Below are 57671 nucleotides of genomic sequence, written 5' to 3'. Positions count from 1 at the left end.
GGCAGGCCATTGAACGTCAGGCAGGCCTGCAGGAGCTTGCCGTTGAAGCGTTGGCGGTGCGCGAGAACCAGGGGCGGGGCGATGCCTGGCGCTTTCTGAAGGAGCGGGGCAGCGAGCTGGAGCTGCACCTGTTCCTTATCGAGGCAAACCACGATGATGGCAGCCTGCCGGAGTCCATCCGCGAACGAATGGAGTCGGGCGGCTGGTATCGGCAACGGCCCGCGGTCATTGAGGTGGCAGAAGGCTACCAGCTGGTTGCCTGGCCGCGCCTGAATGGCGAAGCCTGGCTGAACCCCCGGGTTTTTCAGTGGCTCGAGCTTACCCTCGCTTTTGTCATCATAACGTTGGCCTGCGTCTGGGTGGCGCGGCTTGTGTCACGCCCTCTCAAGCATATGGAAGCAACAGCGAAGGCCATTGCCTCCGGCGATAATTCCCTGCGCGTCAGTGACGGCATTGCCGGCCGTCGGGACGAAGTGGGTGCCCTGGCAACAGCCTTCAACGCCATGACCGAACAGTTGTGCAAACTGCTGGATCGCCAGACTCATCTGCTGAGGGATATCTCACATGATCTGCGAACTCCGCTGACGCGCCAGCGGATCGCCATCGAACTGGCCCGTGAGGGCGGCGTGGATGACGATCTTATGGCCTCCATCCTGCGTCAGAACGAGCGGCTCGAAGCCATGACCTCGCAGATACTGACTCTGTACCGGGTATCGGAGAAGGGCGGAGACATTGAGCGGGAAGGCGTCCAGCCGGTAATGGTAATCAATGAAGTGCTCAAGGACGCCGCCGATTACGCGGAGCATCGGGGGGTTGACTGCCTGTTGACCATTGGTCCGGATTGCAGGCGTGCGTCTGTACTGGGTGACCCGGGGCTGCTGCAGCGCGCTTTCGACAACATTCTGCAGAATGCCCTCGACCACACACCTCCGGGCAGGAAAGTACACGTGGCTTTGCATTCAGAGCAGGATCAACTGGTACTGGAGATCCGGGACGAAGGGCCGGGCGTGCCGGATGAGGTTCTGCCACACCTGTTCGAGCCGTTCTACCGCGCGGACAAGTCCCGTGGTGGCAAGGGCTGGGGGCTGGGCCTTGCGATTGCCAGGGATATCGTGGCTATTCACGATGGCGAGATCGAGGCGTTCAATGCTGAACGGGGTGGCCTGGCGGTGTCGCTGCGGCTTCCCGTTTTCACCGGAGCGAACTGAGCTGACCATGTCAAAGGATTATCCAGTCCCGGCCGGTTTCCTGGAGCGGGAGACAGAGATCAAGAAGAGCCGTTTCATTGCCCGTGTTGTCCCGGTGACATCGCGGGACGATGTCAGAGACTGGCTTGACCGGGCCCATCAAGACCATCCGGACGCACGGCATATCTGTTGGGCCTATCAGATTGGCCGCTCCGGAGCGGCGGCGGAAGCGGCGATGAACGACGACGGTGAGCCATCGGGAACCGCCGGAAAGCCTATCCTGAGCGTGATCCAGCACAAGGATCTGGGCGACGTTCTGGTGATGGTGATCCGCTACTTCGGAGGTACAAAGCTGGGCGCAGGAGGCCTTGTCAGAGCCTATGCCGGCGCCACCGAGGCCGTGCTGGCAAAGGTTGACCGGGTAATCCAGCAACCCCTGTCGCGGGTGACGGTCACCATGACTTTTGCCGATGAGCAGCCGGTCAGGCACTGGTGTGAACAGAACGATGCCCGGGTCGAACAGGTCGAATACAGCTCCCGTGTGGTAGTGGATATCACCATGCCAGTGGATCGGAACCAGGAGTTCTCTGCGTTCTGTGAGGCTCGTGGAATGGATTACAGTTTTGAAACCTAGAGAAGGTTTCCCGAAACTCCGCACGTCTACTGTGCGTATACTGGGCTATGGAAGGTACACAAAAGGGTCGTTGCAATCATGAGAATTTTCTTTGTTTCCCTGTTAATGCTGGTATTGGCCGGGTGTGCCAGCAACGTTGTAACAGATTATGATTCCGGAACAGTCTTCGGTAACTACGCATCCTGGGCATTCGCCCAGCAGAGTGAGGGCAAAAACTTCACCTCACTTGATGGCGGCCGAATCGAGAACGCTGTGGAGCGGGAGCTGAATCGCAAGGCCATGCGCAAGGTCGACGAGGGCGAAGCAGGCCTGCTGGTGACCTGGCAGATTGTTGAAGAGGAACGGCTTGAGCGCAGCGGCTTGGGCCTCGGGTTCGGTTTCGGTACTGGTAACTTCGGCTGGGGCCTGTCTTCGGCTCCGCCGGTTCGGGAAATCCAGGAAGGCAAGCTGGTAGTGGAGCTGGTTGATGCGAAGACAGAGCGTGTTGTCTGGCGGGCCGCCAGCCGCCGTTACCTGAATGAAAACCAGTCTTCCGAAACACGCCGCAAACTGATAGACGAAATCGTTGCGGACATGTTCGAAAAGTATCCTCCGGGGGCATGAAGCCCCGGTTGGATCCCGGAAATACCAAGAGGATGTTATGAAGAATCGTTCTGGTGGACTGGTGTTTTCCACGGAACAGGGACGCATGTGCCCCGGTTGTCGACGGCCCGTTGATGACTGTGCTTGCGGTGCACCATCACGTGCCGTTGGTGACGGGGTTGTGCGTGTCAGCCGTGAAACCAAGGGGCGCAAGGGCAAGGGCGTCACTCTGATCACCGGCATTCCCCTGGATGAGAAAGCGCTGAAAAGCTTCGCCAAAACCCTCAAGGCCCGATGCGGAACCGGCGGTACCGTCAAGGATGGAGTGGTCGAGATCCAGGGCGATCAGCGAGATGTGCTGGTGCCGCTTTTAAAGGAGAAAGGTTGGCAGGTTAAAAAGTCAGGTGGCTGACGAACACTGGCACTCCTTGATTCTGGCGAATGGTCTGACACGCAATCTGTTGTTCCAGACGTTACAATAGCGGGCTGATTCAGGTGCAGGCCGAGGGAGGAACTGAATGCATGTACTGGTGCTGGGTGCAGGTGTTGTTGGTGTTACAACCGCATGGGTTTTGAGACAGCAGGGTTATGACGTTACCGTTGTAGACCGGCAAAGCATTGCGGGAGCCGAGACTAGCTATGCCAATGGCGGCCAGATATCAGTATCCCATGCCGAACCCTGGGCCAATCCTTCCGCGCCTTTCAAGGTGCTTAAATGGCTGACCCGCACCGATGCGCCCTTGCTGTTCCGGCCCCGCATGGATCTGGCCCAGTGGCGCTGGGCGGCTGCATTCCTGCGTGAATGCACCTCTGCCAGAGCAGCCCACAATATCCGCCAGATAGTCCGTCTTGGCACCTACAGCCGCGAGCGTTTGCAGTTGCTGCGTAAAGAAACCGGCATCGAATATGATCACCTCGAAAAGGGCATACTTCACTTCTACACCAATCCACGGGAGTTTGAGTCCGCACTGGAGCCGGCCCGCATCATGCGTTCCCTGGGCTGTGACCGCCAGGTAATCGATGCCGATCGGGCGGTTGAGCTGGAGCCGGCGTTATCACCGGTCAAACATCGGATTGAAGGGGCTACTTACACCGCAGAAGACGAATCCGGTGATGCCCGGCAGTTCACTCAGGCACTTGCCAGTAAGGCACAGGAAGCCGGCGTTGAGTTTCTCTACGGTAGTGAAATTCTCGGTTTCGAGAACACCCGGGACCGAATCCTTGGCATCAGGACCATATGCGAAGGAAAGCACCAGACCCTGCGTGCGGACAGGTACGTTCTCAGTCTCGGTAGTTTCAGCGCCGTGCTGGCCCGGCAACTTGGCCTGTTCCTGAATATCTATCCGGCAAAAGGCTACTCTATAACCGTGCCAGTCAAGAATGAGGAAGCCGCTTTCAATGTCAGTCTCATCGATGATGAATACAAGTTGGTGTTTTCACGTCTCGGCGACCGCATCCGAGTGGCCGGCACTGCAGAAGTGAGTGGCTATAGCCGGGAGCTGAACCTTATCCGATGCCGGTCTATCGTCCGCCGCACAGCCGAACTGATGCCCGAAGCCGCCCACTGGGAACGGTCCGAGTTCTGGGCCGGGTTACGGCCGGCAACACCTTCGAATGTGCCCTATATCGGAAAAAGCCATTTCGGGAATCTCTATCTGAACACCGGTCATGGCACTCTGGGGTGGACCCATTCCTGTGGCTCTGCTGCAGCGCTGGCGGATATTATGGCAGGGCGTAAACCGGATGTGGATTTTGGCTTTACTGGACTTTAGGTGGGAAAAAACCAGACTAATGCCCCGCAGCTGTACCTGTGTTCCAGGCCGTGCGGGGCACCTGTAGCTCCTACTGCAGCTGATCCCGAATCAGCTTCTTGTTGATCTTGCCAACACTGGTTTTCGGGATATCCTCAACAAAATCAATCTGGCTGGGGATTGCCCACTTGTTGATTTCGCCGGAGTCCACGAATTGCATGAGGTGGCTCTGGATATCTTCAAGGGTGGCTTCCTCGCCAGGTTTCAGGGTGACCATGGCATGGGGGCGTTCGCCCCACTTTTCATCCGGTACACCGACCACTGCGGCGCCTGCGACGGCCGGGTGCTGACTGATCAGGTTCTCCAGATCCAGGGATGACAGCCATTCACCACCGGTCTTGATCACATCCTTGATGCGGTCCTTGATGGTGAGAGTGTGGTCAGGCTCCATGCTGGCGACGTCGCCGGTGTGCAGCCAGCCACCTTCCCAGAGTTCCTCACCTTTTTCAGGCTGCTTGAAATAGCCCTGTGTCAGCCATGGAGCGCGGGCAACGACTTCGCCTTTGGCTTCGCCATCATGGGGGAGGGGCTTACCCTCCGGGTCCACTATTTCAAGTTCCACCATCGGCACCGCAACACCGGTCTTCACCCGGATGGACGTCTGCTGCTCCAGGGGTAGCTCCATATCTTCCGGCTTGATATGCGAGGCACTTAGCAGCGGACAGGTCTCAGACATGCCGTAAGCGGTGTACATCTTGATTCCCAGTTTTGCACCGGCATCGCAGAGGCCCTTTGTCAGTGCGCTGCCACCGATCAGCACGTGCCAGTTGTTCAGGTCGGCCGTCTTGATGGATTCTGTCCCCATCATCATCTGCATAATGGTTGGTACGCAGTGTGAGAAAGTGACCTTGTGTTCCTTCAGAAGGTCGACAAGCAGTTCTGGCTCGTAACGACCGGGGTAGACCTGTTTAACGCCGAGCATGGTGGCAGCGTAGGGCACGCCCCAGGCATGGACGTGAAACATCGGTGTCAGGGGCATGTAAACCGATGACGAGCGCAGTAACGGCATCTCATCAAATGCTGCGGTAACCCCTGTCATGGTCAGAGTGTGCAGCACCAGCTGGCGGTGGCTGAAATACACGCCTTTGGGATTGCCGGTAGTGCCGGTAGTGTAGAACGTGGTTGCTACGCTGTTTTCGTCAAAATCCGGGAAGTCGAACTGATTGTCTGCTTTGGTCAGTAATTGCTCATACTCACCGATGGTATCGACAGGCGCCGCCTTGGCCTGGTCGCTGTCGGTCAGCTGAATCCACGTCCTGACGGTTTTGATTTCGTCCTTCACGCCTTCAATGATAGGAAGGAAGTCATCGTGTACCAGTACCACATCATCTTCGGCGTGGTTCATGGTGTAGACAATCTGCTCCGGAGACAGACGTACGTTGATGGTGTGCAGAATGGCGCCAATCATCGGTACGGCAAAGAAGCACTCGAGGTAACGAGGAGTGTCCCAATCCATGACAGCCACGGTATCACCCGCCTGCACGCCGGCGTCTGTCAGTGCGTTTGCCAGACGATGGATGCGATCCACAAGGTCGGTATAGGTGTACTTGCTACGGTTGGCGTACACGATTTCCTGATCCGGATTGTAGCGGGGGCCGGAGAGCAGGAGCTGTTTGATCAGCAGTGGATACTGATAGGCGTTGTCCGCCGGTGACAGGATGCGGGTCTGTGCCATAACTCGGTACCTCTTTCTCAATTGTTTCATTTATAACGAGAAGAGCCCTAAATCTGACACAGTTTTACGTCAACGGAAACCTTTGAATGATAAAAAACGCGGAACCGGAGCTGCCGGCCTGGGCGGCCGGTGTGTCCCGTTCCACGCCTGTGTGGGAGATCACCCGAATTGTTATTCGTAGGTGCAGAGGTAGGCGGTATCGATGTCAGTCTTTGCCTTGAAGCTGGCCTGCCCGGCCACTTCAAAAAACTCCCCGGAACCGTAGGTCATCCATTCCTCCATGCCCGGCAAAAGAACGGTCAGGGCGCCACTGATCACTGTCATGGTTTCCTTCTTGCTGGTGCCGAACTCATATTCGCCCGGGCTGATAACGCCCACCGTTGCCGGCAGGGTAGAGGTCTGGAAGGCAATAGATTTGGCCTTGCCATCAAAATATTCATTTACTTTCAGCATGAAGGCATCTCCTCATAATCGATGAGCGCACTATACGCGAAATTATGTTGCCATGCTGTGAATAACAACGGGCCTGTTAGTAGTGCCCGAAAACGTTCAGGAGTCCTTGGGAGACTCTGATTCCGTTGGTGGGGTAACGCTTTCGGGGCTGCCCTCGTAACCACTGCTCAGTTTGTGGGTGTCCGGATCGTAGTTTTCCCTGAGCTCATCCTTCACGGTGCCATCCCACAGTGAGGTGCCCAGGAAGTAACCGGCGCGCCCGATAACATGAGCTGCAATTGGGGAGGTGATGAGGATGAAAACGACGATGGCGAATGCTCGGGCAAACACGACACTGTCGCCAAAATAGAAGGCCACACCGCCCATGGTGAACATGGCACCCATGGCACCGGCCTTGGTGGAGGCGTGCATACGGGTGGGCAGGTCCGGCAGCCGGAGAATGCCAACGGCGGCGAGCAGCATGAAGGCTGCGCCGGCAAGAAGCAGAACCGATACAATGATCTCAATCATTTCTGCGTCCCCCGCGCTCCAGGAATCTTGCAAAACCGATGGCCGCCAGGAAGGCTGTCAGAGCGATCACAATCGCGACATCCAGTAGGCTTGATACACCGGTGTCAATCGCATGGACTCCTACATAGCCCACCACGATGGACGCAATCAGCTCCAGCGCTACAACCCGGTCAGGTAGCGACGGTCCCCTGGTCAGGCGAATGAACGCGAACAGTAGCGCCACCGAAAGCATAAAGTAGACAATATTGATAACAAACGGAATCACGTGTTGGCTCCTCAGCGCAAGATCTTCAGGATTCGGCGCTCAAGTTCCTTGAGATCCTGGCGCAACTGTTCTTCATCCTGGAGAAACATTGCGTGTATAAACAGTACCTGGCGGTCGTCAGACACATCCAGGCTTAATGTGCCGGGTGTCAGGGAAATCACGCTGCTCAGGAACATGATCTCGACGTCGGTGTGGGCTTCAAGGCGGAACGCAATCACGCCGGGTTTCATATACCAGACCGGGGTAGCAACGTCGTAGGCCACGCGGAAGTTGGCCTTGATCAGTTCTTTTACAAAGTAAACCAGAAATGCGACAACCCTGGGAATACGCCTGGAATAACCCTTCAATACCGGTACCTGCCTCTGCAGGACCATTAGCGCCAGGTACGCAAAAAAGAAACCGGCAAAGAGATTCATGGCTGAAAAGTTGCCGCTCAGTGCCACCCAGGCAAGTGCCAGCATGATGTTCCAGAAGAAACCGATCATTGTTGCGCACCTCCCAGAACCGCCTCTATGTAGAGCTCGGGGTTCATCAACTGATCTGCGGCCATTTCTGCCAATTCATAAATAGGCTGGCCGTTAAGGCCGATGAACAGGGTACAGGCCGCAAGGCCGACCACGGGGATATAGTAGGCCCAGTTGTGGCTTTTCTTCACATCGCCTTTTAGCAGGCTCATGGACTTGACGTGTTCCGGCGTTTTTTTCCAGAACACCTCTGCCCAGATCTTGATCATGGAGTACAGCGTCAGCAGACCGACCAGCAGGGCAATGCCGGTAACCACATAGGCTTCGGCTTCCAGACCAGCACGGATAACGACGAATTTGGCGAAGAATCCGGACAGGGGAGGAATGCCTGCCAGGGACAATGCCGGTATCAGGAACAGCAGGGCAAGCATGGGTTTTTCCTTGTAGATGCCCCCCAGGTCTTTCAGCTCATAGCTGCCCTGCAACCGGTAGACAATGCCACTGACCAGAAACAGGTTCGTCTTAACAATGATGTGGTGCATGATGTAGAACACCCCGCCAATGATCGCCAACGGTGTAAACAGCGCAAGCCCGAGAATCATGTAGCCAATCTGGCTGACTATGTGGAATGAGAGAATCCTGCGGAACTCAAACTGGGCTGCAGCTCCCAGAACGCCTGTCAGCATCGTCAGTGCTGCCGCCCACAGCAGGATAGTGTGGGTGTACTCCACATCCTGTGTGAATATCAGGGTGAACACACGGTATAGAGCGTAAACCCCCACCTTGGTCAGCAGTCCGGCAAACAGGGCGGAAACCGCCACCTGTGGGGTGTGGTAGGAAGCCGGTAACCAGAAAAACAGCGGGAAAGCCGCCGCCTTGATACCGAATGACACCATGAACATCATGGATATCACGGTAATCATGCCGGGATCTTCCAGGGTTGCCACTTTCTGGGCAATGTCAGCCATGTTGAGTGTGCCAACGGTGCCGTATAGCAGGCCTACCGCCGACAGGAACATGGCGGACGAGAACAGGTTCAGGGTCACGTATTTGATGGCGCCTTCCATCTGCGCCCGCTCACCACCCAGTGTCAGCAGGGCGAAGGAGGCAAGCAGCATGACCTCGAACCAGACGAACAGGTTGAAGAGGTCCCCTGTGAGGAAGGAACCTGCCACCCCTGCCAGCAACAGATGCATCAGCGGATAATAGCCGAACTTCTCGTGACCCTTGGGCGTGGACGCCAGGGAATAGATGGCAATCGCCAGGCCGATAATGCCCGTCAGCACGATCATGATGGCGCTGAGTATGTCGGAAACAAACACAATGCTGAATGGTGCCGGCCAGCTGCCCATTTCCAGCACCAGGAAGCCTTCTTCCATGGTGGAGCGCAACAACCACACGCTGGCACCAAGTAGCAGAGCGGTAGCAAGCACGCCAAGAATGCGCTGATAGCGAACCGAACGCCAGAGTGCCAAGGAAACGGCACCAGAGATCAGCGGGATGAGAATCGGTAATGCGAGTTCCGGGTTCAAGTGTCCGTATCCTTCATCTGGTCGAGGTCGTCGGTTCCCACTACTTCATACGCACGGCGTATGAGAACTACGGCAAAGGCCAGAACGCCGAAGGCGATAACAATGGCAGTGAGTATCAGGGCCTGGGGCAAGGGATCTGCAATTGCGCCTGCCGGCGCCTCGGCGCCCTCGGGGAGCAGGGGTGGTGCACCCCGGGTCATACCCGATACCACAAAGATCAGCAGGTTGGCGGCGTTGCTGAGTATCATCAGGCCAATAACCAGCTTGACGATAGAACGGCGCAGCATCATATAGATCGCTGCCGCGAACAGGATGCCTACGACATAAGCCATCAGGCTTTCCATAACGGCTCTCCTTCCGGATTGATCACTTGATATTCGCGCTTTCGCCTCATTCGTCCGACTCCATCAGGTTGATGACAAAGGTCATGATGGTGCCCAGAACGGCGGCATAAACGCCGATGTCGAAGATCAGGGGCGTTGAAAGTTTAAGATAGCTGCCGCCTGGCAGGGGCAGCTCCCACCAGTGGGCAGTCAGCATCGGCTGGCCGGCCAGGAACGCGGGGATGGTCGAGGCGATGGCAAAAAGCAGCCCGGCGGCCAGCAGATCCCTGGGCGCTACCCGGAGAATGCGGCGAGTGGGTTCAGCGCCAAAGGCAAAGGCATAGAGAACGAATGCACTCGCTGCAACCAGCCCGCCGATGAAGCCGCCACCCGGCTCATCATGGCCGCGGAACAGCAAAAACACCGAGAACATCAATTGCAGGGGCATGATGAACAGGGCTGCGGTATGAAGAATCAGGGTGTTGGACTTCATGGCTTGTGCTGGTCCTCCGCCTTCAGTTTGATCATCGACAGTACGCCCAGGGCCGCCAGAGACAGGACGAAGATCTCGCCCAGAGTGTCCAGCGCGCGGAAATCCACCAGGATCACGTTGACGATATTGCGGCCGTAGGCCAGCGGCGCACTGTTCTCGATGTAGTAGCTCGAGATGCTCTCGAAGTACTGTACATCCAGGGCTGCCAGGATCAGCAGTGTCATGACGACACCGGCAAACGTCGCTACTGCCAGGTCGCGGTAGCGTTCAAACGGCGACGACAGGTTGACGAATTCCGGCAGTTTGAACAGAACCAGCACCAGCAGAATCACAGTCAGTGTTTCCACCAGCAACTGGGTGATGCCGAGGTCCGGCGCACTGAACAGAATGAACGTGAGTGCGACTCCGAAGCCGAGTACACCCATTGAAGCCACTGAACCCAGACGGGAGTGTGTGGCACTGGCAAAAACGGCGGCAGCGATCAGCAGCAGTGCAATGCCCCATTCATAAAAGTGACTGTCGGTCAGATCCAGCGTCAGGTTGATGCCATGGTGGGTCAGTAGTGTGTAGCCAGTAAGGCCGAACGTCACCGCAACGAGCAGTAACAGGTATAGCCCCAGAACACCGTTCTGCAGCACCCGTGTCTGCCAGGCTGCGACAACGGTGATGCCTTCCATGAAGCGGAAGTAACCCGTCTCCGGGCCGAATCGGGCGGCAGAGGTATTGATGGCGAAGAGCGCAGGCTGAAGCCGGTTCCAGCTCGACAACAGGCTCAGGCCAAGCACCAGGCTGCCTACAGAAAGTATCAGTGGCACGTTAACGCCATGCCAGAGCGCCAGATAGGTGTCCACCGGTGAGCCATTGACTGCGCCCACTGCAGAACGGAGCAGTGCTCCTTCTGGCAGGAAGGGAGCCAGGCCGAACACCAGGGCCGTCAGCGACAGCACGGCGGGGCCGACCAGCATTCCTAACGGCGCTTCATGGGGTGTTTTGGGTGTATTGCCAACCCTGCCAAAGAAGGGCTTGATGGCCACCAGGCCTGCGACGCCGACAATCAGTACGGCCGCGGCAACGGCTGCAGTGGTCAGCCCGGCAGACCAGAGCGGAGAATCGAGCAGTGACTCGAACAGCAGTTCCTTGGCAATAAACCCGAACAGCGGCGGCAGGCCCGCCAGCGATAATGCCGCCAGGCAGGCAATCGCAGCCGTGACCGGCATGGTCTTTTTCAGCCCACCCATCAGGGTGATGTCCTTGGTGCCGGTCTCGTGATCTAATGCGCCGGCAATCATGAACAGCGCGCCCTTGTACAGGGAGTGGGCCACCAGGAAGCAGATGAAAGCGGTCAGCGCCAGTTCGGTGCCTACGCCAATCAGCATGGTCAGGGTGCCCAGGGCCATGATGGTGGAGTAGGCCAGCACCTTCTTGATGCCGGTGCTGCTGAACGCCAGGTAGGCGCCGGTGAACATGGTGGCGGCACCGAACAGCATCAGGGCCTGGCTCCATAGCTCGCCCTCCCCCAGGGACGGATTCAGGCGTGCCATCAGGTAAACGCCGGCCTTGACCATGGTCGCCGAGTGCAGGAAGGCTGAAACCGGTGTGGGCGCCGCCATGGCATTGGGCAGCCAGAAATGGAAAGGAACCTGTGCCGACTTGGTAAATGTACCCGCCAGGATGCAGATAACGGCCGCGGTGTAGAAGGCGTGCTCATGGATGGCCAGGTCGGACGCCAGAATCTCGGACAGTGAATAACTGCCGCTGATGATGGCCAGAAGCACCAGTCCGGCCATCAATGCAAGGCCGCCGGCTACCGTCACAAACAGGCCCTGCAGAGCACACTTGCGGGCTTCCATGTCTTCATGGTTAAAGCCAATCAGCATGTATGACGTAATGCTGGTCAGTTCCCAGAAAACGAACAGGGTGATCAGGTTATCTGATAACACCAGCCCCAGCATCGATGCCATAAAAGAGAGCATGATGACGAAGAAGCGGGCCAGGTACCTGTGCCCGGCCAGGTAGGAGCCAGCGTATATCAGGATAAAGGTGCCGATGCCGCTGATGAGCAGGGCAAACACCAGCGAGAGGCCGTCGACCAGAAAGTTCAGATTGATACCGAGCCCCGGTAACCAGGCGTATTCCAGTACCATGGAACCATTGGCCTGAACGTCCGGGATCAGGCTGGCAAAATACGCCGTAAGGGTTGCGGGAAGGATCGCAAGTACCCAACCGATATACCTGCCACTGATCCGATGCAGTGCCGGTGCCACAATTGCCAGCAGAAAACCTGATAACACAGCCAGTAGCATGTTTAGATTGCGCTCCAGTCAGGCCCGTAAAAGTCGGCTGGATCGCTCCGGGGCTGGAGACGGATCCGCAGGGAATATTAATCATTACCCTGTATTCAGTCGCCTGAGAGCCTATCCGACACCTTGATTAAAGGCAAGACAGGTTGCAGGTTGTCAGATTACAAGGATAGACGGCCGAATACGGTTTTGCAGTTCAGGCGCACTGGCCGAATGATTGCAGTGTAATCGATGGTGCTCAGAAATCCCGGCGGTCCTGGTAGGGTTTGTCCGGCGACCCGGAGTTCCGTGCCACGGCAATACGCTGATTGGCCCGGCCCAGCACTTTTTTCTGAAGTTTCGTTTCCCAGTCCAGTGCAACCTTGTCGGTGGCGCTCCAGCCGCGGTTGAACAGCAGTTTGCCGGCAGCCACGGCATCTGGTGAGCGCGCAGCCAGTTCCCGGGCAAAAGCCAGGGCCTCGCTCATGGGGTCGTCACTGACGCGGCTGACCAGCCCCATGGCTTTTGCTTCCGTGCCATTGAACCGCCGGGCAGTCATGGTCAGTTCCTTGGCCAGGTCAATGGGGACCAGTTCCCTCAGTGTCACGGTCAGGCTCATGTCCGGGATCAGTCCCCACTTGCTTTCCATGATGGAAAATTCGCAATCAGCGGTGGTAAAGCGGAAATCCGCACCCAGCGCCACCTGGAACCCCCCGCCAAAACAGTAGCCATGGGTGACCGCAATAACCGGTGCAGGCACATCCCGCCACAGGTACCCTACGTCCTGGGCCAGGTTGCTGATTTTGCGGCCCGGTTTGATCAACAGTTTGAGAAAATTCACCGGGTTTTTCGACACGGTCTTTACATCCAGCCCGGAGCAGAAGGCCTCTCCGGCGCCGCACAGGATAATGGCGCGCACACTGCGGTCTTTCTTCAGGGTTCTGGCCGCTCGGGTGATGGCTTCAAACATGGGCATGTCCAGGCCATTGTATTTCTCCGGCCGGTTGAGGGTGACAGTAGCAATGCCATTCTCGATATCGATCAGTACCCGTTCAGAATCGCGTGCGCTCATAGTGTCGGTTCCGTGTCATACATTAGTCGTAGGCCGCTATGCTACCATGTTGCCTCACGATGAAAACGCCCGCGCGCGACGAGATAAAGAGAGATAGCATGACTGCAGCCTACCCGAATCTGCTCAAGCCCCTGGACCTGGGATTTACCGAGTTGAAAAACCGCGTGCTCATGGGGTCCATGCACACGGGCCTGGAAGATCGCTTCTGGAACATCCACAAACTTGCCCGTTATTTTGCCGAACGTGCAGAGGGTGGTGTGGGGCTGATGGTCACCGGTGGCTTCTCGCCCAACTTTGTCGGGCAGCTTTCACCTCTTGCATCCACCATGAACCATCGCGGCACCGCTTTGCTACATCGCCATGTCACCAGCGAAGTTCACGATGCCGGCGGCAAGATCTGCCTGCAGTTACTCCATGCCGGCCGCTATGGCTACCAGCCTTTCAGCGTCTCTGCTTCGGCCACCAAGGCGCCGATCACGCCCTTCAAGGCACGCGCCCTCTCCACCAAAGGCGTGGACAGGCAGATCAATGATTTCGTCAGTGCCGCCAAACTGGCGAAACTGGCCCGCTATGATGGCGTCGAGGTAATGGGCTCCGAAGGCTATTTCATCAACCAGTTCCTGTGCGAACGCACCAATAAACGCAACGACAAGTGGGGCGGGCCGTTCGAGAACCGAATGCAGTTACCTGTGGAGATCGTCCGCCGGATGCGGGAAGCGGTGGGCCCCGAGTTTATCATTATCTATCGCCTGTCGATGCTGGACCTCGTGGAAGGCGGACAGACCTGGGATCAGGTGGTACAACTGGGCAAAGCCATCGAGAAAGCCGGTGCCACTATTATCAATACCGGCATCGGCTGGCATGAAGCGCGGGTACCTACCATTGTGACCTCTGTGCCCCGGGGTGGCTTTGCGGACGTCACCGCCAAGTTCTACGGTGAAGTAGAGATTCCGGTATGTACTACCAACAGGATCAATACCCCTGAAAAAGGCGAGGAAATCCTTGCTGCCGGCAAGGCGGATATGGTGTCCATGGCGCGGCCGCTGCTTGCAGATTCCGAGTTTGTCCGCAAGGCGGAGCAGAACCGAAGCGACGAAATCAACACCTGCATCGCCTGCAACCAGGCGTGTCTGGACCATGTTTTCCAGCTCAAGCGGGCATCCTGCCTGGTGAACCCCCGTGCCTGTCACGAGACCGAACTGGTGTTGACAGTGGCCCCGGTCAGCCGCCGCGTTGCCGTGGTGGGTGCCGGGCCTGCAGGCCTGGCGGCAGCCACCACGGCCGCCAAACGGGGCCACAAGGTGACGCTGTTCGAGGCCGACGACAGAGTTGGTGGCCAGTTCAACTACGCCAAGCGTATCCCCGGCAAGGAAGAATTCTACGAGACCCTGCGCTATTACCAGCGCCAGATCGAAATACTGGGCATCGAGCTCAAGCTCAACACCCGCGTGGACTCGGATGCGCTCAGTGAAGCCGGCTACGATGACGTCATCATTGCCACCGGTGTCAAACCGCGAACACCGAAAATTGAGGGTATCGACCATCCGAAAGTGCTGGGGTATCTCGATGTGCTGCGTCATGACAAGCCCGTCGGCCAGTCGGTCGCCGTCATCGGTGCGGGCGGCATTGGTTTCGACGTCAGTGAGTTCCTGACTCACGATGCCAGCCATCATCCGGAGGGAGAACAGGTCAGCATTGCCGACTGGCAGGCGGAGTGGGGCGTTGATCCGCGGTTTGAAGGACCGGGCGGGCTGGCAGAGCGTAAATCAGCTTCCTCACCTCGAAAGATCTACCTGATGCAACGCAAGAACAGCAAGGTGGGTGGAGGCCTGGGCAAGACCTCCGGTTGGGTTCATCGCAACAGTCTCAAACACCGGGACGTGGAAATGCTCCGCGGTTGCACTTACGAGAAGATCGACGATGAAGGCCTGCACATTACGTTATCGGACAAGGATGGAAAGGTGACGGAGAGCAAGGTGCTGGCGGTGGATAATGTGATTATTTGCGCTGGTCAGGAACCGTTCCGGGCGTTATTTGACGATCTCGTCAATCGAGGAATTCAGACGCATCTGATTGGTGGTGCGGATGTTGCGGAAGAGCTGGATGCCAAGCGGGCAATCCGCCAGGGTACGGAGGTGGCTGCCGGAATCTGATCCTGGGCGACAAATTTGGTCACAAAGTGATCGCCTTGATCAGTCGGGCTCCGGGACAGTCAGTTGCTGATACAGCCGCTGACTGCCTTTATCGAATGGCTTTCAGGGCCTCGCTGATGGCATCAGCTTCTGCGGACAGGACCCGGTAACGCAGGCTGTCTGCCTGCTGGCTGGCCTGCAACAACTGTTTTTGCTTCATATCGTAGAGGCGGCTCAACAGGTCTGATTTCTGGTTTCTTTGCAGTGCTGTCATGGTATTACCCTCCGCGGGAAATAACCTGTGTCAATAGTTTTTACGTTTGGCCCTGACTTCCAGCCTTGTACTGAATTCCTAGCATAACCCGGGCCAAACCGGCGCGTCGGTGCGCTAGCGACCAAACCGGGCACGATAAATTCCCGGGGCCAGGCCGGTATGTTTCCGGAACAGCCGACTGAACGAGCTGACGTCCTCGTAACCCACCAATCGCGTCACTTCCTCCACCGCAGCCCGTGAATTCTCCAGATGCTGCCGCGCCGCCTCGATTCTCAGAACCTGCAGATAACCCGTGGGAGTATCCCCCGTGGCCGCCCTGAACCGGCGAATCAGTGAGCGTTCCGTCAACCCCGCCAGCGCGGCAAGCTGTTGCAGGGTGACCGGCTTGGTATAATTCGCGTCCAGCCAGTCCTGAAGCTTCAGAATGGCGGTATCGGAATGATAACGCCGGGCCTGCAGGGCACCGTAAGGCGCCTGACTGGTCCGCCCCGCATCAATCACAAAAGCCTTCGCCAGCTCCCGCGCCACCCTGGCCCCGGCAAAACGCTCGACAAGATAAACCCCCAGGTCCCACCAGGCCATCCCACCTCCGGCACAGGCAACGTGCCCATCCACCGTAATCAGCTTGTCCGGCTGCAGCTCCACGCCCGGGAAACGCTGCCGGAACTGATTGCTGAACCCCCAATGCGTCGTCGCCTGCCGCCCCTCCAGCAACCCCGCCTCGGCCAGCAGAAACGCTCCCGTGCAGTTACTGGCTACACGGACCTGCCCGGAGGCGGCGTCCCGAAACCCACTGAGCCACTGAACCAGATCCGGGTTGGCGGCCAGAACCTGAGCCATCGGCGCCCCAATGGTCGGTACGATTACCAGGTCGGACTGCAAATCGCCGGCAGAATAGTCCCGCCAATCCCCGTCCGCAAGTAATGTAATCCCGTTGATACAACGGCAGGGTTTCCCCCCGTCGGTTAAAAGCCGCGTCGTAAACTCCTGCTCCGGCGGCGTGTCATTGATCCGCGCCCAGGTCACCCCTGCCAGCCGAAATAGATCGATAACACCGGTAATCGCGCTGGCGAGCGCACCATCAAAGCCAATTACTGCAACGTTGTACAAGGCAGACTCCAAATCAGGAAGCCAGCGGGAGGGTGTTCCTGCTGGCGGCCGTCTGGCATGCACCCTAAGAGGCAAAGGTGGCGAATTCAACCATGATTATGTCATTAACGCCGGTTTTAACAAAAACAACCGTATGAGAGGCTATACGCCATAAACAGGAGACTACCCCAATGACAGACACCCTGATCGACCGCCGCGACCTGGCGTTCCAGCTCTACGAAGTACTTGACACCGAAAGCCTCAGCGAACGCGAGCGCTTCAGCGAACACAGCCGCGACACCTTCGATGCCGTCATCGAAACTGCCGACAAAATCGCCCGCGACAAATTCGCCACCCACAACAGCGCCGCCGACAAAGACGAGCCGAAGTTCGTGAATGGCCAGGTGGAAATGCTTCCCCAGGTCAAAGAGGCCTTCGACGCCTACGCCGATGCCGGCTTCATAGCCGGCCGTTACGATTACGATCTCGGCGGTATGCAACTGCCGGAATCCGTTATGGCTGCCTGTAACGGGTTCTTTACAGCGGCCAATCCGGGTACGGCCGGCTATCCATTCCTGACTACGGCCGCTGCCAACCTGATCCGCGTGTTCGGCAGCGACCAGCAGAAAAACACCTTCCTGCCTCACATGCTCAGTGGCCGTTTCAGCGGCACCATGGCCCTGACCGAGCCCCATGCAGGCTCATCCCTGGCGGATATCCGTACCTCCGCGTCGCCAACGGATGAAGGCCACTACCTGATCAAGGGCGCCAAGATCTACATCTCCGGTGGTGAGCAGTCCATCACCGAAAACATCGTTCACATGGTACTGGCCAAGATCAAGGGCGCACCGGCGGGCGTAAAGGGCATCTCCCTGTTCATCGTGCCGAAGTTCATTGTTGATGAGGAAGGCTCTGCCAAGGAGCGCAACGGTGTGAATCTGGCGGGCCTGATTCACAAGCTGGGTTACCGGGGTACCACTTCCACCGCACTCAGTTTCGGTGACGATGCTCCCTGTCACGGCTATCTGGTTGGCGAACCCCACCAGGGCCTGAAGTACATGTTCCAGATGATGAACGAAGCCCGCGTTGGCGTTGGCTTTGGCGCTGCTGTTATAGGCTACCGCGGCTACATGCACAGCCTGGAGTATGCCAAGGACCGCCTTCAGGGCCGCAAGCCGTCAGAAAAGAATCCGGAAGCGCCCCAGGTGCCCATCATCGAACACGCCGACGTTCGCCGCATGCTGCTGGCCCAGAAAGCCTACAGCGAAGGTGGTCTGGCCCTGTGCCTGTATGGCGCACGGCTGATGGACGACCAGCACACCCATCCGGATGAACACAAGCGGATGGAAGCCGGCAAGCTGCTGGACCTGCTGACACCGGTCATCAAGGCGTGGCCATCCGAGTTCGGCCCCAAGGCCAACGACCTGGCGATCCAGGTATACGGCGGTGCCGGCTACACCCGTGAATACCCGGCGGAACAGTGCTGGCGGGACAATCGCCTGAACCCGATTCACGAAGGCACCAACGGCATCCAGGCCCTGGACCTGCTGGGCCGCAAGATCTGGCAGGACCAGAGCCACGGGCTGCAATTGCTGATGCAGGAAATGCAGGTGGACCTGGAAGCGGCAACCACCGACCGCTGCCAGCAGTGGGCCCTGTCCCTGAGCGAAACCCTGCAGCAAGCCGTCAAGGTCACTCAGAGCCTCGGCAAATCCCTGATGTCGGAAGACCCGGATCGGGTGCTGGCCAACGCCTCATGCTACCTGCACCTGTTCGGCCACATTATTGTGTCCTGGATGTGGCTACGCCAGGCCAACGCTGCCGCCAAGGCCCTGGGTTCGGCCAACAGCGACGATGAGCGCAGTTTCTACCAGGGCAAGCTGCAGGCAGCCCAGTACTTCTTCCACTGGGAGCTGCCAACGGTGGCCCAGGATCTGGTACTGCTGAAGAATCAGGACGACACCTGCATGAACATGAAGCCGGAGTGGTTCTGAAACTGGCACACTGACGCAAACTGAACCAGACTGTAGGTGAGCCCCGGATTGGCGCTGTATTCGGCGCCCAGGGGCATTATTGTCCCGTCTTAATCCACAGGGAAAAGCCTGACATGACGTCTGGACATGCCTCCACTCCCTACCAGCCCGTGCGCTGTGAAATTCACAGCCTGCTCAGGGAATACCTGACGTCCTCAAAACTTGCCGAAATCGTCTATCGCGACGATGCGGGCCAGATCCAGATTACCCATGATGTGATCCGTGACCTGTTCAGCAGGGCCGGTCAGGAGTTTGTTTTTCTGGGGCGTGGGCACCTGATAAGGCTGGACCATGTACTGACACTCGACGGCAGAACGGTTGCTTGTACTGATTGATGTCAGCAGGTTATTGCTTTTCCTAACTTATTGTCACTGCTAACAAAAACGTAATCAGCAAGTAATTGTGCCGGGTCCACCATGGCCGTAGACTTACCGTTGATGTTTTTACAAGCCAACGAAGGGACATGGTTATGAATAAGCTGACACTGAGCGCACTGGCACTTCTTATGACGCTGGGCCTCGCTGCCTGCAGTCAGGACGACAACGAAGGAGCTGATTTCGAGGAAGCCGGCGATAACGTCGAAGACATGGCGGATGACGCCGGCGATAACGTCGAAGACATGGCGGATGACGCCGGCGATGCTGCCGAAGAAACCTACGAGGACGCTACCGGGGAGAATGACAGCGCCTGGGACGAAACCCAGGATGCTGCTGACGACGCGGCCGAAGAAACCGGTGAAGCGGCTGAGGAAGCTGGCGAGGAGATGGGAGAGGCTGCCGAGGAGGCAGGTGATTCCATGGAGCAGTAACCTCCTGAAATGCCGCAGGTAGTAAAGAGCCTGCGGCATCTGTATAGCTCATCTTTCTTGAAAACGGCCACCATAACGGTGGCCGTTTTCATTTTATACGGCTATTTCTCCTCCATCTTCACGTGTAATAACCAAAGTCACTGAATCCGGCCGCTTTCGCCGGCGGGGCGATTACCATTATCGCCGATGAGCGGATATATGGTAGCCGACTCTGGTCGACACCACTCTCTCCTTGAATTTACAGACCAGTGCAAAAGAATTCCTGACCGCAGCCGTTAAAGAGATTGTGGCTGTTCAGACCAGTGAAGTGGTTATGTGACAGCGCCCGGCAAAAAAGATGAAAAGGTTGAACATCTTTCATAACAGGCTGGTATCGGAAGCGTGTCGTTTTGTTACATGCCGGTTGAGGTTGCACTAAAGTATCAGATATAACTATTCGGCATTTCATTACCATCGTTTTCGGGCATTTTAAAAGTGTATTCATTAATAACGATAATAACGAGGTGGCTATGGGCTTACTCAGTCGACCTATTCTTTTGGCAGGGGTATCGGTTGCAGTCGTTGTTGCCATCGTGGCCACACTGGGGGCGCCCTTGATCGGTCTGGACGGTTCGTCGGTCCTGATTGGCCTTATTGTTGGGCTTTTGGTGGCAACCGCTTATCTGGTATTGCGCGTACTGGAGCCGGTAGAGAGATCGCTCAAACAGCTGAACGATGGTGAACTCTCTGAAGACAGTCCCCTGGGTAAACAGTGCGCGGGTATTGTTACCGAAGCCAGGGCCGGCCGCGCCCTGATTGAGGCGCTGTCCGGCAGTGCCGACAAAAGCGCGATATCCGCGGCACAGGTCTCTTTTGCAGCAGACCAGTTAAAGGTGCGCCTGGACCGCCAGGTCAGCGAAACCGCGCAAATGTCGGATTATGCGGGGCAGATTACGGAAAGTGTGCGGGAATCCGCCCAGCAGGCCACCGATGCCGCTACCATGGCATTGCAGAACAGGCAGGTGAGCACGGAAGGGCGCGAGGCACTGACAACCGCTATAGACAGCGTCAGGGCCGTGCATGAGCAGTCCAGCGAGAATCTGAGGCTGATCCAGGAACTGAATGAGAAGTCAAACAAGATTCAGGGAGTTACCACAACCATTCAGGGAATCGCAGAGCAGACCAACCTGCTGGCCCTGAACGCAGCCATTGAAGCCGCCCGCGCAGGCGACCAGGGGCGTGGTTTTGCCGTGGTTGCTGACGAGGTCAGGCAACTGGCCGGCCGGACCGCGCAGGCTACTGGTGAAGTCGCCGAAACCCTGCAGGAAATCAGGTCTGACACCTCGCTGATTGTGTCAAGAATTGAGGACCTCGCCAGAAGTGTGGAGGCGGGGCTGGAGTCCGTCGAGAGTGTTGGTGAACGGCTCGACCAGATCCGTGATCAATCCGACCGGGTTCAGCAGCAGGTATCGCGGATTGCCGAGATTGACCAGAATAACGAACAGAGTCTGCAGCAGGTGTCTGGCGCCATCGAAACGGTTCGTGACCAGATCACGGAGAGTGACGCCAGCGTCGCGTCCCTTGCCCAGCAGGCCGCTACCCTGATGGAGTTGGCGGAAGAGGCCAATGCGGCATTTGCTCTTAATAGCGATGAAAGCTATCACCGCGCCTTCTATGACCAGGCCCGGCAGGGCGCGGACCGGATTGGCAAACTCTTTGAGCAGGCCATTAGTGATGGGCAATTGTCGGAGAGTGCTCTGTTCGACAAGAAGAGAGAGCCCATCCCCAACACCAATCCCCAGCAATATTCGAGCAGTTACGACCGATTTACCGACCAGCAACTCCCGTCGGTACAGGAATCGGTAAAGTCGGCCCATTCTGCAATGGTGTATGCGATTGCCATAGCACCCGACGGCTATGTGCCAACCCATAACCGCGACTTTGCCCACGCGCCGACCGGCGACCCCGAAGTTGATCTGGTGAAGAGCCGCAGCAAACGACTGTTCAACGACCGCACCGGTGCCCGCTGTGGCAGCCACACCCAGAGCATGCTGCTGCAGACCTACCGGCGGGATACCGGGGAAATCATGCATGACCTGTCGGTGCCGGTTTATGTGAATGGAAAGCACTGGGGCGGTTTCCGTCTGGGTTACAGGCCGGACAGTCACTGACCGGCTGGCCTGTGAGGCCCGGATGCTGTGATACACTTCTGGTACGCAGTAAAAGGAGAGGCCTTTTGTCCGAGCCTGAATACATTCCCGCTAACGAAGATCCGCTCGCGCGCCGTGAGGAACCGGGTCGTAACCTTGCCGTGCTGGTTTATATCCTGCAGGCACTCTCTTTTTTCGTGGGGGGAATTACCGGCCTTGCCGGCGTTATCATCAATTACGTCAAGCTTGATGATATCAAGAACACCTGGATCGAGCCGCATTTCCGCTGGCAGATCCGTACCTTCTGGATAGGGCTGTTGTGGACGGTTGTCGGCATAGTGACTACGCCCCTGATCATTGGCTGGTTTGTGCTGCTGGGGATCTCCATCTGGATAATCTACCGCATTGTGAAAGGGGCCCTGGCGTTGAATGAGGGCAAGGCCCCGCAAGTTCCCTAGTCAGCCGTGACTTCCTTCAGTCGGGTCGCGCTGATGGCGCCAGCCAGCCCCATCAGTCCGAGCAACAGGATGACCGCCACATCGGAAATCATCGAGACAAGGGCTGTCAGTCCGCCGGTTAGCAGCAAAAGAATGCCTATTACGGTATTGCTGACAGCGGTATAGTCAGTGCGCTTGTTGCCTCCTGCCATGTCCACCAGGTAAGTCTTGCGACCCAGCCGGACTCCGGCATGGGCGATGCTGAGCAGGAAAAAGGCTCCCGGATAGAACCACATGCCTCCGGTATCTTCCCCTGCCAGCAGGGCAATCACGCCTACCAGCAGGCAAACGCCACTGGATATCAGTGCCCCACGGATCATCACCCGTCGGCTTGAATCATCGGCCATCCAGCCCCAGACACTGGCGCTCACTGAACTGGCGAGGCTGCTTGCCAGCAGGAACACGCCCAGAAGCCATCCACTGTCGGCATTTTTCTGGGCCAGCACCACGAGGTAAGGCGATGCCAGGGCCGAGCAAAGCAGCAGCGCCCGGGTGACCACAAAATGCCGGAAAGGCCCGTCGTCCCGAAGCAGGGAAAGGCTCTTTAAGGCTTCACCCAGGGCATTGCCGCCGCCTCCGGTTTCACCATCGTATTCGTCAACCGAGGCAAACAGCAGTCCGGCGATCACCCAGAGCCCGGCGGCCAGCAGTAACAGTAGCGTGTAAAAAAGGACACCCGGGTCGCCCCGGTTCCAGAACAGCAGCGCGGTCAGCACGACGGTAGCCGATCCGCCAATAGTGGAGGCAAGGCCGGAAAGCCTGCCCCTGCGTTTTTTGGGTATGCATTTGCCCTGTACGTCTTTCATGGATACCGAGCAGAAGCCGCGTGCCAGGGAAAACAGGACCAGTGCCCCCACGACGCCAGCGCCTGCAGCGTACCCCTCGAGGAACCAGATGCTGGCGGCCATGCCCAGAACACTGGCCGCCTGGCCGAAGCTGCCAAGGGTCCAGAACCATTTGCGCACCGGCTTTCGCCTGACCCATGCACCGATGACCATCTGCGGAATCATGGAGCCGGACTCCCGGATGGGAACCAGCCAGGCAACCAGTGCCGGTGCACCAATGGCGCTCAGTAGCCAGGCCAGGACGGTTTTGGGGCTGACCAGCAGGTCGCCGAGCTTGGTGAGTACATTGCTGCCCAGAATCAGGAAGAAGTTGCGGGGTACCTCGCGGCAGGCTTCGTCGGGAATATCCGTGCATACCCGGGCGTCTTCCTCATTGGCAATAAGGCTGTAAAGACGCTCGGTAGCGTCGTTCTTGGGGGTTGGCAAATCGCTATCCTCACGGAAAAACAGGGCTAAAGGATATCAGCCAGGAGCAGGTTCTCAAGCCTTGCCTCCACAGTTTCACTCATGCCTAATAGGTGTCCTTCAACCGGGAGCCCTGCTAATGCTGAGTTACCTCCACGCTTTTCACGCTGGTAATTTCGCCGATATACAGAAACACTCAGTGTTGGTGCTGGCTTTGCGAATGATGCAGGCGAAGCCCTCCGCCATTGCCTGCTTCGATACCCACGCTGGCAGTGCAGGCTATGACCTTGCGGGTGACAGGGCGATGAAAACCGGTGAGGCGAACGCCGGAGTGCAGAAGGTCTGGCGCTGCAGGGAACAATTACAGTCGGATGACTGGCAGGCCATCATCGATGAACTGGCAGCGGGAAACGGACGTTGTGGAGACCTTGAGCGCTATCCTGGCTCGCCCCGCTGGTTCTCCAGATATCTGCGTGAGCAGGACAGCCTGACCGCTTTCGAATTGCATCCGGCTGAAGGTGAAACCCTGTCTCAGTGGGCCAGCGGTCGCTCAGGAACAAGAGTCTGCCGGGAAGACGGCCTGCAAGGACTGCTTCGCCACCTGCCACCAAGGCAGCCAAGACTTCTGGTGCTGATTGATCCGTCCTACGAAGTAAAAACTGAGTATGAAGACGTGGCCGAAACCCTGAAGCGGGCCTGGCAGAAATGCCGCCACGGGGTTTTCCTGATCTGGTATCCGATTCTGGCAGGCAGGCCCCATGAGAGGCTGAAAGGTGCGATATCAGAGGGTACGGTCCGTAAGGTGCTGTGCCAGGAAATCATGCTGAACCAGCCTCCCGAACGGGGCATGGTCGGGTCCGGTATGCTGGTGGTCAACCCGCCGTGGGGCTTCGATGCCAGGCTCGCATCGATGATGGAAGCCGCTTCTGACAGTGAATGCCTTGGCATTACTGCAACCACGGACTGGCTGGTGCAGGAGTAAAGTGATTTTCCGGCTTGTTCAGCTACCCTGACCTTTAGTCTCAGCCTCAGATTCCGCCTCGTCGACCATCTCGATAATCTGTTCCAGAATTGCCTCGCCCCGTTCTCCAGCAATCCGTGTGTAGGCTTCACGAACCGGCAGGCTTGCCTCGCGGAAACGCTCACGCTCGCCGTCTGTCAATTCAATGGTGCGGATATTGCTATTTTGCCGGATGGTTTCAAGGCGGCTGGCATTCAGCTCGGCCTGTACCTCGTAGGCAAGAGGTGTTACCTCGTCCAGGGCGTCTTTCAGCCAGCGTTTCTGATCATCGGGGAGGGCATCAAACCATTCTTTGTTGGAGACCACCGAGGTGACGAACTGGGCCGGCCTGGCGAACGTCATGGCGTTCTGGACCTCATAGAAGCCCATTTCCTCAATAGCAAAAACCGGATTGGTCTGTCCGTCGATACGGCGTAACTGGAGGTCACTGTAGACCTGTGAAAAGGGTGTCGGGGCTGGTTGGGCACCGTAGGCCTTGAATGCCTCGGCCGCGATCTCCGACGTCATGGTACGGATGGCGAGTCCTTCAAAGTCAGCCGGTGTCCTCAGGGGCTTATTGGCGGTCCATGCCATCCAGCCTTCGGGGACAAAACCCAGAAGTTTGAGGTTCTGCTCCCCATAGGGTTCGCTGAATGCCTGCATCAACCTGTCGCTGGCCAGAATGTCCCGGGTTACGTTTTCATCATCTGACAGTAGAAAGTGAAGCGTGAAAACGCCGGTTTCCGGAACCACATCGGCCAGGTGCCCGGGGGATGCGAAGGCAAGGTGGACGGAGCCTTCGCGGGCGAGTTCGGTCAGCTGGATGGATGTTCCGATGGAGCCGTAGGGGAAAATGTCGATCAGGATGTTGCCGTCTGAAATGCTCTCGATGCGCTCTTTCAGCTCCATTGCATATTCGTGCTGGACGCTGCCTTCAATCTCTTCCAGCGCGAACCGCCAGGTGACCGGGTAGGTCGGCTTTTCACTGTCATCGTCGCTGTCGGTGGTTGGGGACGGGCTGTCCGAGCAGCCCGCCAGAAGCAGGATGACCATTGCAAACAAAGGGGTTCGCCAATGGCAAAGTCGTCGCATTTACTGTCTCCGGCCGTTATCAACTGATCCTTTTAAGCAAGGTACCACAATACACCGGCCCAGTGGTTTGTGGCTGACCGTCAGGGACAAACAAAAAGGCCCCGCATTCGCGGGGCCCGAAACGACACGATCGCAGGGACTGGCTTACATCAGCGCGTCAACGCGGTTCCGTACTTCCGGCTCGCTGTTGTACGCGGTTGCGATTGAGTTGTAGGTCGGGATATCCATACCGGCGTCCTCAATCACGGTGACCATCTCATCGTTGGCTTCCATCTGCAGTTCCTGAGCTTTCTGCTGGGAATCGGCAGCTTCAATTTTCTCCATGTACTCGTCACGGATGTCATTGATGCCTTCCTGAGCTTCTACGAATTGCTTCAACTGCTCGTCAGAAAAGTTGGTGTCCTGGCTGCCTGCCGAGGCCGGGTCGCTGTATCCACCGTCAGTGTCAGCGGACTCCGGGTTCTGCTCGCTTTCCTGGGCGAGAGCGGGGCCAGCGGCCAGCAGTGCCAGGGATGCTGCCAGTGAAACGAGTAGCTTGTTCATAAATCTCTCCTTTGCTGTTGTTCAGACGCTGCGCTCAGCGCAACCAGTCTTTCTTTATCAAACCGAAGTGTTATTCAGTCGCCGTGATAATCTTGCTCTTTCAAGGCCCGTGCCAGTTTTCAATAATTCAAAAATAACATTTGAAAACAAAGGGTTGTTGATCATCAGCCGTTACCGTTGAGTAATATTTCTTGTGGCTAAATGTCACATGTGGCATAGGTGTGTGACACTTTGTCGGAGTTGGTTATGAAAAGGTCCGTGCTCACCGCGCGCGAAATGTTTCGTTCATTGCGGCTGACCCTGTTGCTGAGCATTGTTGTTCCACTGATGGCGTTCAGTGGCGTCGCTATTTATGTCGGGCTTGGTGCTGTGGAGGAAAACCTGAACGACCGGCTGAGGGAGGACCTTGAACTTGTGGCCCGAGCCGTCAGCGGGCCTCTCTCGCAAGCCATGTCTGATGGCGATGAAATCGTGATGGGCGAGTCGCTGAAGTCCATATTCCGGATTGGTCGCGTATTCGGTGCTTCTGTGTTTGATGAGGATGGCAGGCAGATCGCCAGCCTGGGTGTGGCGGATACTGACGTTACCCGCAGTGTCAGTGCTGAGCGGGTGATTGACAGCGGCGAGTTGGACGGTGCGTTCCGCAGGGTGGACGGTGTTTCTGTTTTCTCCCAGTTCACACCGCTGATTGCCGCTGATGGGCGGATCCAGGGCCTGCTCCAGGTCACCCGTAAACGCAGTGATTTCCATGAGCTGGTGGCATCCAGCCGTATCTGGGCTGTGAGTATCTGGTCAGTGGTATCGCTGATGGTCATTCTCGTTGTGGTACTGGGTCACTATGGCGCTGTTGGGCGTCATGTCAGTCGGTTGCTAGAAATCATGGAGCGGATGGCTCCCGGTCGTTGGCAGGTTGAAGAGCCACCTGCAGGCCCGAGAGAGCTGCGGCAGATTCACGAAGGTTTGCGCGACATGGGCGAGCGCATGATGGACGCGGAAACGGAAATCAGGGAGAGCGTTGAACGTGAGCGGGAGCTCGCGGAGCAACTCGAATACCAGGAAAAGGTGGCCATGATCGGCCGTGTGGCCGGCGGCGTCGCACACGAACTGGGTGCGCCACTGAGCGTGATCCAGGGCCGCGCCAATATACTGGGGCGAGGTGATCTGGCTGAGGGCGACAGGCGGCATCTGAAGGATATAGAGCATCAGGTCGAGCGCATGACGCTGATTATCCAGCAGTTACTGGATTGTTTCAGGCACGTGCCAGACTCCCGGCGGAAGACGGATCTGGTGGCAACGGCAAGGGAGGTGCTGGACCGAATTGGTGAGGAACCGAGGTGTCAGGGCGTGGAGATCCGCTCCAAGATTCCCGACACCAAGGCAGACATACTGGCAGAGCCGACCCGCCTTGACATGGCATGCGTGAATATCATCCGTAATGCCTGCCAGGCGGCAAATTCGGCGGTGACGGTCACACTTCTCGAGCACGACGGGCTTTGGGAGTTGCGGGTAGACGACGACGGCCCGGGGATCGAGGAAGCCATGCGTGAACGGATATTCGAGCCCTTCTTCAGCACCCGTGCCGCCGGTGAAGGAACCGGGCTGGGTCTGGCGGTTGTGGGCAGTGTGCTCAAGGAGCATGGTGGCCGGATTGAAGTGGGTTCAAACCCGGAAGGCGGATGCCGGATGTCCACGTTCTGGCCGGTATATCAACACAATGAGGCCCATGGGGAGGTCAGTCATGAGTCGTAATCCATCCTCGATCCTGCTGGTGGAAGACGATGCCAGCCTGCGAACACTGCTGGCGGAAGAGCTTGAGGTGGATGGCTACCGGGTCAGCTGTGCCGGAACTGCCGAGGAAGGGCGCAGACTCGCCATGGAATCAGACGCGGACCTGATTGTCTCGGACCTCCGGCTTCCGGATGGTGATGGGCTGTCGATACTCCGGCAACTGCAGGCAGGGGGCGCCTCGGTGCCTTTTATTATCATTACCGCTTTCGGCACTGTCGACCAGGCCGTGGAGGCTCTCAAGGCAGGGGCCGATGACTTTCTTACCAAGCCGCTTTCCACCGATCATCTGAGATTGAAGATCAAGCGTCTGCTGGCCCATGCCGCCGTTACCAGCGAACTGGCCCGTTACAAGTCGCAGACCACCGAGGACAACTCGCTGGGATTGGTGGGTGAAAACCGGGCCATGATGCAGCTGAGAAACGAAATCAAGCAGGTCGCCAGAAGCCAGGCTGCGGTTCTGGTCAGCGGAGAAAGCGGGACTGGCAAGGAGCTGGTGGCCCGTGCCATCCACGATGAGAGTGACCGCAGGAACCGGCCTTTTATCCCGGTCAACTGCGCCGGTATTCCCCAGGAACTGATGGAAAGCGAATTCTTTGGCCATGAAGCAGGTGCTTTCACGGGTGCAAAGTCCGCCCGCCGGGGCCTGTTTGCGGAAGCGGATGGTGGCACGCTGCTGCTGGATGAGATCGGGGAAATGCCTCTGGCATTGCAGGCAAAGCTGTTGCGGGTGCTGCAGGAGGGCACCATCAAGCCGGTGGGTGCGGACCAGGAGGAAAAGGTGGATGTGCGTATCATCGCTGCCACCCACCAGGACCTGATCAAGGCGGTGGAACAGGGGAGTTTCCGGGAAGATCTTTATTACCGGCTGGAAACCCTGACCCTGTTTGTGCCCCCGCTCAGGGAGCGCGGAGACGATGTAGACCTTCTTGCCATGCACTTTCTGCAGGATTCAGCCAGGCGGCACAATCGTGGCTTTCTGCAGCTGAGCGAGGTGGCATCGCAGATCCTCTCCGATTACCCGTTCCCGGGCAATGTAAGAGAGTTGGGCAGTGCCATAGAACGGGCGGTGACCTTTTGCGATGGCGACATGATTCTTCCAGAACATCTGCCCGCGCGCATTCGAAAGCGCCAGACTGATACACCTGAAGCAAGGCCAGGGCTGCCCACAGGCAAGCTGGCCGACTGGCCTACCCTGGAGCAGGTTCAGCAGGACTATGTCGGGCGAGTGATCAGTGCCGTGGATGGGAATAAACGGCGTGCAGCGCAAATACTGGGAGTCAATCGTCGCACTCTGTATCGCTGGCTGGACAGCGAGAAGGACGAGGCCAATGACTAACCAGAAGCAGGCCATGCTTTATGGCCTGGGTACAGTGCTGCTGTGGTCAACGGTCGCCACGGCGTTCAAGCTGTCGCTGCGGGAGCTGAGCCCCATCCAGATGCTGGTTATAGCCTGTTCCGCTTCGGTGCTGGTTATGGCGCTGGTGCTGCTGGTCCAGCGTCGCTGGCACCTGGTTTTCCAGTTGAGCAGGCGCCAGTACCTGCAGTCCATGGGCATGGGGCTGATCAATCCCTGCCTTTATTATTTCCTGCTTTTCGGCGCTTTTGATCGACTCCCCGCCCAGGAGGCGCAGCCCCTGAATTATACCTGGGCGCTGGTGTTGGCCTATCTCTCCGTGCCCTTTCTGGGGCAGCGCCTGAAAGCGGCAGACATAATTGCCGGACTGGTCTGTTACAGCGGCGTGGTGGTGATTGCTACCCGCGGTGATGTTCTTTCGCTGACATTTTCCGACCCGCTGGGAGTCGCGTTTGCAATTGGCAGCACCCTGGTGTGGGCGTCCTACTGGATCATTGCCACACGGGACACCCGGGATCCGGTTGTGGGACTGTTTCTGAACTTCCTCTGTGGCCTACCGGTGATTGTGGTGGTCTGTGCCGTGACGGCGGGATTTGATTTCAGCCCTGGAACCGGTCTCACCGCTGCCATCTACGTGGGCGTGTTCGAGATGGGAATTGCTTTTGTCCTGTGGTCCTATGCCATGAAGAAGGCGGAAAATACATCGCGGGTGAGCAATCTGATCTTCATTTCCCCGTTCCTGTCACTGGTGTTTATTTATTTCATCCTCGGCGAAATCATTCTGCCGTCAACCTATATTGGCCTGGTGCTGATTGTGACCGGGCTGTGGATTCAACAGCGCAAGGCGCGGGATAAAATGGTCAGGGCAACATCCCCATGAGCCAGTGGTACATCTATATGGTGCGAACCGCCAAGGGAGCCCTTTATACCGGCATAACAACCGATGTGGCCAGACGTTTTTCCGAGCACCAGGCCGGCGGCGGGAAGGGCGCCAGAAGTCTGCGGGGGAAAGGGCCCCTTGAGCTGGTTTTCTCTGCGGAGACCTGTAACCGGGCAACGGCGTCGAAACTGGAGTGGCAGATCAAACGCTGGCCGCGGCAGCAGAAAGAGGCACTGGTTCGAGGTGGCCTGCTTCTGCCGGATCTGACCGGAGAGGAAGGTTCGGAGACCTGAGCGACAGATCGTTGAGCTGCTATCAGGCGACGAGATGCCGACGAATGTAATCCCCGGCAGTTGCCAGCGCCTCGGTTGCCCGGTCAAGTTGTCCGGCATGTACCTGGAACACATGCCACAGGCTGTTATAGATCTCCAGGCGGGCATCGACATTGCACCGGTTTGCCAAGTCCGCCAGTCTCTGGGCGTCATTCAGCAGGATTTCCTGGCTGCCCACCTGAATCAGCATTGGCGGCAAGCCCGACAGGTCTCCGTAAACCGGTGACACATAAGGGTTGGAAACAGGCTCACTGCCGCAGTATAGCCGGGCAGCCTTGTCGATCCAGCGTCTTTGCAGGACCGGTTCGCATTCCGGAGCATAAAGGTGGGCATTCGAGAGGTCGGTCCAGGGGGACATCATCATCAGCGATGAGGGCAGTGGCAACCCCTTGTCGCGCAGGCTCATTGCCAGTGCAATGGCCAGCCCACCTCCTGCTGAGTCGCCCGCAAGGCTGAGCGATGCCGGTGGGTGACCTTCATCAATCAGGGCAAGATAGACGTTTTCCGCATCGTCCAGCGCTGCAGGGTAGGGATTTTCCGGAGCAAGCCGGTAATCAGGGACGATTACCATGGCGCCGCTGGCTTTTGCCAGGTGTCCGGTGATGCCCCGATGGGTGCGGGCGGAACCGATGATATAACCGCCACCGTGAAAATACAGCACCACCCCGCTCGGGCTGTCACCATGGTGAACCCGCGTCATCGCAAGGCCTCCGGCCTCGATATCGTCAAAGCGGGTGCCCTTTGGCGGGATAGAGGTTCGATAGGCTTTGCTCACCAGACGGCGCTGGATACTGACCGGAACGGCGGGATGCAGCAACGGCCTGACCAGCCGCATCATGGTCTGGCGTAGCCCGGTTTCCAGTGCAGTCTGTATCATTGCTTACTCCGCTTTAACGGCCTATAAGGTGTTGTGGTGTGCTAACCTAACGGCACAGCTCATTCATGGCTACCCCGCCATCTTCGCACCGATAAATGACAGGCGTTTAACTCTACGTGTACTGGAAAACAGATACCATAGAAATTCCGAACTGGAACCGGGCATCGCTACTGGAAAGGCTGGAGCCATTTGATCCCGAACGCCAGGAAGCGCTTGGCGAGGACATGGTCGCCTACTGTCGGTTCTACGGGCTGGATCTCTGGGTAGAGCACCCGGATGTTTCCTATCATCAGGGCTATGTGATGGCGGACCGGCACCAGGTAATGGTGCATTATTTCAAGCTGCCGGGAAAAGAACCGTCCAAAGGCACTGTCTTTATCCTGCATGGTTACTTCGACCACGTCGGCCTTTACAGCCAGCTGATTGACCGTTGCCTTGGTGCCGGATTTGACGTGCTCGCGTATGACCAGCCGGGGCACGGGTTGTCCAGCGGCACGCCTGCGGCAATTGGCAATTTTCTGGAGTATCAGGCGGTACTGACCGATGTGATGGCCAGTGTCAGAGGCAAGGTAAGATCCCCGTGGTATGCCGTCGGGCAGAGTACCGGTGGCGCGATTCTGATTGATTATCTGCTGACCAATCACCATACCCCTGAAACGTCGGACTTCCGGCGGGTTGTACTGTTGGCCCCGCTGATACGCCCTATGGGCTGGCTGGGAGCAAAGATCCTTCACAGCCTGGTCAAACCGTTTGTTTCCCGGTGGGCCCGGGTTTTTGGCGCGAACAGCGGCAACTCCCGGTTTCTGAGCTTCCTGAAGGAGCATGATCCGCTCCAGGCGAGGGCCGTCCATGTGGACTGGGTAACGGCTTTGAGGCGCTGGGTCCCCCATATAGAGTCCGCCCGCCCGGTAGATTTTCCCATCACCGTCGTGCAGGGCGAGAAAGACCTGACCGTCGACTGGCAGCACAATCTGCGGATCATCCGCAACAAATTTGCCTCGGTTGAGGAACTCCGGATACCGGATGGTCGTCATCATCTGGTAAACGAAGCTCAGGATTTGCAGGCAACGGTATTCAACGCCATTGTGGATACTTTTGAAGGCGACCTTGACAGCCTCCTTTCGGAAGCCTGTCAAGGAAAGTGCAGAGCGGGATAGTTCCGCTATCAGGAATACCTTGGAAAGACTTTGGAGAACGCCGTGAAGAAAACAATTGTTGCTTTTGCAGTCGCCACTGTTGGTCTGGGCGGCTGTATGACATACGACCCTTATACCGGGGAAGAGAAAACCTCAAGCGCTACCAAGGGTAGTATTATTGGTGCCATTGGCGGTGCGGCTGTAGGTGCGGCAACCTCCAGTAGCAGTGACCGGGGCAAGGGTGCGCTGATTGGCGCCGCATCGGGTGCGGCGGTTGGCGGTGGTATCGGCTACTACATGGACAAACAGGAAGCAGAACTGCGCCGCAAGCTTGAGGGCTCAGGTGTTCGTGTGGTGCGCAACGGTGATGAGATCGAGCTTGTCATGCCCGGCAACATCACGTTCGATGTGAATGAATCCACCATCAAACCGTCTTTCAGCGATACGCTTGAATCCGTAGGGCTTGTGCTTAAGGAATACGACAAGACCATCATCCAGATTGAGGGCCACACCGACAGCACCGGTTCCCGCGACTACAACCAGTTGCTGAGCGAGCGCAGGGCCTCGTCCGTTCGGGACTTCCTGCTGAACCAGGGTATTGAGTCCAAGCGCACGCGTGCCGTTGGTTATGGTCCCCGTTATCCGGTGGCCTCCAACGATACGTCTTCTGGCCGCGAACAGAATCGCCGTGTTGAGCTGACACTGGTTCCCATGGAGTAACATAAAAGCCCGGCATCGCGGCGAAAGCGATGCCGGGCTTTTTATTACCTGACGGTAGTCTGCCGGGTCAGTTTTTGCCGCCGGGCAACCAGTCGTCAATTCTTGTCTTGAGATCCTTCAAATGATCTTCCCCTGAATCCCGGATTTCCGAAATCTTTTTGCGCGCCTCTTCAATATGTTTTTCCAGTGACTGGATGCGCTTGGAAAAGTCTTTCTGTATTTCAGCTTCTGCCTGATCGTCTTCGGCTTTTGCCATCTTCTCTTCGGCATCGGCCTGCAGGCTCTTGATCTGCTTGCTCCAGTACTCGGTCTGGGTTTCCAGTTTTTTCTGCAGTGACTCCCTCAGTGACATGAAATGCTCCTTGAAGTGATTGTTGGACACCATTGAAAAGCCCACATCTCTACAATGGTTGCATCTGATGACATCTCAAGGTCAATGGATCCGAAAACCCGTTAAGATAAGGTAATTTCCCGGAGTTGGCCTGATTGGCCATAAAAAAGCCGGGACCTGCTGGCCCCGGCTTGTGATCACATGCTCTGTGTGGTGAGATCAGAACAGTACGCGGCAGCGGATGGTGCCTTTGACTTTCAGCAGCTTCTCTAAGGCCAGCTCGCCATATTCCTTGTCCACGTCAATCACGACATAGCCGATGTTTTCGGTGGTTTGCAGGTACTGGCCACAGATATTGATGCCGTTTTCTGAAAACACCTGGTTGATTTCCGACATGACACCCGGCACGTTCTCGTGAATGTGCAGCAGGCGATGCTGGTTCGGGTGTGAGGGCAGGGCCACTTCCGGGAAGTTTACAGAGGACACGGAGGTGCCGTTATCGCTGTACATGGCAAGCTTTTCCGCGACTTCACGCCCGATGTTTTCCTGCGCTTCAATGGTCGAGCCGCCAACGTGTGGAGTCAGGATAACGTTATCGAATTCCCTCAGTGGCGACACGAATTCCTCGTCGTTGGACTTGGGCTCTACCGGGAAGACATCAATTGCTGCCCCCAGAAGTTTGCTACTTCGCAGAGCATCCGCCAGCGCATCGATGTCCACCACGGTGCCCCTTGAGGCATTCATCAGGATGCTGCCCGGTTTCATCTGGGCAAACTGCTCTGCCTTGAACATGTACTTGGTCGCCGGTGTTTCCGGTACATGCAGGCTGACCACGTCACAGGTGTTCAGCAGTTCCTGCAGGGTACCCACCTGGGTGGCATTACCGATGGAAAGCTTGGACACCACATCGTAATAGTAAACGTTCATGCCCAGGCCTTCCGCCAGGACACTGAACTGGGTGCCGATATTGCCGTAACCGATGATGCCCAGTTTCTTGCCACGGATTTCATAGCTGTCCTTGGCGGACTTCAGCCATTCTCCCCGATGGGCCTTGGCGTTTTTCTCGGGTACGCCACGGAGCAAAAGAATGGCCTGTGCAAGAACCAGTTCCGCCACACTGCGCGTATTGGAGAAAGGTGCGTTGAAAACGGCAATGCCGCGACGGGTTGCCGCCTGGAGATCTACCTGGTTGGTGCCAATGCAGAAACAGCCCACCGCTACCAGTTTCTGGGCAGCGTCAAATACCTTTTCTGTCAGCTGGGTGCGTGAACGGATACCTACGAAGTGAGCGTCAGTGATCTTTTCGATAAGCTCTTCTTCGGCCAGCGAGTGAGTCAGGAACTCGATGTTCGTATAACCTGCGGCATTGAGGGTATCGATGGCGGACTGGTGCACGCCTTCCAGCAGCAGGATGCGAATTTTGCTCTTTTCAAGAGACGTATTTGACATGGGCTTGATTCCGAACCTTTCGTCACATGAAATGACCTGTGAGCGCCGCTGTTAGCGGGCGGGCTCACAGAACAGGGGCGGTATGATACCATAAACGCAGATTTTCACAGCGCGCCAGGTTACCTGAATCAACTTCGCCTGCTGGCGCCCTGATTAACCCTTTGCGAGACCGGACTATCCATGAATTCTGAACAGATCGTTGCCTCCCTCAGAGACCTGATGGAAACGGGCCAAAGCCCCGGGAAAGTGCTGACAGACGCGGCCGACCTGGAGAACTACGGCAAGGACTGGACCAAAATCTATCCGCCCAAACCGGTGGCTATCGTGCTTCCCAAAACCACTGAACAGGTGCAGGCGCTGGTAAAGTTTGCCAACGAAAACCAGGTGGCGCTGGTGCCTTCCGGCGGGCGCACGGGCCTGAGTGCCGGCGCAGTGGCTGCCAATGGCGAAGTTGTGGTGGCGTTCGACAACATGAACAGGATCCTTGAGTTCAGCGCCAGCGACCGCACAATGAAATGCCAGGCCGGCGTGGTGACTGAGCAGCTTCAGAATGTCGCGGAAGAAAATGGTCTTTACTATCCGGTGGACTTTGCCTCGGCCGGTTCCAGCCAGTTGGGTGGCAACCTGTCCACTAATGCCGGCGGCATCAAGGTGATCCGCTATGGCATGAGCAGGGACTGGGTCGCAGGCCTCAAGGTAGTGACCGGCAAGGGCGATATCCTGGACCTGAACAAGGATCTGGAAAAGAACAATACCGGTTACGACCTGCGCCATCTGTTCATCGGTGCCGAAGGCACCCTGGGCTTCATCACCGAAGCCACCATGAAGCTGTCCCGCAAGCCAGACAACCTGACTGTGCTGGTGTTGGGGCTGAACGACCTCACCAACACCATGGATGTGCTGCAGACCTTCCAGAAGCAGATTGACCTGACGGCCTACGAGTTCTTCTCCCACCAGGCCATGGGGCATGTGCTGGCCCACGGCCAGGTACAGGCGCCGTTCGAAACGGAAGCACCCTACTATGCGCTGCTGGAATTCGAGGCGGTGTCTGACCAGGTGATGGACGACGCCATGGAGCTGTTTGAACAGTGTGTCGAGAACGGCTGGGTGCTGGATGGCGTCATCAGCCAGAGCGAAACCCAGGCCCAGAACCTGTGGCAACTGCGGGAGCGCATTTCCGAGTCCATTGCGCCGCGTACGCCGTATAAGAATGATATCTCCGTGGTGGTTTCCCGGGTGCCAGGGTTCCTGCAGGAAATCGACGAGGTCGTGACTGAGCATTACCCGGATTTTGAAATTATCTGGTTTGGTCACATTGGTGACGGCAACCTGCACCTGAATATCCTCAAGCCGGAAGACATGGCCAAGGAGGATTTCTTCGAGAAATGCCAGCAGGTGAACAAATGGGTTTTCGAGATTGTCGAACGCTACCAGGGCAGTGTGTCTGCAGAGCATGGCGTCGGCATGACCAAAAAAGCGTATCTGGAATATACCCGCAGCGCTGCTGAAATTGCCTACCTGAGAGGCATTAAACAGGTCTTCGATCCCAACCGGGTGATGAACCCGGGCAAGATCTTCGACTGAATGCACTCAGGCGGTGCGGGTGATTCCCCGGAGTGACCGCAATGGTAGAGCAGCTTTCCCTTTCCGAGGGTGACGGTGACTGTTTTCTCCTGACCCCCAACCGCTCCATGAGCTGGAAGGGGAACATCCGCATCTGGCTGGCAGCCTTCATTCTTTCCATGGTGATCTCCACCGGTATGCTTCTGGTCGGAGCCTGGCCGGTGTTACCGTTTGCCGGCCTGGAACTGGCGGCTCTGGCGGCCGGTTTCTACTACACCTCCCGCAAGTGCCAGAGGCAGGAAGTGCTCACCTTCTCGCGGGAACTGATACGCCTGGAAAAAGGCCTGACCCACAAGGAGAAAGAGTGGGAACTGCCCCGGCAGTACACCCGTGTGTGGCAGGATGTACCGCGACATCCCTGGACGCCCCCAAAGCTTCACCTTCAGTTCCGGGGCGAAGAAATTTCCCTGGCGCCGTTTCTCAATATTGATGACACCGAGGAACTGGTTGCTATCCTTGAGAAGAAGGGACTCAGAGTAGAAAAACGGCGCCGGCCTGAAAAACTCTGGTTCTGAGGCACATCCCGAAACAGTCAAAGCGTTGCCCTATGAAAGATCACATCGTGGTTCTCACCGGCGCCGGCATGAGCGCCGAAAGCGGGCTCTCCACCTTCCGTGACAATGGCGGGCTGTGGGAGCAGCACAGTGTGTATGACGTTGCCACTCCTGAGGCTTTCGCCCGTAATCAGGAACTGGTGTTGCGCTTCTATAACGAGCGCCGGCGCCAGCTTGAGACCGCACAACCCAACGACGCCCATCGCCTGCTGGCGGAGCTGGAGCAGCATTGCCGCGTCACCATCATCACCCAGAACGTGGACAACCTGCACGAGCGTGGCGGCTCCACCAGCGTCATCCACCTGCACGGTGAACTTACCAAGGCCCGCAGCTCCAGGCATCCTGAGCTGGTCTACGACATCGGCTTTGGGGACATCCAGCCCGGCGACACCTGTGAACGCGGTTGCCAGCTGCGGCCCCATATCGTGTGGTTCGGGGAGCAGGTACCGATGATCGGGGCCGCTGCCGAGATCGTTCCCACGGCGGACCACCTGCTTATTGTGGGTACATCCCTGCAGGTCTATCCCGCGGCAGGGCTGGTGGAACTGGTGGATTATGATGTGCCAATTACGGTCATCGATCCCGGTGAGCCCGCAAGCCTCTCAAGGGCGCAGGTGATTCGCAAGGGAGCCAGTGAGGGGGTGGCTGAATGGCTTCGGGGGCTGAGCCTATAGCCCCAGGTATTTCTCAAGCTCTTCTCTGAACGCTGCCTGGACACCCAGTCGCTTCATCATCCAGTAATGTCCGGCAATCATGCGGTCGATAAAAATGCTTTCTACCGGCGGCTTGAAGTAGTCCAGGTACTTGAACACAGTGGTGGTCTTGGCAGCGACGTCCTTGTGTAGCTCGGACTCGGCGAAGTCGTAGGGGGTATGGCTGTTGAACGGCTGTATCAGAATATCCCGCCACATGGCGTAGTAGGCCTCGTCCACCGCGGGCTGGCTTTCCACCCGGGCGCCCAGCGCAATCAGGTGACGGTCGAGGGCGGCGTAGTCTTCCTCCAGCGCGGATACCAGGGCATTGCGATAAGCCTCGATGATTTCCGGCTTCAGTTTCTTCACGCAGCCAAAGTCGTACAGAATGACGGTGCCATCCGGGCGGTACGCGAAGTTACCGGCGTGAGGGTCGCCATGGATGCACTGGTAGCGGAATAACTGGTCCGCCATCATGGTAAAGATGCGGTGGCCGATCAGGTTGATGGTGTACTGATCGTATTTTTCCGGTGTGACCCGGCTGATGTGATCACCTTCCACCAGTTCCATGGTCAGAACCCGCCTGGAAGAGTGACTCTCGAATACTTTCGGGATAACAATCCAGTCGTCATTGGCATGGAATGACTGGAAGAGCTCCAGGTTGCGCGCCTCGTTCTCGTAATCCAGCTCTTCTTTCAGCCTCACGCGGATTTCACCGAACAACTGGTCCACGTGTTCCTTGGGCATTCGCAGCAGGCCGCCGAGCTTCAGGGCCATCCGGAGCTGCTTCAGGTCGCTGTCGCAGGACTCGTCCACGCCCGGGTACTGAACCTTGACGATCACATCGGTGCCGTCGTGCAGGCGGGCGCGATGAACCTGGCCGATGGAGGCGGCGGCATAGGGCGTCTCCTGCAGGTACTCGAACAGTTCCGACACCGGTTTGCCCAGCTCGCTCTCTACCTGACCGATAATCACCTCAAAGGGCATCGGCGGCGCTTCTTTCTGGAGCCGCTCAAGGGCGTCTGAAAATTCCTTGGGCAGGAAATCCTGGGTCTGGGACGCGATCTGGCCGACCTTCATTACCGCACCCTTGAGTTCTCCGAGGGTGTCAACAATCTGGTCTGCCATGCGGGTGTAGCTTTCGGAGCGGGCGCCTTCGTTGTCTTCCTCGCTGCGGAATATCCGGCGGGCGCGTTGACCGGCGTATTGTCCGGCCACGGAAGCCGTCATGCCTGCCAGTCTGAAAAAACGTCCGCTGCGTGTGGTAACCGGTTTCTTTGCCATGCCTGATAGTCGTCCTGTGAAGCCGATAGACCTGAACTGGATTGCAGATCCGTGTTCCCACACTAGAGCACGGTGGTCTCCACAAACAAGGCATCTTCCAGTTCCAGGGACAATATCTGTCCTGATTCCAGTGCCCCAACGCCTTTGGGGGTGCCGGTAAGCACGACATCTCCCGGCATCAGGGTGAACTGGCTACTGATATGTACGATGAGCGGCAGGATCGGATTCAGCATTTCCCGGGTGTCGCCGGTCTGCCGGCGTTCCTGGTTTATGTCCAGAGTGAAGGTCAGGTGGTCCCGGCGCAGACGGTCAACGGATACGAACGGCGACAGCGGGCAGGCGCCGTCAAAGGCTTTGGCGCGTTCCCAGGGGTGGCCCTTGTCCTTGAGTCGGGTCTGCAGGTCCCGCAGCGTAAGATCCAGGGCAAGGCCGTAGCCGAGAATGGCGCCTTCAGCCTCGCTGGCGGAGGCATTGGTCAGAGGGCGGCCGATCAGCACCGCAAGCTCGGTCTCAAAATGAACGCCACCCCGGTCGCGGGGAAAGTCCAGTGGGCGGGTAATATGGACCGCCGAGGTCGCCGGTTTGATGAACAGCAGGGGTTCATCCGGCACCGGGTTGTTCAGTTCCCGGGCGTGCTCAGCGTAGTTGCGGCCGATGCAGACAATCTTGCCCAGCGCCAGGTGAACCGGGGTCCCGTCTTTCCAGTGGTGCTGATAATCAGGCATGGCCGCTCCCGTGGTGTGAGGTGACAAGGGAGCAAACGCTCCTCAATCACCATCAAATGAGCACACAGTATAAACCTTCAGTCCTTCTTCCTGCAGCTTGCATGAGCCGCCGAGGTCGGGAAGATCAATCATGGCGGCCACTTCCACAATCTCGGCGCCGATGCGGCGGATCAGGCGAGAAGCTGCCAGCATGGTACCGCCGGTGGCGATCAGGTCGTCCACCAGCACCACGTTGTCGCCGGGTTTGAAGGCATCCTTGTGCAGTTCCACCGAGGCTGTGCCGTACTCCAGTTCGTAATCCTCCACCAGCGTATCGAACGGCAGCTTGCCTTTCTTGCGGATCAGCACCAGCGAGGCGTTCAATTCATAGGCGAGCGCCGAACCGATGATGAAACCACGGGCGTCGACGGCGGCAACGGCGTCGACTCTGTGGCCGTGGTACCGGTGCACAAAGGCGTCAATCAGCTTGCGGAACGCCGTGCGATCCTGCAACACGGTGGTGATATCGCGAAAGGCGACCCCTGGCTTGGGCCAGTCAGGTACCGTGCGGATGGCTTTCTTGATGCTTTCTGAAAAGTAGTCCATAACGCGTCCGAACTCTGAAAACGCGGCTTATGCCGCGTCCAGGAAGATGAATTTCAGGATGAAGACAACGGCGATGATCACGATGCTGGCGTTCAGGTCGGACCAGCGCCCGCTCAACGCCTTCAGGACGGCATAGGTGATGAACCCCAGGGCAATGCCGTTGGCGATGGAGAAGGTCAGCGGCATCATCAGTGCGGTCACCACCGCCGGGGCGGCATCTGTGACATCATCCCAATCAATAAGCTTGAGGCCGCTGGCCATCAGTACCGCAACGTACAGCAGGGCAGGCGCTGTGGCATAGGCCGGAATAATGCTGGCAATGGGCGACAGCAGCAGGCAGGCCAGGAACAGCACCGCTACGACAACGGCGGTCAGGCCGGTGCGGCCGCCGGCGGAGATACCGGCCGTGGATTCGATGTAGCTGGTGGTTGTGGAAGAACCCAGGGCCGCGCCCGACATGGTCGCCACGGAATCCGACATCAGCGCCCGGCCCAGTCGGGGCAGTTTGCCGTCCTTGTCCAGCAGGCCGCCGCGCTGGGCAGCGCCGATCAGGGTGCCGGAGGTGTCAAACAGGTCCACGAACAGGAACGCGAATATAACGCTGATCATGCCGATGTTGAACGCGCCTGCCAGGTCCAGCTGCATAAAGGTGGGTGCCAGGCTCGGCGGGGCAGATACCAGACCGTCGTATTCCACCATTCCCAGGGCCATGGCTGCTCCCGTTACTGCGATAATGCCGATCATGACCGCGCCGGTTATCTGCCGGAACGACAGCGCGCAGATGAGCAGGAAGCCGCCGAAAAACAACAGGCTCTCGGCGACCTTGATGTCACCGAGACCCACCAGTGTTGCCGGGTGGTCGACAACGATGCCGGCATTCTTCAGTGCAATCAGTGCCAGGAAAAAGCCGATACCGGCAGAAATTCCGAAACGCAGGGACAGGGGAATGCTGTTGATAATCCATTCCCGGACTTTGAACAGGCTCAGCAGGAAAAAGATGAAACCGGAGATGAAAACTGCCCCCAGCGCCACCTGCCAGCTATAACCCATGCTGCCAACCACGGTGAACGAGAAGAACGCGTTCAGCCCCATGCCCGGCGCCAGGGCAATCGGGTAATTGGCCCACAGCCCCATGATCAGGGTGCCAATGGTGGCGGCCAGACAGGTGGCAACGAACACCGCACCGAAATCCATGCCGGTTTCAGAGAGAATGCTGGGGTTGACCACGATGATGTACGCCATGGTCAGGAAGGTGGTGAAGCCCGCGATCACTTCTTTACGAACAGTGGTGCCGTGGGCCTGGAGCTTGAAAAGTCGTTCGAGCATGACGGATGCCTGCCTTACAGGATGCTGAATGGGGATTGAGTGAATCGTTTTCAGGGGTTGGGTGAAAAAACGGCAATGTTACCGGCTGAAGCCGGGAACGCCAAGAGACGATCACTTCAAGAAGGTAAACAATGTCGAACATGTCAGACCCTGAAGGGGAAAACGGGGAGGGACGAAGGTCCGGTCGGATAGCCCCGGGGTAGCCAGAACGCTGGCCTGATACACCCCGTGGAAGGTGTATCAGTGTGGCATTTTGCACAGAGGCAGCAGTGTTGCGGGGCAGTGGTATACGAATGTCTGTGATCCATCTTCAAGGCGCCAGACGTACTTCAGGCTTAATTTAACCGTTTCGTGTCGTACGGAGTGTATGTTATGTCCCTTATTCGTCTGGCCTATGCCAGTGAAGCGACGTTTGCTGCCAAACCGGTGGAGAAGGGCGTAGAACCCAACGTCGCCCGGATTCTGATGGCGTCCCGCAGAAATAACGCCAAAAGCGAAATCGTCGGCGGCCTCTATTATGGTGACGACCGGTTTTTCCAGTATCTGGAGGGCCAAGAGGAAGCCGTGCGGAAACTCTATGACCGCATCGCCAGGGACGACCGGCATCGCAATGTGACCACACTGTTGGAGGAACCGATCAAAGCCAGGACCTTCACCAACTGGTCCATGAAGTATGTTCCGCTGTCCTCCGACGTTAACCGGTTCCTGGACAGTCACGGTATGGAAGCCTTTAATCCGTTGGAGTTCAATCGTGATCAGTGCGAGGAAATGATCCGGTTGATTCGCGATTCCAGCCAGGAAGGACGGGTGGTCAGCCATGACGGCGTGCGCAACGATCGAAACCGGCAGTCTGTCATCCCCAGGGGAATCCTGGTTGGCCTCCTTGTCGCGGCTCTGGGTTTGGTGGGCGCGATGGTTTACGTCAGTACCATGCTGTAACGGACCGGTGTGAACAGTATAAACCTGACTAATCCGGTGGGATAAGATTTCTTTATTTGCTTCATGACTCGACTCTGTTTAGGTTGATACCCATCAACTGCAGTTACCCTGTATCGACCGTCGAATAACGGAGTCAGAACATGAGAGCGATTCTCTGCAAGGAATATGGCCCTGCCGACAAGCTGGTAATTGAAGACGTCGCCAGCCCCGTTGCCAAAGGCCATGGTGTCAGGGTTCGGGTAAAGGCCTCCGGCCTGAACTTCCCGGACACCCTGATCATAGAGGGCAAGTATCAGCTCAAGCCCACCATGCCGTTCTCACCCGGCGGCGAGATGTCCGGCGAGGTGATTGAGGTGGGCGAAAAAGTAACCCGCTTCAAACCCGGTGACCGCGTTGCCGGCCTTACCGGCTACGGCGCCTTTGCCGAGGAAGTGGTGGTTCCCGAGCACAACATCCTGCCTATTCCCGAGTCTATGTCCGATGAGAAAGCCGCCGCGTTCTCCATGGTGTATGGCACCTCCTATTACGCTCTGAAGCAACGCGCCAATATCCAGCCGGGCGAGACCCTGCTGGTGCTGGGCGCCAGCGGCGGTGTTGGTCTGGCCACTGTGGAGCTTGGCAAGGCCTTGGGGGCGCACGTGATCGCTGCGGCGAGCACGGCCGAGAAACTGGCGGTAGCGAAGGAAGCCGGTGCCGACGATCTGATCAACTACACCGAAGAACCCCTGAAAGATGCGGTCAAACGCCTGACCAAGAGCAAGGGTGTGGACGTCATCTACGACCCGGTCGGCGGCGAATTCACCGAACAGGCCCTGCGCGCCATGGCCTGGAACGGCCGCCACCTGATCATCGGCTTCGCCGCCGGCGACATCCCCAAGATCCCGGCAAACCTGACCCTGTTGAAGGGCTGTTCGGTAGTGGGCGTGTTCTGGGGCAGCTTCACCCAGCGTGAACCGCAAACCAGCGCCCAGAATATGATGGAGCTGCTGAAGCTGTTCTCCGAGGGCAAGATTGATCCCAGAATCAGTGAGGTTTACGAGTTCGAGGATTACGAGAAAGCGCTGGGGGCGCTGACCGGGCGGACGGCTACCGGGAAGATTGTTCTCAAGGTTGGTTCTTGAGGTCTGGTTTTTGAGGTGGCCTCTGGCTCTCTTAGCACGCCATCTCCGATTATTAGCCGGTGCAGCCTCCAACTCATGCAGGCTAGGGTCAAAGCAACCAGGCACTACCGCAACTCGCAGGATGGATCTTTCCGTGGCGTCTTTCTGGGTATAGCCCTCGAACGACCACTTCTGGGTGATTTCGCCAATAAGCAGGCCCGGCTCTCCCGTCTCCACTTCCTGCATAAAATCCTTATCATCACGAATCGGGTCGCGGGTACCATCATGGAATTTCACCAGCTTGTAAGGGGCCGTGGAAAAGCCGACGGTGTTGTCCATGTTGAAGAAGTTGCTGAAACCGATGTTGCCCTCGCTGGAGGCATACAGCTCTGCCACGGTTTCAATACCGAAGCGTTCCTTGAATTCCTGCCAGATGGACGGGCGAAGGGCGATGTCTCGTGGAGATATGTTGTCCCGGGTCATACAGTCACCCGTCAGGGCTAATCCAGAAACAGGTCCGGCATCAGCGGTTTGTCGCCGGCCTCGTACCGGTAGTGTTCGAAATCCGTGACGCCATCGGCTTGCAGGACATCCTCATCAATCACCGACTGGCCAGTCATCTGCTCCGCGGGGCGACTGAGAATGCTCAATGCCGCGTCTGCCATGATCTCCGGTTTGCGTCCCTGTGCCATCATCTGCGGGCCGCCCACTTCAAACTCGATGGCGGCGGTGGCAATCAGCGTTTTGGGCCAGAGCGTGTTTACCGCAATGCCATAACGCCGGAACTCTTCGGCCATCCCCATACTCAGCATGGTCATGGCGTATTTTGTAGTGGTGTAGGGCCCGTACTGGGCGAACCACCGGGGATCCAGGTTCAGGGGCGGCGACAGACTCAGGATATGGGCCCGGTCCGACTCTTTCAGCCAGGGCAACGCTGCCTGGCTACAGACAAATACCGCCCGCGCGTTGACCTGGTGCATTAGGTCATAACGGCTGGCCTTGAGGTTTTCCACGCCGGTGAGTTTGATGGCGCCTGCGTTGTTCACCAGCGCATCAATACTGCCAAAGTGATCGGCCGCTTCATCCACCCGCTGGCGCACCAGCTTTTCATCGCGCACGTCCAGCACCAGTGGCAGGGCCTTTCCGCCGGCCTGCCGTATTTCTTCCGCCACACTGTGAATGGTGCCTGGCAGCTTCGGATGTGGCTGATCGGACTTGGCCGCAATCACCACATTCGCGCCTTCTCTTGCGCAGGCAAGGGCAATGGCCCTGCCGATACCCCGGCTGCCACCGGTAATAAAAACGGTTCTGTTCTGCATGTTGCTCATTGTCCGGCCTCCTCAGTAGCCTCAGCGGCGTTCACTTCCACCAGTAACTGGCTGCGTTTTACCTGGTCGCCCTTGGCGGCCAGCACCTCACCCACTGTGCCATCGCGATCTGCCTTTACTGGGTGCTCCATTTTCATGGCTTCCAGAATCACCAGGGTATCGCCCTGTTTCACTGCCTGGCCTGCCTGCACCAGAACATCGATGATGACACCGTCCATGCTGGCCTTGATGCGGCCGCTGCCACTGGCAGCTGTTCCGCTGGCCGGCTGGTGGGTGACGTCACGCAATGCCACCGACTGCCCGGACGCCTGCAAATACAGCTGATCGCCCCGGCGGTGATATTGGCATTGCTGACGAACGGCCCTGTCGATAATGCATAACAGGCCAGCGCCCATGCTTTCAAGATCCAGCTCGTACTGTTCCTCGCCCCGGGTCACCGTGAAGTGATTACCGGCACGGCGAACCAGCAGTTCCAGGGTTTTGTCGCCGGTTTCCAGTTTCATGGGCGTGACCGTGGCCGGCGCATTGCTCCAGGAGCTGTTCACGCCATGACTGCCTGCACCGGGGCCTGAATTGCCATGGCTGAATACACAGGCTGCCAGTGCCAATTCGCGAATGCTGGTTTCTTTCGGGGCCAGGGACGGATCGTCCCGGAACGCCTGCTGCAGGAACGCCGTGGTGGCCTCTCCCGCGCCGAAGTTGTCGTCGGCTATGATGCGGCTGAGGAAATAGCGGTTGGTGGTCACGCCGAATACGCTGGTGTCCTCCAGAGCCCGCAAAAGCCGGCGGCGGGCTTGGTTACGGTTGGCGCCCCAGGCGACGACTTTGGCCAGCATCGGGTCGTAATGGGGCGTGACGGCGTCGCCAGAGCGAACTCCGGTATCAAACCGCAACCCTTCACCTTCAGCAGGCTGGAACTTGTGCAAAGGCCCTGTCTGGGGTGTAAAACCGTTGGCCGGGTCTTCCGCGTACAGGCGCACCTCAATGGCGTGGCCGCTCAACCGGATCTGATCCTGAGATAGTGGCAGTGGCAGACCTTCCGACACGGACAGCTGCCAGGCCACCAGATCCTGACCGGTGATCATTTCGGTCACCGGATGTTCCACCTGCAAGCGGGTGTTCATCTCCAGGAAGTAGAAATTCCGGTCCTTGTCCACCAGGAACTCAACGGTACCGGCGCCTTCGTAGCCACAGGCCAGTGCCGCTTTGACCGCTGCATCGCCCATGGCCTCACGCAGTTCGGGGGTAACGAAAGGCGAGGGCGCTTCCTCGACCACTTTCTGGTGGCGCCGCTGAACTGAGCAATCCCGCTCACCCAGGTAAACCGCGTTGCCGTGTTGATCGGCAAATACCTGGATCTCGATGTGGCGGGGTTCGATAACTGCCTTCTCCAGAATCAGCTCGCCATCCCCGAAGGCCTGCGTAGCCTCGGAACGGGCACGCTGGATGTTGTCGGCCAGTTCCTCTACCGTCTCCACCAACCGCATGCCACGGCCACCGCCACCGGCGGAGGCCTTGATCATCAGCGGGTAGCCAATATTCTTCGCAGCGGCGATCAGCTCTTCGTCGCCGGCATTGTTACCTTCAAAACCGGGCACCACCGGCACACCGGCTTTCTGCATCGCAATCTTCGACCGCCGCTTGCTGCCCATCAGCTCAATAGCCGCCTCCGGCGGCCCCACAAACACCAGCCCGGCTTCTTTACAGGCCTTCGCAAACCCGGAATTCTCCGAGAGAAATCCATACCCCGGGTGCACACAATCCGCCCCCGTTCTGACCGCCGCCTCGATAATAGCCTCAGCCTTCAAGTAAGAAGCCGAAACCTGAGCCGGGCCGATATACACCGCCTCATCGGCCATTTCCACATGAAGGGCCTTTGCGTCCGCTTCTGAATACACCGCCACGGTGCGGTATCCCAGTGACTTTGCCGTCTTGATTATTCTGACTGCGATTTCACCCCGGTTGGCGATTAAGAGTTTTTTTAGCATTTTGGTGGTCTCTTGCTTGGGTGGCTGGTCGCTTTTGTGGGAAGGAGGCCCTCCTCCATTACTCGAAAACCATCATTCAGAAGAGGCCCAAGAAGCCGGACGCTTCTGCATAAACGCAAGAGTCCCTTCAGAGCCCTCATCACTGCGAATCGCCTTGGCAAACTTCTCAGCCGCGCTGTCCAGAAGGCCACTCATGGACTCATGGCCGACGCGGTGCAACAGCGACTTGGTTTCTGCCGTTGCATTCGGCGCACACTGGCGAACCCTTTCAATCGCCTGGCCCAGCAGCTCATCAATCTCGACTTCAGACTCGGCCAGCTGATGAACAATCCCCAGACTGCAAGCCTCACTGGCATCCACCCGCAAACCCAGCAACGCCAACCGCCGCGCCTGCGTCAACCCAATACGCTCCACCACAAACGGCGCAATCTGCGCCGGAATCACCCCCAAGGTGGTTTCCGGCATACCGAACCTTGCCGACGGCCCGGCAATCGCGACATCTGAGGCACAGGCCAACCCAAAGCCACCGCCCATCACGGCACCTTCGGTCACCGCAATCACCACCTTCGACGACTCGTTCACCTGCTGAATCATCTGCCCGAACGCCCGGTTCAATCGATAAAATGGATCTTCCTCGCCCTCCGCAGGCTTCTGCCCCCGCGCACCGGCCATGTCCTTGATGTCCCCGCCGGCACAGAAGTGCCCACCGGCACCACGAAGAACGACTGCGCGGATGCTGGTGTCGTTCTCAACCTGACTGAACACCGTCGAAAGCTCCGCCACCATCTGCAGGCTCATGGCGTTCCGAACGTCCGGCCGGTTGATGGTGACAAAAAGCGCCGGCCCCTGTTTCTCCAGAAGAAGCGTTTCGCAGTGCGGAAAATTTTCCATAAGCGTGACTCCAAAACCGTTGTTCGGGGACTGGTGGGTAGGAGGGTAGTGCCGTTTCGGGACCGTCAAAAACATGGATGTTTTTGTCGAGCGTACATGGACGTATTCACAGCGTGTCCCGAAACGGCACTACCCTCCTGCCTGCCAGTCCTTCCACCAAAGCCTGAAAACTCAGTCCCGTTGCTTACCAGGCAAAGTCCCCATCATCTTGCAGATAATCCCCAACATGATCTCGTCAGCGCCACCACCGATGGACACCAACCGCACATCCCGGAACGCACGGGACACCGGGTTCTCCCACATGTAACCCATGCCACCCCAATACTGCAGGCAGCTGTCGGTCACCTCACGCCCAAGTCGCCCGGCCTTCAGTTTGGCCATGGACGCCAGCCTGGTCACATCCTTGCCCTCGATGTGCAGCTCACACGCCTGATAGGTCAGGGCACGCAGGGCCTCCACCTCGGTTTGCAGTTCCGCCATGCGGAAATGAATCACCTGATTATTGATCAGCGGCTGGCCGAAGGTCTTGCGTTCGCGGCAGTATTCGATGGTCTTGTTGATGCAGTGCTCCAGCGCCTTGATCACATTAGCGGCGCCCCAGATGCGTTCCTCCTGGAACTGCAGCATCTGCATCATGAAACCGGTGCCTTCGGCGCCGATGCGAAAACGCTGTGGTACCCGCACATCGTCAAAGTAAATTTCTGCTGTTTCGGAAGAACGCATACCCAGCTTGTTCAGATGAGGACTGAAGGAAATGCCCGGGGTGTTCATGGGCACCACGATCAGAGACTTGTTCTTGTGGGGCTTGTCGTCGGAGGTGTTGGCCAGCAGGCAGATAAAATCGGCCTTGGGGCTGTTGGTGATCCACATCTTGGAGCCGTTGATGACATAGTCATCGCCATCCTGCTTCGCGGTGGTTTTCATGCCTGCTACGTCGGAGCCTGCAGCAACTTCGCTGACACCGATGCAGCCCACCATGTCGCCGGCAATGGCCGGTGCCAGGAAACTGCGCTTCAGTTCGTCGGAGCCAAAACGTGAAATAGCAGGGGTGCACATGTCAGTCTGAACGCCCACAGCCAGAGGCACGCCGCCGCAGTGGGCCGTGCCGAGTTCTTCTGCCGCTACCAGGTTGTAGCTGTAATCCAGCCCCATGCCGCCGTACTCTTCCGGCTTCTGAATACCCAGAATCCCGAGGTTGCCGAGTTTCTTGAAGATATCGTGAATCGGAAACTCGCCGGCTTCTTCCCATTCGTCGCAGTGGGGATTTATTTCCTTCTCCACGAAATCGCGGACGGTTTTTCTGAGGGCTTCGTGTTCGGCAGTGAATTTCACTTTTTGTTCTCCTGGTTGTTAGTTCGTGCCTATGTGGTAATGGTGCACGTTCTCTAGCTTGGGTGGCGGCTGTGTGGGCGGGCCTTCAGAAACACGCTCCTTCGGCACATCCATGTAACGCTCGGGCTCCGCCATCCGTGGCTCCGCACGGTTTCTGAAGACCCGCCCACACAGCCGCTTTTGACTGTAAGTTTGTTGCTTCCTGTTTCTTATTTTGTCGGGTTGCATTTGTAGCTAATCCAACCACCATTACTAAGCTCCCCTAGAGGCGGGCCACACCAAAAGAACTAGGCCGCAACTGCCGAATATCAGCCTCACGACAGACCGAAAGCACCAGGGCGAGAACCCGCCGGGTGTCGCGGGGATCGATCAGCCCGTCATCCCATAGACGCGCTGTACCGAATAGGGCAGTGGAGCCGTCTTCCAGTTTTTTGGCGGTGGCCTGTTCCAGAAAATCCAGGGTTTTCGGGTCCGGTTCCATACCACCCCGGCGCTGTTTGTCTTCGGCGACAATTCGCATCACCTTGCCCGCCTGCGCCGGGCCCATGACGGCGGTGCGGCTGTTGGGCCAGGCGAAGATGAATCTAGGGTCCAGGCCGCGGCCGCACATGGCGTAGTTACCTGCACCATAGGAACCGCCGATGACAATTGCGACCTTTGGCACCCGACAGTTGGCCACTGCCTGTATCATTTTGGACCCGTGTTTGATGATGCCGTTCTGCTCTGAGTGGGTACCCACCATGAAACCGGTGGTGTTATGGAGGAACAATAAGGGCGTACCAGCCTGGTCGCAGAGCTGGATGAACTGGGCCGCTTTGGTGGCTCCCGCCGGAGTGATGGGGCCGTTGTTACCGATGATGCCCACCGAGTGGCCTTCAATGCGGATGGTGCCGCAGGCGGTCTGGTCGTCGTAGCCGTTCTTGAAATCCATGAACTTCGAGCCGTCGGCGATGCGGGCGAGGATTTCGCGGACGTCGTAGGGTTTCTTGGCATCGCTGGGGATCACACCCAGTAATTCTTCAGCAGGATAAAGCGGCTCTTCCCATTCCGGCTTCCTGCTCGGGGGTAACTGTTCGTTCCAGGGCAGGGCCTCAAGTATATTGCGGGCATGGCGGATGCCGTCGGCGTCGTCTTCGGCCAGATATTCCGCAGTTCCCGCAACTTCGGCGTGCATCTGTGCACCACCGAGTTCCTCATCGGTGGCTACTTCTCCGGTGGCGGCTTTCAGCAGGGGAGGGCCGGCCAGGAACATCTTGGCCTGTTCGCGGACCGCAATCACGTAATCCGACAGCCCGGGCTGGTAAGCCCCGCCGGCGGTGGCGTTGCCGTGAACGACGGTCACTTGTGGAATGCCGGCGGCGGACATCCGCGCCTGGTTGGCAAAGCCACGTGCGCCCAGCACGAAGATATCCGTAGCGTAGTTCAGGTTGGCGCCGCCGCTCTCGGACAGTGACACCACGGGCAGTTTGTTCTCCATGGCGATCTGCTGCAGCCGCAGGGTCTTGTCCAGCCCCGCAGGCGTGATGGTGCCGCCCTTGATGGCACTGTTACTGGCGACCACCAGGCAGCGAACACCGCTGACGTAACCAATGCCGGCAATAATGCCGCCACCGGACATGCTGCCGTCCTTGTCATCGTGCATTTTGTAGCCGGCCAGGGAACACAGCTCCAGAAACGGCGTGCCGCGGTCCAGAAGGCGATTGATACGATCACGAGGCAACAGCTTTCCCCGCTTGGTGAACTTATCCCGCGCGGCTTCCGCAAGATCCAGAACTTTTTGTTCAACATCCCGGAAAGTGGCGATATGAGCTTCCATCACTTCCGCATTTGCACGAAAGTCATCCGACTGGGGATTTATGGCCGACTCCAGTACCTGCATCGACTTCTCCTCAGTCGTCACTCAAGACTTTGGGCGTGACCGCCCGATGGAAACCGTTAAAGGGCTCGTTATTCTTCGCCTTCGGGAAAGGCCACACCCGACCACCCTGGGACGCAGCCCCGTCTATCCGCAGGCAATCCCCACTGATAAACGCCGCCCCCGGACTCAGCAGAAAACAGATCGCCGCGCTGACCTCGGACTCCGTCCCCATGCGCTTGAGTGGTACGTTATCCCCCAGGCTGCGAATCCACTGCTTCATATGCTCGGGATAGTTGTCCATACCACTGGATGCAATCCACCCCGGCGCCACAGCATTCACCCGCACCCCGGAGCAACCCCACTCAACAGCGGCAGTCTGTGTAAAATTCACCATCCCCGCCCGGGCCGCACCGGAATGCCCCATGCCGGGCATACCGCCCCACATGTCTGCCACAATATTCACAATCGCCCCACCGGTTTTCGACAGAGCCTGAGTGTAGGCCTCACGGGCGATCAGAAAGCCACCGGTCAGGTTAGTGCGAACCACCGTCTCCCAGCCTTTCTGGTTGATGTTCGCAAGAGGAGAAGGAAACTGTCCGCCGGCGTTATTCACCACACCGTTCAGCCTGCCATGCTCTTCGATGATGGCCTTAACGGTCGCCTTGACCGACTCTTCCTCGCGAATGTCACACACGTGAGCCGAGGCAACACCGCCGTCCTCGGTGATCTCCGCCTTCACCGCCTCAACCTTCTCGGCCTTCCGCCCAACGAGCGCGACCCTGGCACCCAGTGCGGCAAGTTCATGGGCGGTACAGCGCCCAATCCCGGAACCTCCCCCCGTGACAATGAACACCTGGTCCCGAAAGAGGTCTGGGTGAAAAATAGACTGATAACTCATGTCAGAAATCCTCGTAAAAAGTTCAGGGCACTCCACCGGGGAGGTTGTTCCGGGACCGTCAAAAACATGGATGTTTTTGTCGAGCGTACATGGACGTATTCACAGCGTGTCCCGGAACAACCTCCCCGGTGGAGTGCATGCACCAATCTATGACTAATCGAGCAGTTCAGCACGAACCGGCACAGGAAACTCAAGCAACTGCTGGGCAAACGCCTTGCCCTGAGGATCAATCCGCAAACTGGCAACGCCACCCCCACCAAGACTGTGCTCCAGCAGAAAATTGAACGCATTGAACCCCGGCAACGCCCAACGGGTAACCCGACCATGCTCGGGATCCAGCGTGTGAGCCATCCACTCCGCCACTGCCAGTTCCGTCAACGCCGCCTCAATAAACGGCACAAACTCCGCCTTGCGGGCAATCACCCCGATATTGGTATGATCCCCCTTGTCCCCGCTGCGTGCCCAGGCCAGGCGGACCAAAGGCACCGTCGTATCCGTGGCCGGCTCTGCAGTACTGGCAGCCTGCCCCTCAAGCTGCCCTGGCTCGAAACCACCATCAGTGGCCACATCCACTACCTGCTGATTGCTACCAAGATCCACAGCAACCGCCACCTCAGTCTTGGGAACCAGGCAGGAATACAGACGAATTTTCGGCCAAACCGTCGGCCGGCCGCCCACAATACCGGTAATCCCCGGCGCCATCCCCGTCGCCGCCTGGGCGATTTCCCTGGAAAACAGCACCAGTGCTTCTTTTTTCACATGGGCAGTACTGATCTTCACTACCACCTCACGGCAATCTGCCATGCGGCCGTGGGCTCCGTAGGTAGTCTCGGTGCCCAGCAGCTCAATACTGGTGTCCGTGTAATCCGGTAGACCGCGCTCGCTGAACATTCGCGATGTCTTGGCCAGGATTGCATCGGCCACAGTCTGCGCCTTGGCTCTGGCATTCATTCCGGCCAGCAGGAAGGTCACCGTGCACTTGAAACCATCCGGCCAGGTGCCGGATACCTTGTAACTGTCGGTCGGGGGCAGGCCGCGCGCTCCGCTGACTTTCACCTCATCCGTGGCCAATTCCTCAAGAATGACGGCGGTAAAATCACAGGTCACATCCGGCAGCAGGTAAGCCCTGGGGTCGCCGATCTCATAGACGAGCTGCTCCGCCACGGTGCCGCGCGATACCTTGCCGCCGGTACCTTCTGGCTTGGTCATAATGAAATCGCCGGTGGCGGAGACTTCTGCAACGGGAAAACCCATATTGGCATAGCCGTCCGCCACTTCTTCCCAGTCGGTAAAGTTGCCACCCGTGGACTGCGCGCCGCATTCCAGCAGATGCCCGGCAAGGCTGCCCTGGGCCAATCTGTCGTAATCGCTCCAGCTCCAGCCGAACTCATGGACCAGCGGCGCCAGCACCAGAGCACTGTCGGCAACCCGGCCGGTAATGACGATATCAGCACCCTGTTCCAGTGCCGCGACCAGCCCGGGTGCGCCCAGATAGGCGTTCAGGCTCACCATCATCGGCGGCATTGGCTGGCCGGTGGTCATCTCGGTGATGCCAGCGTCTGCCAGTTGCTTTTTCTTTGATAGCAGGTCGTCGCCCAGCACCAGGGCAATCTTCATATCCACGCCGGCCTTTTCGCACAGTGCCTGAAGGGCCTCACGGCATGCCACGGGGTTTACACCCCCGGCATTGGCGAGAACCCGGATGCCTTTCTGCTTTATCTCATCCAGCAGTGGCGCCATGACCGTTTGCACGAAGTCACGGGCATAACCCTGGCTCGGGTCCTTCATTTTCTGCCCGGCCATGATGGACATGGTGATTTCCGCCAGGTAGTCCGCCACCAGGTAATCAATATTGCCCTTGCGGACCAACTGGGCCGCGGCGGTTTCAGTGTCGCCCCAGAAGGCGGCGGAGCAGCCGATACGGATGGATTCTGGCCTGGAAAGATCGGAATCTGGCATGTCTTCACCTTGTAAATGGAAGCCGCAAAGCCCCTGTAAGGGCGCTTTATGCGAAGGCTATCAGCGATGTAATTGACAATACCAAGCAAGCGCTTGGTTTGTAAACAGGCAAAATCAGGATAGAATTGGCTTTCTCCTGTTCCCCGGCTGGAAAACACCGTGAATCAAGACTCTATCCTGCGCTCTCTGATCAATGACAACCTGGTTTCCGATCCTGCCAGTGCTCGTGGCCGGCTTCTTCACGAGGCTGCCAGACTGTTTCGTGACAAGGGTTATGAGCGCACTACGGTGCGGGATCTGGCCGCAGCGGTGGGCATCCAGTCCGGCAGTCTGTTTCACCACTTTCGCACCAAGGAAGAAATCCTCAAGGCGGTGATGGTGGAAACCATTCGCCTCAATACCGCCCTGATGCAGTCAGCGGTCGATGCTGCCCCCACCTATCGCGACAAGCTCCAGGCTCTTGTCCGTGCCGAACTGGAGTCCATCAACGGGCAAACCGGAGAGGCCATGGCGGTGCTAGTATTCGAATGGCGGAGCTTGTCGGAAGTGTCCCAGGCTTATGTGCTGGAGCTTCGGGATATCTACGAGCAGCTGTGGCTGGACGTGCTGGAGGCTCTGCGCAAGGAGGGTGTGCTGGCTGCAGAACCGTTTGTGGTGCGCCGCATGCTTACCGGTGCCCTGAGCTGGACGGTGACCTGGTACCGACCGGATGGTGGTCTTACACTGGACGATCTGACGGAGCAGGTAGTTGCCATGATGGGGCTGACAGCGCCGGGAGCCTGAGCCCGACCAGCCATTTCTGGCTGACCCGCTCCGGATCTCTTGCTGTTTTTACGCTTTGTAACCTTTTGTCACTATAAAGAAACCGCCTTCGGGTTAATCTGACGGCGGTTTTTGCGTCCGATGGAATGTCTGGAACGTAACGAATGTAGCCAACGTTAATCAGATACTATGGAGGAAGACAAAGGGAGTTGCTCTCATTTGTCCATGATGTCGCCCTGGTGAGCCTTTTATGATCCGGACCGTTCCTGTTACCGCTGGTTTAATGTCCTCTTTGCTGCTGCTATCTGCCTGCGGTGGTGGGGGCTCCGGCGGAAGCGCAGAAGATGCGCCTGACCTGGCCGGGTTTATCGATATAGAAAGCGGAACGCGGGTGGATTCCGATACGGCCGATGACGCACGCCTCGGTGAGTCTATTGATAACGGCACGCCGGCATTGGCCCAGACACTGCCTCCCGGGGCGACAGTGGGGGGGTATCTCAGCGCTACCGGGGGTACTTACAATACAGGCACCCTTGACCGGTTCGATTTTGTTATTGATACCGAGGATTTTTATGCCGCCGAGCTGTCGCCCGGTGACCGGATTGCAGTGCAGGTATTTCAGTCGCCGGATCAGTCAGGACCATTGCCGGATCGAACCCTGCGCATCCTGAAGCAGGAGGGTGGAGATCTCGTAGAGAAGTACAGCGACACCACCTCCGACGACCTGGGGGCATTGATCGTTACTCTCCCGACTGATGCTGAATCTGGCCCTTACGTGATCGAAATCAGCACTGATGATGGCATCCCTTTCCGCTACGTTCTCACGCTGGCGGACGAGGCTTCCGGCAGCGTTATGAATGTCGGTTATACAGAGCCGGCGTTCATGATGGATGAAGCTATTGTGAGTTTCGAGCCGGCTGCCGGCAGCAACCCGATGGCGGCTGCCATGGCGGTGTCGGAGCGACGTGATCTGGGGCGAGGTGCCTGGCTGATGCGCAGGGACAGTGTGCGAAACCCCGTCGCAATGTCCGCTGCCCAGGCACAGGATGCCCGCGAGGACACGCTAAAGTGGATACGGCAACTTGGTGATCAACCAGGTGTTGCCACTGCCGAGCCCAATTACCTGTATTCCTCGCAACAGGTTTCTCCGGACGACGACACCTTCTATGATCGGCAATGGAATTTACCCCTGACTAGAGCACCCATGGCCTGGCAGGCAGCGCCGGAGGTGGGAGCGGGGATCGGCATTGCGGTGATGGACACGGGAATTTTCAGTGCATCGCCGGAAACCCCGGGCAACTGGCATCCTGACCTTGACGAAAATGTCCGACTTATTGCTGGCCAGACCATGGACTATGTGTCCGGTGATCTGGATATCGATCAAGATCCGGGGCGAGATACCAATCCCGCCGACCCTGGTGACGGTAAGGCCAGAAGCAGCAATTTTCACGGCACCCACGTAGCCGGCATTGCGGCAGCGGTGGATAACCAGATTGGCATAGTGGGCATGGCCCCGGAAGCAACCATCTATCCGGTCAGGGTGCTTGGCCGTGATGGAGTGGGGTCTTCCGCTGACCTGGTTGATGCTCTGAACTGGGCGGCACGCCAGGGGGAAATTAACGTGATCAATCTCAGCCTGGGAGGGTTGGGGCCCAGCACCGCGCTCAAAAATGCCATTGATGCTGCCTGGGCCGGCGGTAACGGCCAACTGATTGTTGCCGCTGCAGGCAACCAGGGTACCGACGAGCCGACCTACCCGGCGGCGTATGACAACGTGATCGGGGTAGGGGCCGTGGATGGCGGCGGCGAGCGCGCGTCCTATTCCAATATCGGCGAGTCTGTTGACGTGGTCGCTCCGGGCGGCGATGCCAGCAGGGATGCTAATCAGGACGGTGCCGCCGATATCATTATCAGCACCTGGGGCAGGGACGACAGCGGTACCTTCGAGCCTGGCTATGCTGGTTTGCAGGGAACCTCAATGGCGGCGCCTCATGTGGCTGGGGTCTATGCCCTTATGAAAGGGCAAGTGCCGACTCTCACACCGGGTGAGTTCCTTGGCCTGTTGAGAAATGGTGATCTGACCGAGGACATTGGCCCGGCCTTCGAATACGGTGCCGGGCTGATTAACGCTCTGGCCGCCATGGATGCCGCACTGGACGGCAATTTCCCCATTACCCTGGGTGCGTCCCCATCTGCGTTGCAGTTCAACTCGGCGCTTCTGAGCGCGGAGCTTGAGTTTTCCGTCTATCCCGACGATAAAACTGTCGAAATCACCGGGGTAACGCCTGGCGCGGATTGGCTGAACGTGGGAGATGTCCCGGCCGACCCGGCACAGCCGCTCGCGGTTTCGGTGGATACGTCTGGGCTCGAAGACAATCAGCGCTACACCACCGAGCTGGTCATTGCCTACACCCCGGAAACTGGCGCCTCCAGCACCCTGACCGTTCCGGTTTCCCTGCGCCTGGGTACCTCAGCGGACGACCGCGATGCAGGCCGGCATTACGTCCTCCTGGTCAGCGCCGATGACACCCGTGATACCATCGAGCAGACAGTGGTCTCTGCCAGTGATGGTCAGTACCGTTTCGCCTTTGATCAGGTGGAGCCGGGAGAATATTTTCTTGTCGCCGGCACGGACATCGACAACAACGGCCTGATCTGTGAAAACGGGGAAGCCTGTGCCGAATACCCGGTGAATGGCCTGCCGGAAAAAATCGTGATTGGCGAGGAAGCTATCGGTGGCGTAAGGTTGAGCACCAGCTTCCGCCGGCCCACCATTTCGGCCATGGGACTGCCAAGGGTCGGATTCGAAGGCTATCGCCTGAAACCGGAAAGT

The 57671-nt window shown here is 57.9% G+C and carries 54 protein-coding genes and 1 pseudogene (1 of these 55 running past the window's edge); 25 read left to right on the top strand and 30 right to left on the bottom strand.

Annotated elements, in window-relative coordinates:
- The 5 genes from ACESMB_RS03605 to ACESMB_RS03585 all read left to right on the top strand — a co-directional run.
- Positions 1–1208: the 3' portion of an ATP-binding protein gene (locus ACESMB_RS03605; RefSeq protein WP_372970917.1), read on the top strand. Its footprint begins 118 nt before the window's first position; only the last 1208 of its 1326 coding nucleotides appear in the window; its start codon lies beyond the left edge, outside the window; its stop codon occupies positions 1206–1208.
- A 7-nt stretch (positions 1209–1215) separates the two neighbouring features.
- Positions 1216–1821 (top strand): YigZ family protein, encoded by a 606-nt coding sequence (locus ACESMB_RS03600; RefSeq protein WP_372927359.1) that lies wholly within the window; start codon positions 1216–1218, stop codon positions 1819–1821.
- A gap of 78 nt (positions 1822–1899) precedes the next feature.
- Positions 1900–2424, top strand: a complete 525-nt coding sequence (locus ACESMB_RS03595; protein WP_372927360.1) for a DUF4136 domain-containing protein — start codon at positions 1900–1902, stop codon at positions 2422–2424.
- Positions 2425–2461: 37 nt separating this feature from the next.
- Positions 2462–2815: a translation initiation factor Sui1 gene (locus tag ACESMB_RS03590; RefSeq protein ID WP_372927361.1), complete on the top strand. Its 354-nt coding sequence runs from the start codon at positions 2462–2464 to the stop codon at positions 2813–2815.
- A 106-nt stretch (positions 2816–2921) separates the two neighbouring features.
- The gene (locus ACESMB_RS03585) at positions 2922–4175 is read left to right on the top strand and encodes a D-amino acid dehydrogenase (protein WP_372970916.1); all 1254 of its coding nucleotides are present in this window, start codon (positions 2922–2924) and stop codon (positions 4173–4175) included.
- Positions 4176–4245: 70 nt separating this feature from the next.
- Here ACESMB_RS03585 and ACESMB_RS03580 read toward each other — a convergent pair whose 3' ends face one another.
- The 10 genes from ACESMB_RS03580 to ACESMB_RS03535 form a co-directional block, all read right to left on the bottom strand.
- Positions 4246–5889 (bottom strand): fatty acid--CoA ligase, encoded by a 1644-nt coding sequence (locus ACESMB_RS03580; RefSeq protein ID WP_372970915.1) that lies wholly within the window; start codon positions 5887–5889, stop codon positions 4246–4248.
- A gap of 171 nt (positions 5890–6060) precedes the next feature.
- A complete protein-coding gene (locus ACESMB_RS03575) occupies positions 6061–6342 on the bottom strand; it encodes a pyrimidine/purine nucleoside phosphorylase (protein ID WP_135953216.1) in 282 nt (93 codons plus the stop codon).
- Between the two features lie 96 nt (positions 6343–6438).
- A complete protein-coding gene (mnhG, locus tag ACESMB_RS03570; protein WP_372927262.1) occupies positions 6439–6852 on the bottom strand; it encodes a monovalent cation/H(+) antiporter subunit G in 414 nt (137 codons plus the stop codon).
- Entirely contained in the window at positions 6845–7117 is a 273-nt protein-coding gene (locus tag ACESMB_RS03565) for a monovalent cation/H+ antiporter complex subunit F (RefSeq protein WP_372927263.1), read from the bottom strand. The genes mnhG and ACESMB_RS03565 overlap by 8 nt, the downstream gene beginning before the upstream one ends.
- A gap of 11 nt (positions 7118–7128) precedes the next feature.
- Entirely contained in the window at positions 7129–7602 is a 474-nt protein-coding gene (locus ACESMB_RS03560) for a Na+/H+ antiporter subunit E (RefSeq protein ID WP_372927264.1), read from the bottom strand.
- On the bottom strand, positions 7599–9113 hold the full coding sequence (locus ACESMB_RS03555; RefSeq protein WP_372927265.1) for a Na+/H+ antiporter subunit D: 1515 nt from the start codon (positions 9111–9113) through the stop codon (positions 7599–7601). Before ACESMB_RS03555 ends, ACESMB_RS03560 begins: the two co-directional genes overlap by 4 nt.
- Positions 9110–9457, bottom strand: a complete 348-nt coding sequence (locus ACESMB_RS03550) for a Na+/H+ antiporter subunit C (protein ID WP_027832816.1) — start codon at positions 9455–9457, stop codon at positions 9110–9112. Before ACESMB_RS03550 ends, ACESMB_RS03555 begins: the two co-directional genes overlap by 4 nt.
- 46 nt (positions 9458–9503) lie before the next feature.
- Complete coding sequence (locus ACESMB_RS03545) at positions 9504–9929, bottom strand: Na+/H+ antiporter subunit B (RefSeq protein WP_372927266.1); 426 nt, start codon at positions 9927–9929, stop codon at positions 9504–9506.
- Entirely contained in the window at positions 9926–12232 is a 2307-nt protein-coding gene (locus tag ACESMB_RS03540; RefSeq protein ID WP_372927267.1) for a putative monovalent cation/H+ antiporter subunit A, read from the bottom strand. Before ACESMB_RS03540 ends, ACESMB_RS03545 begins: the two co-directional genes overlap by 4 nt.
- Before the next feature lie 235 nt (positions 12233–12467).
- Complete coding sequence (locus ACESMB_RS03535) at positions 12468–13280, bottom strand: crotonase/enoyl-CoA hydratase family protein (RefSeq protein WP_372927268.1); 813 nt, start codon at positions 13278–13280, stop codon at positions 12468–12470.
- Positions 13281–13378: 98 nt separating this feature from the next.
- Between ACESMB_RS03535 and ACESMB_RS03530 the strand changes: the two genes are divergently transcribed.
- On the top strand, positions 13379–15433 hold the full coding sequence (locus ACESMB_RS03530; RefSeq protein ID WP_372927269.1) for an FAD-dependent oxidoreductase: 2055 nt from the start codon (positions 13379–13381) through the stop codon (positions 15431–15433).
- An 88-nt stretch (positions 15434–15521) separates the two neighbouring features.
- Here the strand turns inward: ACESMB_RS03530 and ACESMB_RS03525 are convergent, their stop codons facing one another.
- Positions 15522–15686, bottom strand: a complete 165-nt coding sequence (locus tag ACESMB_RS03525; RefSeq protein WP_372927270.1) for a hypothetical protein — start codon at positions 15684–15686, stop codon at positions 15522–15524.
- 114 nt (positions 15687–15800) lie between these two features.
- The gene (locus ACESMB_RS03520; RefSeq protein ID WP_372970914.1) at positions 15801–16796 is read right to left on the bottom strand and encodes a GlxA family transcriptional regulator; all 996 of its coding nucleotides are present in this window, start codon (positions 16794–16796) and stop codon (positions 15801–15803) included.
- A gap of 170 nt (positions 16797–16966) precedes the next feature.
- On the opposite strand from ACESMB_RS03520, the gene ACESMB_RS03515 reads away from it, so the two are divergent.
- From ACESMB_RS03515 to ACESMB_RS03495, 5 genes are all read left to right on the top strand, one after another.
- Entirely contained in the window at positions 16967–18769 is a 1803-nt protein-coding gene (locus ACESMB_RS03515) for an acyl-CoA dehydrogenase (RefSeq protein ID WP_372970913.1), read from the top strand.
- Between the two features lie 113 nt (positions 18770–18882).
- The gene (locus tag ACESMB_RS03510; RefSeq protein WP_372925211.1) at positions 18883–19143 is read left to right on the top strand and encodes a hypothetical protein; all 261 of its coding nucleotides are present in this window, start codon (positions 18883–18885) and stop codon (positions 19141–19143) included.
- A gap of 134 nt (positions 19144–19277) precedes the next feature.
- Positions 19278–19616 carry a hypothetical protein gene (locus ACESMB_RS03505; protein WP_372970912.1) on the top strand — a complete coding sequence of 113 codons (339 nt, stop codon included), beginning with the start codon at positions 19278–19280 and terminating at the stop codon, positions 19614–19616.
- A gap of 509 nt (positions 19617–20125) precedes the next feature.
- Positions 20126–21766 carry a methyl-accepting chemotaxis protein gene (locus ACESMB_RS03500; protein ID WP_372925209.1) on the top strand — a complete coding sequence of 547 codons (1641 nt, stop codon included), beginning with the start codon at positions 20126–20128 and terminating at the stop codon, positions 21764–21766.
- A gap of 65 nt (positions 21767–21831) precedes the next feature.
- Entirely contained in the window at positions 21832–22203 is a 372-nt protein-coding gene (locus ACESMB_RS03495) for a DUF4870 family protein (protein WP_372925208.1), read from the top strand.
- Here ACESMB_RS03495 and ACESMB_RS03490 read toward each other — a convergent pair.
- Entirely contained in the window at positions 22200–23513 is a 1314-nt protein-coding gene (locus tag ACESMB_RS03490; protein ID WP_372925207.1) for an MFS transporter, read from the bottom strand. The two genes, ACESMB_RS03495 and ACESMB_RS03490, sit on opposite strands and share 4 nt — an antisense overlap.
- A 118-nt stretch (positions 23514–23631) precedes the next feature.
- Here ACESMB_RS03490 and ACESMB_RS03485 point away from each other — a divergent pair, with 118 nt between their 5' ends.
- On the top strand, positions 23632–24474 hold the full coding sequence (locus tag ACESMB_RS03485; RefSeq protein WP_372925206.1) for a 23S rRNA (adenine(2030)-N(6))-methyltransferase RlmJ: 843 nt from the start codon (positions 23632–23634) through the stop codon (positions 24472–24474).
- 18 nt (positions 24475–24492) lie between these two features.
- On the opposite strand, the gene dctP is transcribed toward ACESMB_RS03485, so the two are convergent.
- Positions 24493–25584, bottom strand: a complete 1092-nt coding sequence (dctP, locus tag ACESMB_RS03480) for a TRAP transporter substrate-binding protein DctP (protein WP_372925205.1) — start codon at positions 25582–25584, stop codon at positions 24493–24495.
- A 144-nt stretch (positions 25585–25728) separates the two neighbouring features.
- Positions 25729–26127 carry a DUF4168 domain-containing protein gene (locus ACESMB_RS03475; RefSeq protein ID WP_372925204.1) on the bottom strand — a complete coding sequence of 133 codons (399 nt, stop codon included), beginning with the start codon at positions 26125–26127 and terminating at the stop codon, positions 25729–25731.
- Positions 26128–26373: 246 nt separating this feature from the next.
- Here ACESMB_RS03475 and ACESMB_RS03470 point away from each other — a divergent pair, with 246 nt between their 5' ends.
- The 4 genes from ACESMB_RS03470 to ACESMB_RS03455 are packed head-to-tail and all read left to right on the top strand — an operon-like array spanning position 26374 to position 30442.
- A complete protein-coding gene (locus ACESMB_RS03470; protein ID WP_372925203.1) occupies positions 26374–27876 on the top strand; it encodes an ATP-binding protein in 1503 nt (500 codons plus the stop codon).
- Positions 27866–29251, top strand: a complete 1386-nt coding sequence (locus tag ACESMB_RS03465; protein WP_372970911.1) for a sigma-54-dependent transcriptional regulator — start codon at positions 27866–27868, stop codon at positions 29249–29251. Before ACESMB_RS03470 ends, ACESMB_RS03465 begins: the two co-directional genes overlap by 11 nt.
- Positions 29244–30149, top strand: a complete 906-nt coding sequence (locus ACESMB_RS03460) for a DMT family transporter (RefSeq protein WP_372970910.1) — start codon at positions 29244–29246, stop codon at positions 30147–30149. The genes ACESMB_RS03465 and ACESMB_RS03460 overlap by 8 nt, the downstream gene beginning before the upstream one ends.
- Complete coding sequence (locus ACESMB_RS03455) at positions 30146–30442, top strand: GIY-YIG nuclease family protein (protein WP_372925200.1); 297 nt, start codon at positions 30146–30148, stop codon at positions 30440–30442. Before ACESMB_RS03460 ends, ACESMB_RS03455 begins: the two co-directional genes overlap by 4 nt.
- Before the next feature lie 22 nt (positions 30443–30464).
- Here the strand turns inward: ACESMB_RS03455 and ACESMB_RS03450 are convergent, their stop codons facing one another.
- Positions 30465–31358, bottom strand: coding sequence for an alpha/beta hydrolase (locus tag ACESMB_RS03450; protein WP_372970909.1), 894 nt, complete (start codon positions 31356–31358; stop codon positions 30465–30467).
- A gap of 116 nt (positions 31359–31474) precedes the next feature.
- On the opposite strand from ACESMB_RS03450, the gene ACESMB_RS03445 reads away from it, so the two are divergent.
- Together ACESMB_RS03445 and ACESMB_RS03440 are read left to right on the top strand one after the other, a co-directional pair.
- Positions 31475–32515, top strand: a complete 1041-nt coding sequence (locus ACESMB_RS03445) for an alpha/beta hydrolase (RefSeq protein WP_372970908.1) — start codon at positions 31475–31477, stop codon at positions 32513–32515.
- 42 nt (positions 32516–32557) lie between these two features.
- Positions 32558–33214, top strand: coding sequence for an OmpA family protein (locus tag ACESMB_RS03440; RefSeq protein ID WP_372925197.1), 657 nt, complete (start codon positions 32558–32560; stop codon positions 33212–33214).
- Positions 33215–33281: 67 nt separating this feature from the next.
- Here the strand turns inward: ACESMB_RS03440 and ACESMB_RS03435 are convergent, their stop codons facing one another.
- Both ACESMB_RS03435 and serA read right to left on the bottom strand, forming a co-directional pair.
- Positions 33282–33566: a hypothetical protein gene (locus tag ACESMB_RS03435; protein ID WP_372970907.1), complete on the bottom strand. Its 285-nt coding sequence runs from the start codon at positions 33564–33566 to the stop codon at positions 33282–33284.
- Positions 33567–33764: 198 nt separating this feature from the next.
- Entirely contained in the window at positions 33765–34994 is a 1230-nt protein-coding gene (gene serA / locus ACESMB_RS03430) for a phosphoglycerate dehydrogenase (RefSeq protein WP_372925195.1), read from the bottom strand.
- 180 nt (positions 34995–35174) lie between these two features.
- Here serA and ACESMB_RS03425 point away from each other — a divergent pair, with 180 nt between their 5' ends.
- Genes ACESMB_RS03425 through ACESMB_RS03415 form a run of 3 tightly spaced genes read left to right on the top strand, consistent with a single transcriptional unit; the run spans position 35175 to position 37845 of the window.
- Positions 35175–36578 (top strand): FAD-binding oxidoreductase, encoded by a 1404-nt coding sequence (locus tag ACESMB_RS03425; protein ID WP_372970906.1) that lies wholly within the window; start codon positions 35175–35177, stop codon positions 36576–36578.
- 41 nt (positions 36579–36619) lie between these two features.
- Positions 36620–37132 (top strand): DUF2244 domain-containing protein, encoded by a 513-nt coding sequence (locus ACESMB_RS03420; RefSeq protein WP_372925193.1) that lies wholly within the window; start codon positions 36620–36622, stop codon positions 37130–37132.
- A gap of 32 nt (positions 37133–37164) precedes the next feature.
- A complete protein-coding gene (locus ACESMB_RS03415; RefSeq protein WP_372925192.1) occupies positions 37165–37845 on the top strand; it encodes an SIR2 family NAD-dependent protein deacylase in 681 nt (226 codons plus the stop codon).
- Here the strand turns inward: ACESMB_RS03415 and ACESMB_RS03410 are convergent.
- The 4 genes from ACESMB_RS03410 to ACESMB_RS03395 form a co-directional block, all read right to left on the bottom strand.
- Positions 37840–39147 (bottom strand): ABC1 kinase family protein, encoded by a 1308-nt coding sequence (locus tag ACESMB_RS03410; RefSeq protein WP_372925191.1) that lies wholly within the window; start codon positions 39145–39147, stop codon positions 37840–37842. The two genes, ACESMB_RS03415 and ACESMB_RS03410, sit on opposite strands and share 6 nt — an antisense overlap.
- 62 nt (positions 39148–39209) lie before the next feature.
- Positions 39210–39872 carry a fumarylacetoacetate hydrolase family protein gene (locus ACESMB_RS03405; RefSeq protein ID WP_372925190.1) on the bottom strand — a complete coding sequence of 221 codons (663 nt, stop codon included), beginning with the start codon at positions 39870–39872 and terminating at the stop codon, positions 39210–39212.
- A gap of 42 nt (positions 39873–39914) precedes the next feature.
- Entirely contained in the window at positions 39915–40457 is a 543-nt protein-coding gene (locus tag ACESMB_RS03400; RefSeq protein WP_372925189.1) for an adenine phosphoribosyltransferase, read from the bottom strand.
- A 27-nt stretch (positions 40458–40484) separates the two neighbouring features.
- On the bottom strand, positions 40485–41783 hold the full coding sequence (locus tag ACESMB_RS03395) for an NCS2 family permease (protein WP_372925188.1): 1299 nt from the start codon (positions 41781–41783) through the stop codon (positions 40485–40487).
- Between the two features lie 372 nt (positions 41784–42155).
- Between ACESMB_RS03395 and ACESMB_RS03390 the strand changes: the two genes are divergently transcribed.
- Both ACESMB_RS03390 and ACESMB_RS03385 read left to right on the top strand, forming a co-directional pair.
- Complete coding sequence (locus ACESMB_RS03390) at positions 42156–42722, top strand: BLUF domain-containing protein (RefSeq protein WP_372970905.1); 567 nt, start codon at positions 42156–42158, stop codon at positions 42720–42722.
- Positions 42723–42862: 140 nt separating this feature from the next.
- Positions 42863–43843 carry an NADPH:quinone oxidoreductase family protein gene (locus tag ACESMB_RS03385; RefSeq protein ID WP_372925186.1) on the top strand — a complete coding sequence of 327 codons (981 nt, stop codon included), beginning with the start codon at positions 42863–42865 and terminating at the stop codon, positions 43841–43843.
- Between the two features lie 96 nt (positions 43844–43939).
- Here the strand turns inward: ACESMB_RS03385 and ACESMB_RS03380 are convergent.
- The 8 genes and pseudogenes from ACESMB_RS03380 to ACESMB_RS03345 form a co-directional block, all read right to left on the bottom strand.
- A pseudogene (locus tag ACESMB_RS03380) lies at positions 43940–44269 on the bottom strand (long-chain-acyl-CoA synthetase); the annotation flags it as partial.
- A gap of 53 nt (positions 44270–44322) precedes the next feature.
- The gene (locus tag ACESMB_RS03375) at positions 44323–45150 is read right to left on the bottom strand and encodes an SDR family oxidoreductase (RefSeq protein ID WP_372925185.1); all 828 of its coding nucleotides are present in this window, start codon (positions 45148–45150) and stop codon (positions 44323–44325) included.
- Positions 45147–47138 (bottom strand): acetyl/propionyl/methylcrotonyl-CoA carboxylase subunit alpha, encoded by a 1992-nt coding sequence (locus ACESMB_RS03370; protein WP_372970904.1) that lies wholly within the window; start codon positions 47136–47138, stop codon positions 45147–45149. The genes ACESMB_RS03375 and ACESMB_RS03370 overlap by 4 nt, the downstream gene beginning before the upstream one ends.
- Before the next feature lie 72 nt (positions 47139–47210).
- On the bottom strand, positions 47211–48029 hold the full coding sequence (locus ACESMB_RS03365) for an enoyl-CoA hydratase/isomerase family protein (protein WP_372925182.1): 819 nt from the start codon (positions 48027–48029) through the stop codon (positions 47211–47213).
- Between the two features lie 171 nt (positions 48030–48200).
- Positions 48201–49361 (bottom strand): acyl-CoA dehydrogenase family protein, encoded by a 1161-nt coding sequence (locus ACESMB_RS03360; protein ID WP_372925181.1) that lies wholly within the window; start codon positions 49359–49361, stop codon positions 48201–48203.
- A gap of 262 nt (positions 49362–49623) precedes the next feature.
- Entirely contained in the window at positions 49624–51240 is a 1617-nt protein-coding gene (locus ACESMB_RS03355) for an acyl-CoA carboxylase subunit beta (protein ID WP_372970903.1), read from the bottom strand.
- 10 nt (positions 51241–51250) lie between these two features.
- Positions 51251–52117 (bottom strand): SDR family oxidoreductase, encoded by an 867-nt coding sequence (locus ACESMB_RS03350; protein WP_372925179.1) that lies wholly within the window; start codon positions 52115–52117, stop codon positions 51251–51253.
- A gap of 153 nt (positions 52118–52270) precedes the next feature.
- Complete coding sequence (locus ACESMB_RS03345; RefSeq protein WP_372970902.1) at positions 52271–54076, bottom strand: acyclic terpene utilization AtuA family protein; 1806 nt, start codon at positions 54074–54076, stop codon at positions 52271–52273.
- A 159-nt stretch (positions 54077–54235) separates the two neighbouring features.
- On the opposite strand from ACESMB_RS03345, the gene ACESMB_RS03340 reads away from it, so the two are divergent.
- Together ACESMB_RS03340 and ACESMB_RS03335 are read left to right on the top strand one after the other, a co-directional pair.
- Positions 54236–54859: a TetR/AcrR family transcriptional regulator gene (locus ACESMB_RS03340; protein ID WP_372970901.1), complete on the top strand. Its 624-nt coding sequence runs from the start codon at positions 54236–54238 to the stop codon at positions 54857–54859.
- Between the two features lie 262 nt (positions 54860–55121).
- On the top strand, positions 55122–57671 hold a 2550-nt coding region (locus ACESMB_RS03335), incomplete at its 3' end, for a S8 family peptidase (RefSeq protein WP_372970900.1).

This window comes from Marinobacter sp., from assembly GCF_041686475.1.
GTDB lineage: Bacteria > Pseudomonadota > Gammaproteobacteria > Pseudomonadales > Oleiphilaceae > Marinobacter.
This window is presented reverse-complemented; position numbering and strand designations above follow the sequence as displayed.

Coding starts and splice junctions, on each gene's coding strand:
- ACESMB_RS03600 (WP_372927359.1), top strand. CDS start 1,216: ATGTCAAAGGATTATCCAGTCCCGGCCGGTTTCCTGGAGCGGGAGACA.
- ACESMB_RS03595 (WP_372927360.1), top strand. CDS start 1,900: ATGAGAATTTTCTTTGTTTCCCTGTTAATGCTGGTATTGGCCGGGTGT.
- ACESMB_RS03590 (WP_372927361.1), top strand. CDS start 2,462: ATGAAGAATCGTTCTGGTGGACTGGTGTTTTCCACGGAACAGGGACGC.
- ACESMB_RS03585 (WP_372970916.1), top strand. CDS start 2,922: ATGCATGTACTGGTGCTGGGTGCAGGTGTTGTTGGTGTTACAACCGCA.
- ACESMB_RS03580 (WP_372970915.1), bottom strand. CDS start 5,889: ATGGCACAGACCCGCATCCTGTCACCGGCGGACAACGCCTATCAGTAT.
- ACESMB_RS03575 (WP_135953216.1), bottom strand. CDS start 6,342: ATGCTGAAAGTAAATGAATATTTTGATGGCAAGGCCAAATCTATTGCC.
- mnhG (WP_372927262.1), bottom strand. CDS start 6,852: ATGATTGAGATCATTGTATCGGTTCTGCTTCTTGCCGGCGCAGCCTTC.
- ACESMB_RS03560 (WP_372927264.1), bottom strand. CDS start 7,602: ATGATCGGTTTCTTCTGGAACATCATGCTGGCACTTGCCTGGGTGGCA.
- ACESMB_RS03550 (WP_027832816.1), bottom strand. CDS start 9,457: ATGGAAAGCCTGATGGCTTATGTCGTAGGCATCCTGTTCGCGGCAGCG.
- ACESMB_RS03545 (WP_372927266.1), bottom strand. CDS start 9,929: ATGAAGTCCAACACCCTGATTCTTCATACCGCAGCCCTGTTCATCATG.
- ACESMB_RS03540 (WP_372927267.1), bottom strand. CDS start 12,232: ATGCTACTGGCTGTGTTATCAGGTTTTCTGCTGGCAATTGTGGCACCG.
- ACESMB_RS03535 (WP_372927268.1), bottom strand. CDS start 13,280: ATGAGCGCACGCGATTCTGAACGGGTACTGATCGATATCGAGAATGGC.
- ACESMB_RS03530 (WP_372927269.1), top strand. CDS start 13,379: ATGACTGCAGCCTACCCGAATCTGCTCAAGCCCCTGGACCTGGGATTT.
- ACESMB_RS03525 (WP_372927270.1), bottom strand. CDS start 15,686: ATGACAGCACTGCAAAGAAACCAGAAATCAGACCTGTTGAGCCGCCTC.
- ACESMB_RS03515 (WP_372970913.1), top strand. CDS start 16,967: ATGACAGACACCCTGATCGACCGCCGCGACCTGGCGTTCCAGCTCTAC.
- ACESMB_RS03510 (WP_372925211.1), top strand. CDS start 18,883: ATGACGTCTGGACATGCCTCCACTCCCTACCAGCCCGTGCGCTGTGAA.
- ACESMB_RS03505 (WP_372970912.1), top strand. CDS start 19,278: ATGAATAAGCTGACACTGAGCGCACTGGCACTTCTTATGACGCTGGGC.
- ACESMB_RS03500 (WP_372925209.1), top strand. CDS start 20,126: ATGGGCTTACTCAGTCGACCTATTCTTTTGGCAGGGGTATCGGTTGCA.
- ACESMB_RS03485 (WP_372925206.1), top strand. CDS start 23,632: ATGCTGAGTTACCTCCACGCTTTTCACGCTGGTAATTTCGCCGATATA.
- dctP (WP_372925205.1), bottom strand. CDS start 25,584: ATGCGACGACTTTGCCATTGGCGAACCCCTTTGTTTGCAATGGTCATC.
- ACESMB_RS03475 (WP_372925204.1), bottom strand. CDS start 26,127: ATGAACAAGCTACTCGTTTCACTGGCAGCATCCCTGGCACTGCTGGCC.
- ACESMB_RS03470 (WP_372925203.1), top strand. CDS start 26,374: ATGAAAAGGTCCGTGCTCACCGCGCGCGAAATGTTTCGTTCATTGCGG.
- ACESMB_RS03465 (WP_372970911.1), top strand. CDS start 27,866: ATGAGTCGTAATCCATCCTCGATCCTGCTGGTGGAAGACGATGCCAGC.
- ACESMB_RS03460 (WP_372970910.1), top strand. CDS start 29,244: ATGACTAACCAGAAGCAGGCCATGCTTTATGGCCTGGGTACAGTGCTG.
- ACESMB_RS03455 (WP_372925200.1), top strand. CDS start 30,146: ATGAGCCAGTGGTACATCTATATGGTGCGAACCGCCAAGGGAGCCCTT.
- ACESMB_RS03450 (WP_372970909.1), bottom strand. CDS start 31,358: ATGATACAGACTGCACTGGAAACCGGGCTACGCCAGACCATGATGCGG.
- ACESMB_RS03435 (WP_372970907.1), bottom strand. CDS start 33,566: ATGTCACTGAGGGAGTCACTGCAGAAAAAACTGGAAACCCAGACCGAG.
- serA (WP_372925195.1), bottom strand. CDS start 34,994: ATGTCAAATACGTCTCTTGAAAAGAGCAAAATTCGCATCCTGCTGCTG.
- ACESMB_RS03425 (WP_372970906.1), top strand. CDS start 35,175: ATGAATTCTGAACAGATCGTTGCCTCCCTCAGAGACCTGATGGAAACG.
- ACESMB_RS03420 (WP_372925193.1), top strand. CDS start 36,620: ATGGTAGAGCAGCTTTCCCTTTCCGAGGGTGACGGTGACTGTTTTCTC.
- ACESMB_RS03415 (WP_372925192.1), top strand. CDS start 37,165: ATGAAAGATCACATCGTGGTTCTCACCGGCGCCGGCATGAGCGCCGAA.
- ACESMB_RS03410 (WP_372925191.1), bottom strand. CDS start 39,147: ATGGCAAAGAAACCGGTTACCACACGCAGCGGACGTTTTTTCAGACTG.
- ACESMB_RS03405 (WP_372925190.1), bottom strand. CDS start 39,872: ATGCCTGATTATCAGCACCACTGGAAAGACGGGACCCCGGTTCACCTG.
- ACESMB_RS03400 (WP_372925189.1), bottom strand. CDS start 40,457: ATGGACTACTTTTCAGAAAGCATCAAGAAAGCCATCCGCACGGTACCT.
- ACESMB_RS03395 (WP_372925188.1), bottom strand. CDS start 41,783: ATGCTCGAACGACTTTTCAAGCTCCAGGCCCACGGCACCACTGTTCGT.
- ACESMB_RS03390 (WP_372970905.1), top strand. CDS start 42,156: ATGTCCCTTATTCGTCTGGCCTATGCCAGTGAAGCGACGTTTGCTGCC.
- ACESMB_RS03385 (WP_372925186.1), top strand. CDS start 42,863: ATGAGAGCGATTCTCTGCAAGGAATATGGCCCTGCCGACAAGCTGGTA.
- ACESMB_RS03375 (WP_372925185.1), bottom strand. CDS start 45,150: ATGAGCAACATGCAGAACAGAACCGTTTTTATTACCGGTGGCAGCCGG.
- ACESMB_RS03370 (WP_372970904.1), bottom strand. CDS start 47,138: ATGCTAAAAAAACTCTTAATCGCCAACCGGGGTGAAATCGCAGTCAGA.
- ACESMB_RS03365 (WP_372925182.1), bottom strand. CDS start 48,029: ATGGAAAATTTTCCGCACTGCGAAACGCTTCTTCTGGAGAAACAGGGG.
- ACESMB_RS03355 (WP_372970903.1), bottom strand. CDS start 51,240: ATGCAGGTACTGGAGTCGGCCATAAATCCCCAGTCGGATGACTTTCGT.
- ACESMB_RS03350 (WP_372925179.1), bottom strand. CDS start 52,117: ATGAGTTATCAGTCTATTTTTCACCCAGACCTCTTTCGGGACCAGGTG.
- ACESMB_RS03345 (WP_372970902.1), bottom strand. CDS start 54,076: ATGCCAGATTCCGATCTTTCCAGGCCAGAATCCATCCGTATCGGCTGC.